The 57,671-nt window shown below is 45.7% G+C and carries 46 protein-coding genes and 2 tRNA genes (1 of these 48 running past the window's edge); 25 read left to right on the forward strand and 23 right to left on the reverse strand.

All coding sequences use genetic code 11. From position 1 onward, the window contains the following. Together ACW9SV_RS04235 and ACW9SV_RS04240 are read right to left on the reverse strand one after the other, a co-directional pair. Window positions 1-332, reverse strand: partial view of a DUF2652 domain-containing protein gene (locus ACW9SV_RS04235; protein WP_479555492.1) — the start only. 811 nt of this gene lie to the left of the window's left edge; 332 of the gene's 1,143 nt are visible here — the first part of the coding sequence; it begins with the start codon at window positions 330-332; its stop codon lies off the left edge, out of view. Window positions 333-771: 439 nt separating this feature from the next. After that, the gene (locus tag ACW9SV_RS04240) at window positions 772-972 is read right to left on the reverse strand and encodes a hypothetical protein (RefSeq protein ID WP_149089523.1); all 201 of its coding nucleotides are present in this window, start codon (window positions 970-972) and stop codon (window positions 772-774) included. Window positions 973-1,334: 362 nt separating this feature from the next. Between ACW9SV_RS04240 and ACW9SV_RS04245 the strand changes: the two genes are divergently transcribed. Beyond that, window positions 1,335-1,406, forward strand: a tRNA-Arg gene (locus ACW9SV_RS04245). Between the two features lie 644 nt (window positions 1,407-2,050). On the opposite strand, the gene ACW9SV_RS04250 is transcribed toward ACW9SV_RS04245, so the two are convergent. Beyond that, complete coding sequence (locus ACW9SV_RS04250; protein WP_479555493.1) at window positions 2,051-2,419, reverse strand: T9SS type A sorting domain-containing protein; 369 nt, start codon at window positions 2,417-2,419, stop codon at window positions 2,051-2,053. A gap of 160 nt (window positions 2,420-2,579) precedes the next feature. Here ACW9SV_RS04250 and ACW9SV_RS04255 point away from each other — a divergent pair, with 160 nt between their 5' ends. The 3 genes from ACW9SV_RS04255 to ACW9SV_RS04265 all read left to right on the forward strand — a co-directional run bounded on the left by ACW9SV_RS04255 (window position 2,580) and on the right by ACW9SV_RS04265 (window position 5,794). Beyond that, the gene (locus tag ACW9SV_RS04255) at window positions 2,580-3,698 is read left to right on the forward strand and encodes an NAD(P)/FAD-dependent oxidoreductase (RefSeq protein WP_479555494.1); all 1,119 of its coding nucleotides are present in this window, start codon (window positions 2,580-2,582) and stop codon (window positions 3,696-3,698) included. Between the two features lie 250 nt (window positions 3,699-3,948). After that, the gene (locus tag ACW9SV_RS04260) at window positions 3,949-5,058 is read left to right on the forward strand and encodes a type III polyketide synthase (protein WP_479555495.1); all 1,110 of its coding nucleotides are present in this window, start codon (window positions 3,949-3,951) and stop codon (window positions 5,056-5,058) included. Next, entirely contained in the window at window positions 5,051-5,794 is a 744-nt protein-coding gene (locus tag ACW9SV_RS04265; protein WP_479555496.1) for a methyltransferase domain-containing protein, read from the forward strand. Before ACW9SV_RS04260 ends, ACW9SV_RS04265 begins: the two co-directional genes overlap by 8 nt. Window positions 5,795-6,222: 428 nt before the next feature. Here the strand turns inward: ACW9SV_RS04265 and ACW9SV_RS04270 are convergent, their stop codons facing one another. Continuing rightward, the gene (locus tag ACW9SV_RS04270) at window positions 6,223-7,125 is read right to left on the reverse strand and encodes a histone deacetylase family protein (RefSeq protein ID WP_479555497.1); all 903 of its coding nucleotides are present in this window, start codon (window positions 7,123-7,125) and stop codon (window positions 6,223-6,225) included. A 180-nt stretch (window positions 7,126-7,305) separates the two neighbouring features. Here ACW9SV_RS04270 and ACW9SV_RS04275 point away from each other — a divergent pair, with 180 nt between their 5' ends. From ACW9SV_RS04275 to ACW9SV_RS04285, 3 genes are all read left to right on the forward strand, one after another. After that, window positions 7,306-7,941, forward strand: coding sequence for a porin family protein (locus ACW9SV_RS04275; protein ID WP_479555498.1), 636 nt, complete (start codon window positions 7,306-7,308; stop codon window positions 7,939-7,941). Between the two features lie 389 nt (window positions 7,942-8,330). Further along, window positions 8,331-8,861: a TlpA family protein disulfide reductase gene (locus ACW9SV_RS04280; RefSeq protein WP_479555499.1), complete on the forward strand. Its 531-nt coding sequence runs from the start codon at window positions 8,331-8,333 to the stop codon at window positions 8,859-8,861. A gap of 14 nt (window positions 8,862-8,875) precedes the next feature. Next, window positions 8,876-9,502 (forward strand): thioredoxin family protein, encoded by a 627-nt coding sequence (locus ACW9SV_RS04285; protein WP_479555500.1) that lies wholly within the window; start codon window positions 8,876-8,878, stop codon window positions 9,500-9,502. A gap of 105 nt (window positions 9,503-9,607) precedes the next feature. On the opposite strand, the gene ACW9SV_RS04290 is transcribed toward ACW9SV_RS04285, so the two are convergent. Beyond that, the gene (locus ACW9SV_RS04290) at window positions 9,608-9,961 is read right to left on the reverse strand and encodes a hypothetical protein (RefSeq protein ID WP_479555501.1); all 354 of its coding nucleotides are present in this window, start codon (window positions 9,959-9,961) and stop codon (window positions 9,608-9,610) included. 288 nt (window positions 9,962-10,249) lie between these two features. Here ACW9SV_RS04290 and ACW9SV_RS04295 point away from each other — a divergent pair, with 288 nt between their 5' ends. The 3 genes from ACW9SV_RS04295 (at window position 10,250) to ACW9SV_RS04305 (ending at window position 12,994) form a co-directional block, all read left to right on the forward strand. Then, complete coding sequence (locus ACW9SV_RS04295; protein WP_479555502.1) at window positions 10,250-10,891, forward strand: C40 family peptidase; 642 nt, start codon at window positions 10,250-10,252, stop codon at window positions 10,889-10,891. A gap of 299 nt (window positions 10,892-11,190) precedes the next feature. Continuing rightward, window positions 11,191-12,069, forward strand: coding sequence for a YkvA family protein (locus tag ACW9SV_RS04300; protein ID WP_479555503.1), 879 nt, complete (start codon window positions 11,191-11,193; stop codon window positions 12,067-12,069). Window positions 12,070-12,241: 172 nt separating this feature from the next. Continuing rightward, entirely contained in the window at window positions 12,242-12,994 is a 753-nt protein-coding gene (locus tag ACW9SV_RS04305; protein WP_479555504.1) for a M48 family metallopeptidase, read from the forward strand. A gap of 719 nt (window positions 12,995-13,713) precedes the next feature. On the opposite strand, the gene ACW9SV_RS04310 is transcribed toward ACW9SV_RS04305, so the two are convergent. From ACW9SV_RS04310 to ACW9SV_RS04345, 8 genes are all read right to left on the reverse strand, one after another. After that, window positions 13,714-13,974 carry an acyl carrier protein gene (locus tag ACW9SV_RS04310; protein ID WP_479555505.1) on the reverse strand — a complete coding sequence of 87 codons (261 nt, stop codon included), beginning with the start codon at window positions 13,972-13,974 and terminating at the stop codon, window positions 13,714-13,716. Between the two features lie 34 nt (window positions 13,975-14,008). Then, window positions 14,009-17,386: an efflux RND transporter permease subunit gene (locus tag ACW9SV_RS04315; protein WP_479555506.1), complete on the reverse strand. Its 3,378-nt coding sequence runs from the start codon at window positions 17,384-17,386 to the stop codon at window positions 14,009-14,011. A 69-nt stretch (window positions 17,387-17,455) separates the two neighbouring features. After that, window positions 17,456-18,586, reverse strand: coding sequence for an efflux RND transporter periplasmic adaptor subunit (locus tag ACW9SV_RS04320; RefSeq protein ID WP_479555507.1), 1,131 nt, complete (start codon window positions 18,584-18,586; stop codon window positions 17,456-17,458). A 34-nt stretch (window positions 18,587-18,620) separates the two neighbouring features. After that, window positions 18,621-20,099 carry a TolC family protein gene (locus ACW9SV_RS04325; protein WP_479555508.1) on the reverse strand — a complete coding sequence of 493 codons (1,479 nt, stop codon included), beginning with the start codon at window positions 20,097-20,099 and terminating at the stop codon, window positions 18,621-18,623. Between the two features lie 3 nt (window positions 20,100-20,102). Next, entirely contained in the window at window positions 20,103-20,717 is a 615-nt protein-coding gene (locus ACW9SV_RS04330) for a TetR/AcrR family transcriptional regulator (RefSeq protein WP_479555509.1), read from the reverse strand. A 349-nt stretch (window positions 20,718-21,066) separates the two neighbouring features. Further along, window positions 21,067-21,810: a LytR/AlgR family response regulator transcription factor gene (locus tag ACW9SV_RS04335; RefSeq protein ID WP_479555510.1), complete on the reverse strand. Its 744-nt coding sequence runs from the start codon at window positions 21,808-21,810 to the stop codon at window positions 21,067-21,069. Then, window positions 21,807-22,832, reverse strand: coding sequence for a sensor histidine kinase (locus ACW9SV_RS04340; RefSeq protein WP_479555511.1), 1,026 nt, complete (start codon window positions 22,830-22,832; stop codon window positions 21,807-21,809). Before ACW9SV_RS04340 ends, ACW9SV_RS04335 begins: the two co-directional genes overlap by 4 nt. 44 nt (window positions 22,833-22,876) lie before the next feature. Next, window positions 22,877-23,683, reverse strand: coding sequence for a LiaF transmembrane domain-containing protein (locus ACW9SV_RS04345; protein WP_479555512.1), 807 nt, complete (start codon window positions 23,681-23,683; stop codon window positions 22,877-22,879). A gap of 616 nt (window positions 23,684-24,299) precedes the next feature. Between ACW9SV_RS04345 and pheS the strand changes: the two genes are divergently transcribed. The 8 genes from pheS (at window position 24,300) to ACW9SV_RS04385 (ending at window position 36,619) form a co-directional block, all read left to right on the forward strand. Further along, on the forward strand, window positions 24,300-25,325 hold the full coding sequence (pheS, locus tag ACW9SV_RS04350; protein ID WP_479555513.1) for a phenylalanine--tRNA ligase subunit alpha: 1,026 nt from the start codon (window positions 24,300-24,302) through the stop codon (window positions 25,323-25,325). Window positions 25,326-25,529: 204 nt separating this feature from the next. Then, window positions 25,530-25,603, forward strand: a tRNA-Asn gene (locus tag ACW9SV_RS04355). Between the two features lie 471 nt (window positions 25,604-26,074). Then, entirely contained in the window at window positions 26,075-29,320 is a 3,246-nt protein-coding gene (hsdR, locus tag ACW9SV_RS04360; RefSeq protein ID WP_479555514.1) for a type I restriction-modification system endonuclease, read from the forward strand. 122 nt (window positions 29,321-29,442) lie between these two features. Continuing rightward, window positions 29,443-30,903 (forward strand): type I restriction-modification system subunit M, encoded by a 1,461-nt coding sequence (locus ACW9SV_RS04365; protein ID WP_479555515.1) that lies wholly within the window; start codon window positions 29,443-29,445, stop codon window positions 30,901-30,903. Continuing rightward, entirely contained in the window at window positions 30,900-32,342 is a 1,443-nt protein-coding gene (locus tag ACW9SV_RS04370; RefSeq protein WP_479555516.1) for a restriction endonuclease subunit S, read from the forward strand. Before ACW9SV_RS04365 ends, ACW9SV_RS04370 begins: the two co-directional genes overlap by 4 nt. Window positions 32,343-32,352: 10 nt before the next feature. After that, window positions 32,353-33,222 carry a Swt1 family HEPN domain-containing protein gene (locus tag ACW9SV_RS04375; protein ID WP_479555517.1) on the forward strand — a complete coding sequence of 290 codons (870 nt, stop codon included), beginning with the start codon at window positions 32,353-32,355 and terminating at the stop codon, window positions 33,220-33,222. Window positions 33,223-33,266: 44 nt separating this feature from the next. Then, window positions 33,267-35,249, forward strand: coding sequence for an AAA family ATPase (locus tag ACW9SV_RS04380; RefSeq protein WP_479555518.1), 1,983 nt, complete (start codon window positions 33,267-33,269; stop codon window positions 35,247-35,249). Beyond that, window positions 35,243-36,619 carry a 5-methylcytosine restriction system specificity protein McrC gene (locus ACW9SV_RS04385; RefSeq protein WP_479555519.1) on the forward strand — a complete coding sequence of 459 codons (1,377 nt, stop codon included), beginning with the start codon at window positions 35,243-35,245 and terminating at the stop codon, window positions 36,617-36,619. The genes ACW9SV_RS04380 and ACW9SV_RS04385 overlap by 7 nt, the downstream gene beginning before the upstream one ends. Before the next feature lie 127 nt (window positions 36,620-36,746). Here ACW9SV_RS04385 and ACW9SV_RS04390 read toward each other — a convergent pair whose 3' ends face one another. Continuing rightward, entirely contained in the window at window positions 36,747-36,983 is a 237-nt protein-coding gene (locus tag ACW9SV_RS04390) for a helix-turn-helix domain-containing protein (protein WP_479556509.1), read from the reverse strand. Between the two features lie 185 nt (window positions 36,984-37,168). Between ACW9SV_RS04390 and ACW9SV_RS04395 the strand changes: the two genes are divergently transcribed. Continuing rightward, window positions 37,169-38,089 carry a hypothetical protein gene (locus tag ACW9SV_RS04395; RefSeq protein ID WP_479555520.1) on the forward strand — a complete coding sequence of 307 codons (921 nt, stop codon included), beginning with the start codon at window positions 37,169-37,171 and terminating at the stop codon, window positions 38,087-38,089. An 83-nt stretch (window positions 38,090-38,172) separates the two neighbouring features. Here ACW9SV_RS04395 and ACW9SV_RS04400 read toward each other — a convergent pair whose 3' ends face one another. After that, the gene (locus tag ACW9SV_RS04400) at window positions 38,173-38,568 is read right to left on the reverse strand and encodes a hypothetical protein (protein WP_479555521.1); all 396 of its coding nucleotides are present in this window, start codon (window positions 38,566-38,568) and stop codon (window positions 38,173-38,175) included. Between the two features lie 352 nt (window positions 38,569-38,920). On the opposite strand from ACW9SV_RS04400, the gene ACW9SV_RS04405 reads away from it, so the two are divergent. Both ACW9SV_RS04405 and ACW9SV_RS04410 read left to right on the forward strand, forming a co-directional pair. Continuing rightward, a complete protein-coding gene (locus ACW9SV_RS04405) occupies window positions 38,921-39,589 on the forward strand; it encodes a recombinase family protein (RefSeq protein ID WP_479555522.1) in 669 nt (222 codons plus the stop codon). 524 nt (window positions 39,590-40,113) lie between these two features. Then, complete coding sequence (locus ACW9SV_RS04410) at window positions 40,114-40,599, forward strand: hypothetical protein (protein ID WP_479555523.1); 486 nt, start codon at window positions 40,114-40,116, stop codon at window positions 40,597-40,599. Window positions 40,600-41,346: 747 nt separating this feature from the next. Here ACW9SV_RS04410 and ACW9SV_RS04415 read toward each other — a convergent pair. From ACW9SV_RS04415 to ACW9SV_RS04425, 3 genes are all read right to left on the reverse strand, one after another. Next, complete coding sequence (locus ACW9SV_RS04415; RefSeq protein WP_479555524.1) at window positions 41,347-42,078, reverse strand: hypothetical protein; 732 nt, start codon at window positions 42,076-42,078, stop codon at window positions 41,347-41,349. 232 nt (window positions 42,079-42,310) lie between these two features. Then, the gene (locus tag ACW9SV_RS04420; RefSeq protein ID WP_479555525.1) at window positions 42,311-43,444 is read right to left on the reverse strand and encodes a S1C family serine protease; all 1,134 of its coding nucleotides are present in this window, start codon (window positions 43,442-43,444) and stop codon (window positions 42,311-42,313) included. Between the two features lie 87 nt (window positions 43,445-43,531). Beyond that, a complete protein-coding gene (locus tag ACW9SV_RS04425; protein ID WP_479555526.1) occupies window positions 43,532-44,767 on the reverse strand; it encodes a Shedu anti-phage system protein SduA domain-containing protein in 1,236 nt (411 codons plus the stop codon). 1,265 nt (window positions 44,768-46,032) lie between these two features. Here ACW9SV_RS04425 and ACW9SV_RS04430 point away from each other — a divergent pair. The 4 genes from ACW9SV_RS04430 (at window position 46,033) to ACW9SV_RS04445 (ending at window position 52,040) form a co-directional block, all read left to right on the forward strand. Next, the gene (locus tag ACW9SV_RS04430; RefSeq protein WP_479555527.1) at window positions 46,033-46,581 is read left to right on the forward strand and encodes a hypothetical protein; all 549 of its coding nucleotides are present in this window, start codon (window positions 46,033-46,035) and stop codon (window positions 46,579-46,581) included. Further along, entirely contained in the window at window positions 46,578-47,423 is an 846-nt protein-coding gene (locus ACW9SV_RS04435; protein ID WP_479555528.1) for an agmatine deiminase family protein, read from the forward strand. Before ACW9SV_RS04430 ends, ACW9SV_RS04435 begins: the two co-directional genes overlap by 4 nt. Before the next feature lie 854 nt (window positions 47,424-48,277). Next, the gene (locus ACW9SV_RS04440; protein WP_479555529.1) at window positions 48,278-51,562 is read left to right on the forward strand and encodes a RecQ family ATP-dependent DNA helicase; all 3,285 of its coding nucleotides are present in this window, start codon (window positions 48,278-48,280) and stop codon (window positions 51,560-51,562) included. Next, window positions 51,510-52,040 (forward strand): hypothetical protein, encoded by a 531-nt coding sequence (locus tag ACW9SV_RS04445; RefSeq protein ID WP_479555530.1) that lies wholly within the window; start codon window positions 51,510-51,512, stop codon window positions 52,038-52,040. The genes ACW9SV_RS04440 and ACW9SV_RS04445 overlap by 53 nt, the downstream gene beginning before the upstream one ends. Window positions 52,041-52,971: 931 nt before the next feature. Here ACW9SV_RS04445 and ACW9SV_RS04450 read toward each other — a convergent pair. The 5 genes from ACW9SV_RS04450 to ACW9SV_RS04470 form a co-directional block, all read right to left on the reverse strand. Continuing rightward, complete coding sequence (locus tag ACW9SV_RS04450; protein ID WP_479555531.1) at window positions 52,972-53,913, reverse strand: DUF6371 domain-containing protein; 942 nt, start codon at window positions 53,911-53,913, stop codon at window positions 52,972-52,974. A gap of 738 nt (window positions 53,914-54,651) precedes the next feature. Further along, the gene (locus tag ACW9SV_RS04455; protein WP_479555532.1) at window positions 54,652-56,004 is read right to left on the reverse strand and encodes a YfjI family protein; all 1,353 of its coding nucleotides are present in this window, start codon (window positions 56,002-56,004) and stop codon (window positions 54,652-54,654) included. Then, window positions 55,997-56,338, reverse strand: a complete 342-nt coding sequence (locus ACW9SV_RS04460; RefSeq protein ID WP_479555533.1) for a helix-turn-helix domain-containing protein — start codon at window positions 56,336-56,338, stop codon at window positions 55,997-55,999. The genes ACW9SV_RS04455 and ACW9SV_RS04460 overlap by 8 nt, the downstream gene beginning before the upstream one ends. 67 nt (window positions 56,339-56,405) lie before the next feature. Continuing rightward, window positions 56,406-57,377, reverse strand: a complete 972-nt coding sequence (locus ACW9SV_RS04465) for a hypothetical protein (protein ID WP_479555534.1) — start codon at window positions 57,375-57,377, stop codon at window positions 56,406-56,408. Window positions 57,378-57,400: 23 nt separating this feature from the next. Then, window positions 57,401-57,649, reverse strand: a complete 249-nt coding sequence (locus ACW9SV_RS04470) for a tyrosine-type recombinase/integrase (protein ID WP_479555535.1) — start codon at window positions 57,647-57,649, stop codon at window positions 57,401-57,403. Window positions 57,650-57,671 lie beyond the last annotated feature (22 nt).

The following is a 57,671-nucleotide window of genomic DNA, read 5'->3' on the forward strand; positions in this document are numbered from 1 at the left end:
GACAGGATATCATCCCGCTCCATAATGCGAAGGTAGTTCTGGAAGTCCAGAAAAATTTGTTTGCATTGGCTTACAATCTGCTCAATGGCGGGCGCTTCCCCGATCTTGTAAAATAGGATAGCGTCTCCCTGAATCTCGCAGACCTCCATGTTCAGGATGTTGCCCTCAATGATAATCTCCAGTAAGTCAGCAATTAGGTTACGGCTGTACTGCACCCCGTTTTCATGCATGAAACGGGTAAAACCGCTTATATCCGGAATGAACAGCAGCGCGGGCTGCGTATCATCCGCCTCATGGGGTTCTATAGAAATATTGGTTACTGTTGACTCCATGGAATATCATCTAAGTCAGAAGCCGTTCAGTTGAAGTACTCAACCCATGCCCTCGTCTGTTGGGTTACAGCCAACGCCTCCTATACGTGAATACACCCTATTCCTTTGCCTTTCTGGCCTACTTGTTTAAAATTTTCCTGAACCGCTTCTTCCGCGCACCTTGAAAACACAGCTTACTCGCCTCTAATAGGCATACCTCTGGTTTAAGGCTTACAAAGTATGGTTTACGAGACAGGAACTGAAACTACTGCCTTTTACGGCACAAAGAGAGAATATATTCAACCAATGAATATTGATTTGAAGGGAATTCAAACCAGGAGCATTTTCTTACCTTTCCTGATTTACTAGGCTTTCAATAAAAAAAGCCTATAAACAAAAAAGGAGTGAAAGGTTCTCACTGAGATCCCCTTCACTCCTCTAAATTCTTCTTAGATCCTTCTTAGGAATTAGCGTCTGCGCTTTTAGGCTTACGGCCTCTTTTAGCACCTTTTGGCTTGTTTAATGAATCTGGAATTTGATTCAAAGCCTCATTCATTTGGCTAAAAATACCTAGCATCAATTGAACATCTTCTACATTCTGACAGTCGCGGATAACCTCCATCTGCATTTTGTCAAGCTTGCTTTTAAGTTGATCTCTCATAGTAAATGGGTCGTTGTAAATTTAAATCGTTGCAAATATATAAATTACCTTGAATCTTCAGCATAAAGCCGACAATTGTTCCTTCTTATTTACTCTACGAATTTAGAGCTCTAATTTGTTTCTTATTTAATGAATTACTCTTATTATTATTGCCTTATTGAAAAATATATTTGCTAAAACCAGAAATTAAACTGGTTTCCGCTAAAGAAGTCTGCAATGGTTTATTACCTTTAGCATGCCCAATGGGAAAAACATTGCTTAAACTATAAGGGCAAACAAGCCATATTTGATGCCTTTGATATTTTCTGGCAATTAATTTTGCTTTACTTTTGCAGGGTAGTTCTTGCTGCCTTTGGTTTATTGGCCCCGTAGTTCAACGGATAGAATAGAAGTTTCCTAAACTTTAGATCTGGGTTCGATTCCCGGCGAGGCCACATTCCTTTCTCCTCCATTATACCCGTTACAAGCCCTTACCTCCACAATTTCTCGTCTCCACAAATTAACTCAGGTAAAACCAATCAGTTTTTTCTAGCAGCGGCACTTTAATTATTGCAAAAACCCGGCTAGCGGCAACTGGTTTGCATTTAGAATAACACTATACTGCTTATCCTTTCTAAACAGAAAATTACAGCTTTACTTATCGGTTATTGTATAACAGGACTATCCTGAATTTCAGGTTTTCGGTTATCTGCATCTGTTTGCGTAATGCCTTGTGTTCCAAAAAGCCTGGAATAAACAACAAAATAACCATTCGTATAAAAGCACATTTCTTTTATTATTAATACGCAGTACATCAATTCAGCAACCCACCTCCATTCTGAAAACCTGAGACTTACACCCTAATTTCCTTTCAGGAAAAAAGTCAAGACCTAGAATTTTACTAGATAACGTGCTTGCTTCTAGATAACGTGCTTGCTTCCTTTTCAAAACAGGACCAACCTTTCAGGACCTGATTTCTTTTCTACACAAAGTATTGATTTCACAAAAAGGCTTTTCAGTTTAGAGCTGCTTTCCCGAAATGGCAATAAAAAAGGCAAAACCTTTAGGGGTTTTGCCTTTCTGTGTAAGTTGCTAAGTACTACCTGAGAATCACTTTCCTGACTTCGCTGTACGAGGGAGCTTCCAGTTTCACGTAGTACAACCCTTTAGCTAGTTTATTTAAATCCAGTGTTTTCATGTAGTGGGTCTCCGGGTCTTGAATAACTTCGCGGTAGACAACGTTTCCGATAACATTCATGATCCGGAGATCAGTTTTTTTACCTTCAAAGCCTTCTAGGGAGATGGTAATAACACCACTGGTAGGATTGGGGTATACAGACATAGATTGATCTTCTACGTCAACCTTTGCGTCACTCTTCTGTTCTGTTGGCAGCGGCCGGGTTCTCACCTGGGCTGGCAAATCATAGAAGGTGAAACAAATAATCAATAAGAGTATAAAGTGTTTCATGGGGGTTTCTTTATTCTTGAACTCGAAAACGATCCTGCGTTTGTATCTATTCTTAACGATCATAACGCGCGATGGTTTTGCATTTTACACTGAACAAATACTTAAATCTATTGTTTCAAATAACATTAATTGAATAATAACAACATCTAAACCAAGCCCTATGGTTAACCGTGAAGTCATTGTCATTGGAGGAGGATTAGCCGGTCTGGTGAGTGCTTTGCAACTATCTGGGCAGGGCGTAAACGTGACAGTGATAGAGAAGAAAAGGTTTCCTTTTCATAAGGTATGCGGCGAATATATTTCCAATGAGGTAATTCCTTTTCTGGAAAGCTTGGGGGTGAACATGGAGGAGCTAAATCCCGCTTATCTAACCCATTTTATGCTGTCTTCTCCTGCGGGACGCAGCTTGCAAACCCCGTTGGATTTGGGCGGTTTTGGCGTGAGCCGGTACCGGTTAGATCATTATCTTTACCTTATGGCGCTGCGGCAAGGGGTCACCTTCAGGCAGCAGACAAGCGCCACTGATGTGCGTTTTGACGTTAACACGTTTACGGTGACGCTCTCCTCTGGAGAACAACTTCAGGCACCGGTGGTGATTGGAGCATATGGTAAACGCAGCACGTTGGACCGCCGACTAAACCGTTCTTTTTTTGAGGAGCGCTCCCCTTACCTAGCGGTGAAATACCACGTGCGCACCCACCTGCCCAAACACGTCATCGCACTCCACAACTTCTCAGATGGGTATGCCGGGGTTTCCGCTATTGAAGACGACCGCTATTGCTTTTGTTACCTGACCACCCGCCAGAACCTTAAAAAGCATGGTACCATTGCGGCCATGGAAACGCAGGAATTAAGCAAAAACCCCTGGCTGCGCGAACTCCTGACCAACAGTGATTTCCTATACCCTCAGCCCGAGGTCATCAACGAGATCTCTTTTGCTCCCAAAGCTTGCCTGGAAGACCACGTGCTCATGAGCGGAGACGCCGCGGGCCTCATAACCCCCCTTTGCGGAAACGGAATGGCCATGGCGATCCACTCAGCGAAGATCCTGTCTGAACAGGTGCTCCGTTTCCTGAATGGGTTGCAGACCAGAGACCAGATGGAAGCCGCGTATGCAAGCGCCTGGCAGCGGCAGTTTGGCGCTCGGCTGCAAACCGGCCGACTGGTTCAGCGCCTCTTCGGCCGTCCCCTACTGTCTGAGCTGGCAGTGGCTAGCCTGAAAGTGTTGCCCGGTGCGGTGAAGGTCATCATGCGACGCACCCACGGCAAGCCCTTCTAGCCTTAGCCCTACTTCTTGCCATAACTTATTATAAAGGCTGGAAGCTTTTAAACTCTTTTTCTTAAAACAAGGCCTAAACAACACGCTTCGCCCATACCACACACCTAAAAGCCTGCGCCCACAGTACAACCCGGGCAGGGCAAAAAGAGTACTTATACCCAGCAGGCGATGATCCCTATCTGCCGAGGGCCCTTGCAAAACAATCTGGTCCTTTAAACATCTTGCCGCTTTTTTTGCTTATACTTAAGATATGAAGAGTTACCTCTGCGCCATCGGCACGGCTAATCCACCGCATGCTTTTCCTCAGCAGCAAATTGCTGATTTCATGGCCGAGGCCCTTCAGCTAGACGAGCAAGATACGCGCAAGTTAAAGGCCTTGTATAGGGTATCGGGCATTGACCAACGCCACACGGCCCTGCCCGATTACGGCCGCCAAAACGGGGACTATGAGTTCTACCCCAACACTCCGGGCCTGGAACCTTTCCCTACTGTGGGCGACCGCATGCAGCAGTACCGGAAAGCCGCGTTGCCACTCTCAGTAGAAGCCGCGCAGGAGTGCCTGTCCCAGATTCCGGACATGGACACCAGCCTGATCACCCATCTGATCACAGTTAGCTGCACCGGCATGTACGCCCCGGGCTTAGATATTGAACTAGTAGAGGCCTTAGGGCTGCCCACCCAAGTGCAGCGCACCTGCATTTACTTTATGGGATGTTACGCCGCCTTCAATGCCTTGAAAGTTGCCGATACCATTTGCCGCGCCGATGCCGATGCTCGGGTGCTCATTGTCTGCACCGAGCTGTGCACGCTGCATTTCCAAAAGCAACCAGAAAGCGATCACCTGGTTTCCAACTCCCTTTTTGCCGATGGCGCAGCGGCCGTCTTGGTAAGTCCCAAACCGCTTTCACCTTTATCGCTCAGGGTAGATGCGTTTCATTGCGATTTGGCTCCCTCAGGGCATAAAGACATGGCCTGGCACATCCACGATTTTGGGTTTGAGATGACGCTTTCTTCTTATGTACCGGCCTTAATTAAGCAAGGCATTGGGCAATTAACGCAGTCGCTGCTGCAGAAACTGAACCTCAAGTTAGAAGAAATAGACTTGTTTGCCATTCACCCCGGCGGTCGAAAGATTCTGGAGGTGATTGAGCAGGCGCTGGGCTTAACGGCCAACGACAACAAGCACGCCTACCAAGTGCTGCGGCAGTTCGGGAATATGTCATCTGCTACGGTATTGTTTGTGTTGCAGGCCCTGTGGCAGGAACTGCAGCCCGATCGCCACGAGGCCCCTATCCTTAGTTTTGCCTTTGGGCCGGGGCTTACCCTAGAATCCATGCTACTCTCGGTGCACTATGTTTAAGCAGCGGTCCACGGAGTTGGAGTTGATGGATGACCTTACCCTCGCCAGTGAGGATCTGCGCCGCAACCTGCAGGAACTGGAATTCATTAATATCTGGCTAGGCGGTCATGATGTCGTGCGCCATGGCTTAAACCAGATCATCAAGCACCCGCTTTTCGCCTCGTTTCCTGAAAAGAAGCTCAAAATAGCCGATCTAGGCAGCGGCGGCGGCGACACCTTACGCATGGTAGCGCAATGGGCGCGGCAACACCACCTTGCGGTAGAATTGGTGGGGATAGATGCCAATGCCTTCATGCTCCAGTACAGCACCTCTCTTAGCCAAGATTACCCAGAGATCTCCTTCCGTCAGCACGATGTCTTTTCCCATGAATTTGCCCTTGAGCAGTTTGACGTGGTGATTTGCAGCCTTTTTCTGCACCATTTCCAGGACGAGGAATTAGCATCTTTGCTGAAACAACTGAAAAGCCAGGTGCGGGTAGCCGTTCTGATCAACGATATCCACCGGCACCCTTTGGCTTATTATTCCATTAAAGGGCTGACTAAAGTTTTCTCCCGCTCGTATTTAGTCAAAAATGATGCGCCACTCTCGGTGCTGCGGGCTTTTTCAAGGGAAGACTGGCGGCGCATTCTGGCCAAAGCCGGGATTACCGCCTACCAGTTGCGCTGGCGGTGGGCGTTTCGCTGGCAAATTATTTTTGGCCCTGTTTCAGAAAAAGCGAAGCAAAACGGAATTTAATTTACTAACTTACTGATACATAAGTCAATACACGTATTTACCGCATACTTCAAGGCAGAGTAAATACGTAGAACACTTAAGGTTAAAAGCGTAGCCCGTTGCTGTCTACGCGTATTGTTTCACCAAATTCTTACCCATGGGCCGAAGTTCCTCTAAACATTCTGTTCAGTTTTGGCTGCTTTTAGCGGCATCCCTCCTTTTATCTGCAATGGTCATCAGCCTGCTCTTTGAGATTATGAAGGCGATGGTCTATTTACTTCTTGTGCTCCTCCTGGTGCCGGTCATCTACCTCGCACTAAAACGCTCCCTTCCCTTCTTCAGGGCATCAGACGCCAAATTGAAAACCCGAATTTGAGTAGAGTTTAGCAGTTAGAGGCTAGGTAGTAGACCCCTGAAAGTCGAGTATCTAGCCTTCAACTACTATTGTCTTAAAAGAAGATCTGCTGGGCCAACCGGTAGGTATTGGCGTGTGCCTCCACAATGTCTGCGATGCGGGTAGAATAACCTCCGCCCATGCTGCAGCACACGGGCACCCCGTGTCGGTGACACAAGTCCAGCACCAATCGGTCACGCTCTTTACAGCCGGCAATGGTAAGGGCCAGTTTGCCAAGCTTGTCAGACCCCAGCACGTCTACGCCGCTCTGGAAAAACACGAAGTCGGGGGCCACGCTCTTCATGAGGGCAGGCAGGTGTTCCTGCAAAAGCTTTAAGTAAGCCGTGTCTCCTATCCCATCGGGCAGCGGAACGTCCAGGTCTGATTTTTCTTTGTGCAGCGGATAGTTGTTGCCGCCGTGCATGCTGAAAGTAAACACCCGTGGTTCGTCTACAAAAATCTGGGCGGTGCCATTTCCCTGATGCACGTCTAAATCCACGATGAGGATTTTGCTGGCCTTTCCTTCATCCAACAGGTACTGCGCCCCCAAGGCATTGTCATTGAGCAGGCAGAATCCTTCTCCCCTATCTGTGAAGGCGTGGTGGGTACCGCCGGCAATGTTCATGGCTGCCCCGTGCTCCAGAGCATAAGAGGCCGCCTGTACCGTCCCGCCCATGATGATCACTTCGCGGTCCACCAATTGCTTTGAAAGCGGAAAACCAGTCTTCCTAATCTCGGAGGGGGTAAGTTCCAGGTGGCGTAACCGGTGCCAGTAAGAAGCTTCATGCACCCGCTCAATACGGTCTTCTGATAAAGGATCTGGCCTGAAGAAATTCTCCTGCGTCACGGTGCCTTCGTAGAGAAGTTGCTGGGGCAGCAGTTCATACTTGAGCATCGGGAACCGGTGATTTTCCGGGAGCGGATGCGCGTACTCAGGAGACCAGGCTATTTTAAGCATAGTGGAAACTCAAATCTATGTTTAGGACTATTCCCATCCTTCGGGCTTATCCCCATCCTAATGCCTAAGTGTCTAGGGTAGATGTTTGCTTGCAACATTATAAGCACGAGACAGTATAAGAGGTACAACCCACTTTTCTAAAAAGGGTTTTATGTATCCATCCCAAATGTACTACCTACTATGAAAAAACTTTGTTTACTTCTTATAAGTGTATTTTTCTTTGAAACAGCTCAGGCTCAGGAGCGTGTCTTGAACAGGGGCGTCATCAACCATAACGAAGAATCTGGCGGCGGAGAACGCACCAACAGCGGTTTCGGGGTGAAAGGTGGGGTACTTTTCAGTTCCCTGCAAGGCGACGGCAAAGACATGCTGGACAACTTGAAATCTTCAACCAACTGGCACGCCGGATTTTACTCTCAGTTTAGTTTGGGCCGGGTTTTCTCTATCCAACCGGAGGCACTCTACACCCGCCGCGAAGTAAACGCTGATGACTCGGATCGCCAGTTTGATTATATTGATGTTCCGGTACTGGGCGTAGTCAACCTGACGGATAATGTGAGCATCCATGCGGGCCCTCAGGTGGGAATAATGCTAACCGCCAAGCAAGACGATAAAGAGATAGACAAAGAAGGCCTCAACACCTTTGACTACGGTGCCGCGGCCGGCTTGGAAGCCCGGGTTTCTATTTTCAGAGTGGGCGGACGTTACTACCGCAGCTTTTCAGATTTAGGAAAATTTGATGCCGCCAACGCCAATCGTGCCTTGAACGACATCAAAGCAGGAAACTTCCAGATCTATTTAGGCGTAGGATTCTAGCAAGCGTTAATTAAGGGTTTTTACCAAGGAGGTGTTTCTTAGCAGAGACACCTCTTTTGCTTTCATGGCATTTCGCCTCTCTTTTTGGCCTTCCCTTTCAAAACCGCCCATAAAACATAAATTAATTTCATGGCCTGAGGTTTTCCCAGACAACGCCAATTGCTACAAAACTTCCTTGCTAAACCTCTCTGGCCATCCCTTATAAAAGAGGGAAATAGCATCGGTTTAGGGTCTTCTGCCCGCTCCTTTGCACCGCTTAAAAGGCGTTAATTTTAAGATAGCCTGGGCAGGATGAGGTAACGTTAGTATTTATGGTACTTTATTAAATTATCTATATGTTAAAATCGTATATAGCTGTACTTTAGTATAGATAGAATCGTTACATTGGTATGAACAACCGCACCCTTATGTTTCCGCGCAAATTCTTTTCCGTTTGCTTCTTTCTTTTCAGTTTCTTACTGGCGGGTACGGCAATGGCCCAGGCGCAGAAGGTTCCTATGGTGAAATTACCGCACCTGCAGCAATACCTGAACTCCACTTCAGACACCACTTACATCATCAACTTCTGGGCTACCTGGTGCAAGCCCTGCATTGAGGAACTTCCCAACTTTGAGGCCCTGCAGCAGCAGTACAAAGGACAACCGGTACAGGTTGTTTTGGTTAGCATGGACTTTGCGAAGGATTACGAGAAGAAAGTGATCCCGTTTGTGAACCGCCACAAATTGCAGAGCACCGTTTTCCTATTAGATGAACCAGACCAGAATGCCTGGATTGACCTGGTAGACCCTTCCTGGAGTGGCGCCATTCCGGCCACCCTATTGGTGAACAACGCCCGTAAACAGCGGGTCTTTCTGGAGAAACCCCTCACCTTGGCGCAACTGCAGGACTATATGACCACAAAATTCTCTAAAAACCCTTAACCCCACCCTTACTTATGAAAAAACCTTACTACTTACTTTTATTGCTGAGTGTATTCACACTATTAGGCACGTCTGCCTACAAAGCCGCTGAGGGTGGCTACCAGGTGGGCGACAGCGCGTCTGACTTCAAACTGAAGAACGTGAATGGGCAAATGATCAGCCTCAGAGACCAGAAAGAGGCCAAAGGCTTTATTGTCACCTTTACCTGCAATACCTGCCCATACGCAAAGCTGTACGAAGACCGTCTGATTCAACTGCACCAGAAATATGCGTCCAAAGGCTACCCGGTTATTGCCATTAATCCAAATGACGTGACCGCCTCCCCTGGTGACTCTTACTCCCAAATGCAGAAGCGGGCCAAAGACAAAGGCTTCCCGTTTGTGTACCTCTATGACGAAACCCAGGAAGTGGCCAAGCGCTACGGGGCTACCCGCACGCCGCACGTCTATATTCTTACCCGTTCCGGCCAGGACCTGAAAGTGTCTTACATCGGGGCCATTGACGACAATTCTGGTGACCCTGAGAAAGTGCAGAAACGGTACGTAGAGGCCGCTCTTAACAACCTGCTCACCGGCAAAGCGGTGCCGCAGGCCAGCACCAAAGCCATTGGTTGCACCATCAAGTGGCGCAATAACAGCTAAGCAAACCTACCCCTAAAACGAGGCTGCCGCTTCGGGGCTGTTTAATGAAAAACAGCCCCGAAGCGGCAGCCTCGTTTATGAACCTTAAAAAAATCCTACTATGCTTTACGCTTGGGCAGGAGGCGAATTTTTAGCTTTATTTTGTGCCAGGTGTGTTTCTTTTACTCCGGCCATCCGGGCTTCCACTTCATACTTGTTGTTGTAATACCCCACCCGCAGTGACTCTACAAAATAGAGCCACAAAAATCTGAAGAAGCCATGTTCCTGAAATTGACGCACATGGCAAAGTTCATGGGCCACCCAGGGGGTGTCCTTCAGAAAAATATCTTTGGAAACTCCGCTTAAGTGTATAGTTTTGCCCAGCACCATCGCCACGTTGGAGCTCTTCAGTTTCCAGCGGGCAATACGGGCAAAGGGTGAGTTCTCTACTATTTTTAACTTTTTTTCAAGGGATTCCATCTTTTTTATTTTGCCAAATTATACGCCATTAAGGCCTATCAGGCTGCATTTCACTTCTTTTTCCTTTTTCTTTTCCATCTAAAATACTAAAAGCGGCTTTATACGAGTTTGTTTTTAAAAGGTTTCATTTTTACCTTTGAAATAGTGAGAATATGTTGGGTATCAACAAACTCACGGTAAAAGGGCTTTCTTCCTGTTTTTTGGGCGTCTCTGACGCCGACAGCTGGAAGGGCCGCGAGGTGGTCTCTGCTGCAGCCGGTACCACCCGATGTTTCACCATTAAAACAGATGATGAAAAGTTACATTCTGTCTGCACTAGCCTTAGGCTCTGCGTTTTTGTCCTTCTTTTATGAAGTACAACCTTCTTCAGCCACTACTTATTCTGAAGAATCTCTTGTGATCACCCCATCAGAACAAATTCAGGAATGGGCTCTGGCACACAACAATTTCAGCACCTCTGATCCCCTCAGCGAGGCGCCAAAAGAGAAAAACCTTTCGTACAAAGACTCTCTTTTCTACAACTACTACTCCCAGTCTTTGGGCCTTCACCTGGATTACGATGAAGACAAGGCGCTACTGGAAACCGTAGCTGACTGGATTGGCACCCCTTACCGTTCTGGCGGAAACACCCAACGCGGCACAGACTGCTCTGGGTTTGTCAGCAAAGTCTACAAGCAAGTGTACGGCATCACGCTTACCCACAGCTCCCGTTCCATGTTCCATGAAGTGAGCCGAGTATCAAAAACCGCCATGGAAACCGGCGACCTGGTTTTCTTCCGCCGCGGCCCCGGTCAACCCATCTACCACGTAGGCATTTACTTAGAAGACGGCAAGTTCATCCATGCGGCTTCTAACGGCGGAGTGATGATCAACTCCCTGATGTCTCCTTACTACAAGAAAAACTTTTACGCAGCCGGTAGAGCTCTTTAATACCTGTTGCTTTCAAATAGAAAAGCGCCTGCTTCTGGTTTACAGAGCAGGCGCTTTTTTGTGCCCCTGGTTTCATAGGCTTTCCCAGAAAAAGGTTTGAAAACACCTGAAATAATAGAACCGCTGCGTCTAACTATTTACTTTAAATCAAGTATAAAAGATGTTACCAGCCAGAACGGGTTCAAGTGGTTCAGCAGGGAGGTAGCGCCTTTGTTTCCCCTACTTTTTTTGTTACTTCGCCTTTGGCCTTTTAACGTGTTCTGGCCTTTACGCCTACTGTTTTTAACCACAAATCTCATATGGAAAACGAAACCCACAACAGCAAGAACGTTCATGAATCTTCGTTCTTCAAGCGCTTCATTCACAGGGCTGAGGATTACCTCAAGCAGCCGTTGCGCATAAAGCAACTCTTGAACGATGCCTACAAAAAAGCGAGCGAACGCAAAGACTTTGGCACCATTGCCGCCGAGGTCATGGAAAGCCTGGGCACGTTAACGCGCCTGATCAAAGCATCAGTTTCTGGGGAGTACCATGGTATCCCTAAAAACACGGTAGTAATGGCCGTGGCGGTCCTTATCTACTTCCTGTCGCCTATTGACATGGTGCCCGACTGGATTCCGGTGATTGGCCTCCTTGATGATGCTACGCTGCTCGCCTGGTTTATGACCAGCATCAAAACCGAGATGGATAAATTCCACGCCTGGGAAGCCACGCAACCTGACCGTGGTGCCACCGCAGGTGCAGGTGCCATGGTGCCTTCTTCTATGAACGTAGACACTTCTGCCCACACACCTAAATACGAAAACGAAGCAGCGGGCCAACATGGTTCAAACCGCTTATCGGCTCCGTCTAGCTCAGGCGTGGGATCTTCGGGCTCCCAGCAAAACCCAACTTACGGCGAGGGCAACATGCAAATGGGGAACAACTCTTCGGGCTCCCAAGGGTCTACCGGCGGCATTATTCCAGAGCAAAACGACATTCCGGTGACCAGCTACCACTCCGTGGAAGGCACTCCCATCCAGGAGATAGACCCGACTGCTACCCATGATGCCGCCCCTACCGACCACGGCGTGCCTTCGGGCTACGGCGAACCCGAGGTACGAGGCTCTACCACCGACAGCACCCGCGTTCCCAGCAGCAACAGCTATGACACTGACCACGGTGGAAACGTACGCTAAGATTGCATGATGGAGAGATAGCATGAACTAAAATCATTTTTCACTCTCCCTACGGCTTATCAAAACAGAAAAGACGTCTCTTATGGGGCGTCTTTTCTGTTTGTGGCAGGCGAAAAGCTACTTTTCCGGGATAAGGAAAAATAGCTTGGCAGGCTGTATCTTTGTGATAGATATGGAGCGAAAGAAAAGTACCCCCGCCCTTACCAAGGGGATTCTGGAGAAGGAGATTGATACCATAGGCCTCGTGCAGTTTGTACCCAGCGCTACGGCCAAATACGTTAGAATCAGCATTAAACCCGGGAAAGGCGTGCGGGTGACCTTACCCAAACGCGCCACTTTGGCCCAAGCCGAGGCTTTTGTACAGGAGAAAGCCGCCTGGATCAGGAAACACCTTTCTTCGCAGCAGCAGGAACAACAAAAGAGTACGTTGTTTTCGCCGGAGGTTGAGTTCAGGACCCGTTTCCACCAACTATTGTTGCTTCCGCACCCTTTACCAAACTGCAAAAGCCGCATCAAAGAGGGCATCCTGTACGTGTGGTATCCTGAGCAGGTCACCTGGGAACACCCAGACATTCAGGACTACATTAAAAATGCCGTTGAATACACCCTGCGGCTGGAGGCCAAACGCTACTTACCCCAACGGGTAGCTTACTTCGCACAGAAATTCGGGTTCTCTTACCAGCAGGTCACCATCAAAAACGCGAAGACCCGCTGGGGCAGCTGTTCCCACACCAACAACATCAACCTGAACCTACACCTCATGCGCCTGCCAGAGCACCTCTGTGACTACGTAATTCTGCATGAACTGGCGCATACGGTTGAGAAGAACCACGGCCCCCGTTTCTGGGCTCTTTTAGACAAAATCAGCGGAGACGCCAGGGGTCTGGACAAACAGATGAAGGCGTATCGCTTGCAGGTATTTTAAGGAAGTTCTGAGTCTTGAGTTCTAAGTTCTAATTGGAAAAGGAGGCATTTCCCGTTTAGAACTGCTTTTCAAAAACGAACCAAAACCCTATCCACCCCTACCCCTCCTAGGAGAGGAATCCTCTCATTAAGCAGATCGAAGTACGTCCGCAGGACGATGTAAGTATTGCAACAGTTCAAGCAGTAGAAAACTCACATGCGACTTCACCAGCGGAGGGCCGCCTGCGTAGCCCGAAGCAAGGAGAAGCGCAAGCAACGGCGGTTCTAGCAACAATACCGTAAGCTCCCTATGAAACAGATAGCATTTATCAGGTGGTACCTGAATGAAGAAAAGACTGTTTGAGCGTCAGCGAGTTTCTTTTCTTCTTGATTCTTTTGGTTACTTTTCTCATCAAGGAGAAAAGTGACAAACCTCCAACCGGAGGAACAAGCGCCGGAGATAAAGTAAGAAGGCAGCAAAGGGTAACTACTATAGAATATGTATCCTAATATGCTAAGCCAGAAACCGCCTTTCCTGACGCTAGCGCCTCACTGAAGTTGCAAACTTCAGATAATGATAGGTCCAAGTTGAAAACTTGAACCATGGAACTTAAGGGGTCATCAAGTACTTCCCATTTCAGAAAACACTCCAAGAACGCTTCTCCTACCCTCATAGAAAGAAAGGCAGAAGGAAAATCCCGCTGCCTTTCGAAGTCAAAAAATGAGCAAATATATAAAGGGTTAGCTAGCCTGGCGCATGGTGTGGGTAGACACGTAGTTTACAAAATCACCCACGGTATTAAGCGGTACTTCATCTGGGATGACAATCTTGAAGCTCTTTTCCAACTCCAGGATAATGTCTACCACATCCACGGTGTCAAACCCAAACTCTTTGCTTAGGTCCGCAGAAACCCGGAGACGAGAAGGCTTTATCTCCTTGGTTTTGCTAATGATTCTAACGACTTGTTTCGTAACAGAAGGGGTTGTATGTGCAGTAATCATATAGGTAAAATTAAAGGGTCCTTATTCAAACAAATCAGCCTACCAGCACCGCTTCTGGCTTGCGGCGTTTAGAAAGCACCCGATTTTTGATTTTCTCATTGATCAGGTACATCATAGGCACTACCAACAGGGTAAGGAACGTAGCAAAGCTTAACCCAAAAATGATGGTCCAAGCCAGAGGCCCCCAGAAGGTCACGTTCTCGCCGCCCAAAAAGAAGTGCGGATCGAACTCCGTAAAGAGGGTGAAAAAGTTAAAATTCAAGCCAATCGCCAGCGGAATCAAGCCCAGGATGGTAGCGGTGGCGGTCAGCATTACCGGACTCAAACGCGTTTTACCTGCCATCACAATCGCTTCTTTCAGTTCCATTCCTTCGCCCATCAACACATCTGTGAATTCAACCAGCAAAATCCCGTTCTTCACCACTATCCCTGCCAAAGCGATAATCCCAATCCCGGTCATCACGATAGACATATCCATATTAAAGACAGAGAAACCTAGCAATACCCCTATCACAGAGAAGATAACTTCTGATAAAATTATCAGCGATTTTGAGACCGAATTAAACTGCGTCACTAAAACCAAGAAGATCAAGCCCATAGAGGCAATACCGGCCAGGGAAAGGAAATCCATAGTCTCTTTTTGGTCTTCCTGCTCACCACCCATCCTGATCTCATAGCCCTCGGGAGCCGGGAAACGGTCTAGCGCCGTCTGGATGTTAGCCACCACTTCATTGGGGTTGTAGCCGCCCAGCACGTTAGACGAAAGGGTAATCACCCGCTTCAAGTTCTTGCGTTTGATGCCCCCGTAGGTAGTGGAGTATTTGATGCTGGCGACCGCCGAGACCGGCACCTGCCGCACCATACCCGAGGCGTCTCTAAAGGTGAGCACCATGCCCATGAGCTGGTCAATGTTTTTGCGATACTGCTCAGCTAGCCTGATTTGGATGGGGTACTCGTCCTCATCACGTTTGAACTTAGAAGCCTCTTTCCCAAAAATGGCCGTCCGAAGTTCAGAACCTATTTGAGCAGTACTCAGCCCTTCGCGGTTAGCGCGCACGCGGTCAATCTCCACGGTGATCTCGGGGTTCTTGTCTTCCAAGTCAGTGCGAAGGTCCTCAATTCCACCAATTTGGGCTGAGTCAAGGTAACGCTGCACGTTTTTGGAGACCTGGATGAGCCCGGCGAAATCTTCGCCGGCAATCTCCACCACAATAGGCTTGCCTACCGGCGGACCGTTTGCCTCCTGCTCCACCGCGATTTCGGCCCCTGGAATTCCTTTTACCGCCTCGCGGATTTGATCCAGGTACTTAGCGGTACTCACACCGGGCTCACGATATTGGTACTCCACAAATGCTACAGTCACCCGGCCCTTGTTAGACTCCGCTTGGCGGCTACCTGCCATGGGATCACCGGCACCCACCGCCACGTTAGAAATTACAGACTCCACGTTGGGGTTCTTCTCTCCTACCACTTTGAACACCCTCCGTTCCACCACCTTAGTAATAGAATCGGTCACCGACTGATCCGTACCCACGGGCATGCTGATGTAGGTGTAGATGAAGTTGGGATCACCCTGCGGAAAGAACACCACCTTGGGCGCTCTGAGGGCGGTTACCACAAACGAGAGGAAAAGCAAGCCCACTACAAACGCCACCACTTTGTAAGGACGTCGGCCTATCAGCATCCAGCGCAACAAGCCTTCGTACCGCCGCATGAAAGCAGGCAACGCTTTTGTTTGAAACTTGTTAATCCAACCGGTGAAAACGAACTTGTTCAAGGCCACAAAAGCCATGAGCACCAACACCAGGCTGCCAATTCCAATCCAGCCAAAGGCGAAACTCAGCAAGGACAAGCCTCCCATGATGAGCATACTCAACCGGAAGTTCTTTCTCTCTTTCTCTGGATTGTGGCCTCTTTTCATAAAAGACACCGCAAACACCGGGTTGATGATAAAGGCCACCACCAGCGACGCCATCAGCGTTAAGATAAGCGTGATAGGCAGGTAGAACATGAACTCGCCTACAATGCCGGGCCAGAACGCCAGGGGCAGGAACGGTGCCACGGTGGTAAGCGTACCGGCTAATACCGGCAGAAACACCTCGCCCGCCGCCATCTTCGCTGATTTGGCAATGTTCCAGTTGGTCTCATGGAAGATGCGGTGTGTGTTCTCAATCACCACAATGGCGTCATCCACTACAATCCCCAGCGCGAGCAAGAAGGAAAAGAGCACGATCATGTTCAGGGAGAACCCAATCATAGGCATGATTAGGAAGGCGATGAACATGGAAATAGGCACCGATAGCCCTACAAACAAGGCATTGGTGGTACCCATGAAGAACATCAAAATCAAGGTCACCAGAATAAACCCGATGATAATGGTGTTGATGAGGTCATTGAGGGTGTGGCGAGTCTTGTTACTCTGGTCACCGGTGATGGTTACTTTCAAGCTCTCAGGCAGCGTGGTGCCGTGCGCTTCTTCCACAATGGCGTTGATCTTGTCTGAGGCCTCAATCAGGTTTTCGCCGCTGCGTTTTACGATGTTGAGCGTGATGACCGGCTGATTATCCAAGCGGGCGAAACTCTCGCGCTCCTCAAAGGTATCAGTGACTTGCGCGATGTCCTTTAGATAAATATTACCGCCGTTCAATGATTTCACCACAATGTCGCCGATGATGCTGGGATCAGTGTACTGGCCCACCACGCGCACGGCCCGTTTCATGTCGCCCACGCGCACCGTTCCTCCCGAGATGGTCATGTTTTCGGTGAAAATGGCTCGCTCCACGTCACCAAACGTCACGCCGGCTACCTGCATCTTGTACATGTCCATGTTGACTTGTACTTCCTGCTCCAGCGCGCCTACAATGTCCACGCGGGTGATCTCGGGCAAGGTTTCAATGCGGTCCTGCAGGTCCTCAGCAAACTGCTTCAGTTTCTCGGCACTGAAATTCCCCGAGAGGTTCACGTACATGATAGGCATCTCAGAGAAAGAGATCTCCTGAACGTTGGGCGCCTGCGGCAGATCGGTGGGCAGATCGGTTTGGGCTTTGTCCACGGCATCTTTCACCCGCTGCTTGCCCACTTCCACGTCCACATCGGTGTTGAACTCCACATTGATCATCGCGAAGTCCTGCATGGAAGTAGACGTCACCCGTTTCACCCCGTTCAGCGACTTGATCTGCTTTTCAATGGGCCGCGTGACCAAGTTCTCCATGTCGGAGGGTGACGTACCGGGGTACACCGTCGTCACAATCATGGTGGGGATCACGATGTCCGGGAAGTTCTCTTTCTGCAGGCGGTTATAAGCCAGAATACCCGCAAGCGAGATAATGAGCGTAATGATGTAGATACTGGTGCGGTTATCAATGGCCCAACTGGTGGGCTTGAATTCCTTGATGTTATGAGACTGTTCCATTTGGTTGGATGTTTGGGAAACCCATCAGACGCGGAAAGCGCGTTTTAGGGCCTCCTTTTGAAAAACTCCTTAGAAACTCACCGGCTGGCCCTCGTTCAGGTTCTGCGCTCCGGCCTTAATCACCTGGTCATTGGCAGCCAAACCCGTCAGAACTTCCACCTTGCCGCCGTAAGAGGTACCCGTGGTAATGTTGCGTTTCACCGCCACGCGCTCACTGCCTTTCTGTTCCACCACGTACACAAAGTTGCCCTGCTCATCTTTCTGCACAATCTCCAGCGGAAGGGTAAGAGCATTTTCTTTGGCGTAATCCTGGATGCGCACTACGGCCACCATGTTCGGCCGCAGGTTCACTTTCCCTTGTTCTGAAGGTTTCACCCCCAGTTCCACCGTAAAGGCGCGGTTAGACGGATTGATGTTGCTGCCCACCACGCGCACCGTGGTCATGATCTCCTGATTCAAATCCGGGAAGAGCACCAGGGCATCATCGCCTTTCTTGATCTTGGCGGCGTACGCTTCAGATACTTCGGCCACAATCTTACCGCTGCTGGCATTCACCAACCGGATGATGCCCATGCCGGGAGCCACCGCTTCTCCAGATTTAGGAACCACCTGGTCCACCTCACCCGAAATAGGTGCTTTCACGATGTATTGGGCCCGGGCAGCCTGCATAGCGGCCAATTGGCGCTCCAGACTTTCCACGTTGTTCTTAGCGGTCAGGAACTGGATTTCGGTGCCGATTTTCTGATCCCAGAGGTTTTTCTGCTTCTGGTACACCGTGCGGGCCAAGTCCAGGTTAGGCCGAAGGGCGGCAATCTGCTGATCCAGTGGTCCTGGGTCTATGGTAGCCAAGGTCTGTCCGCGGTTTACACGGTTTCCAGGATCTACGCGCAGGCTGGTGAGCACGCCTGGTACCTTGGGGCTCACCATTACGTTCTGGTCAAAGTCCACGCGGCCCTGCACCTCCAAGTAATGGCGGAAGGTTTCGGGTTGCACGCTCATAACGGAGACAGGAACGGCAGCCACTTTTGGCGCGCCTCCCTTGCCTTCTTTCTGCAGTTCAGTTTCCAGTTGGGTGATTTGGGTGGTGAGCTCGGCTTGCTGCTTTTTGAGTTCGGCTAACTGGGTGGCTTTGTCTTTTTCGGCGCAGCCGGAGGCAAGCAGGGCCATGGAAATAAAGCCGGTGAGGAGGTATGTTTTCATATTCTTGCTAAATGAAAGGTTCTTGCGGATGGGTTTATTTCAGGAGTAAGGCACCGGTAGCACGGTCAGCGTCTACCTGGGCGATAAGGGCGTCATAGAGGGCACTGTAGTAGCTGGTCTGGGCAGCGCGGAGGTCGGTCTCGGCGGTGATTACTTCCAAGTTGGAGCCTACACCCTCCTGGTACTTGATGCGCGACACCCGGGCAATCTCTTCGGCCAGTTCCAAGTTCTGGCGCTGGGCCCGCAGCACACTCAAGGTGTTTTCCACAGTAGCATCAGATTGTCTCAGTTCCAGATCGATGCCTTGCTGGAGCTGTTCAAAGCCTAATTTCACGTTTTCGAGCTGAATCCGGGATTGCTGCACCTGATAGCTTTTGCGCAAGCCGTCAAAGATGGGCACCTGCAGACTCACGCCTACCACTCCAAAGTCAAACCAGTTGCGGGTAGTGGTGTTGTTGGCCCCCGCTTTCACATCCAGCAGTTTGCCGGCCGTGTTGCCCACGCCGTTGTAGCCGTAGTTGGCATTGAGTAACAGCCGCGGCCAGTATCCCGATTTGATGTTCCGTTGTTGCAAAAGGGCCAGATCGCGCTGGGTCTCCAGAATGGAGTATTCAATGCGGTTGGCGTACTGAAAGCTGCTGTAGTTGATTCTGGGTTTGGCATTGGCCAAGCTGCTTTCGTTTAATTGGTCGGTGAGCAGAATGGGCTGCGTTTGCGGAAAACCCATCTGAAACTTGAGTAACTGCTCGCCTAACACCAGCAGACGTTGGGCTTTGTCGCGGTCAATCTTCAGGTTGTTGTAGCTTACCTTAAGCCGGTCAACGTCCAATTTTTCCACAAAGCCATTGGTGTTCATGACGGTGGTCTGGCGCAGGAGCGTGTCCAGGCGGGCAAGGTTCTGGTCCAGCAACTTGATCTGTTCCCCGGCCACCAGCACGCTGTAATAAGCCTTGCTCACCTGTTCGGCTACTTCTATTTCACCTTGCTGGGTGCTTTTCCGGGAAAGTTGGGTGTAGGTAGAGGCTGCTCGTAAGCCAATTAAATAAGCCCCGTCAAAGAGCAACTGCGAAGCCGAAAGGGCGGCGGCACCGGTCCAGGGCTGCACAAACGTAATCGCCTGGGGTCCTGACATCCCCTCCGGTACGGTATAGGTGGGCGTGAGCACGATGTCTTGGCCTGAATTAAGTTGCTGCTGCGTAATGGTGAAGCTGTTGAGCTGCCCGCCCCCTCCAAACGCGCTGAAATCCACAATGGATTTTTGCTGGATAAAGTTGTTGCTGATGTCAACGCCGGCATTTACCTGCGGCAACCCGATGGCCCGCACCTCCCCCACTTTGGCTTTGTCAATCTGTTCCTGGTTGCGCAACGACTTCAGGTTAGGGCGGTTCTGAAGCGCGTACTGAATGGCCTGTTGCAGCGAAAACGCCTGCTCCTGCGCCATGACGGGCCTTGGAGCGAGTAAAGTAAGCAGCCAGCCTAGCAGAAGCCAACTGACGGAGATGCGCTTTTTCATACCTTATTCTTCTTCAATAATCTGTTTATAATGGTTAATCAACTTATGTCCTTTGAGTGTCGCCAGGCCCAGCATGAAGTGCTCCAGCAAGGCGATCTGTACTTTCTGCAGGTCAAATTGGGTGGCGGGATAGTTCTCTGAATCAAACCCCAGCTCCACCTCGGCCAGACGCAGGCGGGCCAGGATCTCCACGTCAATATCTTCCCGAAAGAGCTTCTCTTTGATGCCCCGCTGGATGTGCTCTTTGGTCTGTTTCAGAAAGAAATGGTTCTTGTGCTCCTGCCACAGTTTCCAAGAGGTGGGATGGTATTTCTGTAGATCGTAAAAAATGCTCGGGTGCATCTGCCGCATAATGCCCCGCACCATTTCCACAATCTGGAACATGGCCTCCATGGCATTGGAGGCGGTGGTGATGGCCTGGCTGCACGTACCTTCCACCCGCTGGATATACTGCTGCATGCTTTCAAACACCACTTCGTCTTTGTTGGCGAACCACTTGTAGATGGTCTTTTTAGACACCCCCAGGTGCGCCGCCACATCGTCCATTGAAACTGCCTTGATTCCCTTTTGGGTGAACAGGGCCAAGGCCTCCTGCAATATCCGGTCTCTGATTTCCATTCGTTTTGAGTGAATACGGGCTAAACCTAAGGAAACATTTTTTGTTTCCAAAGTTTCCGGCAACCAAGTTTAGCCCTTTGGAAACCGCTGATTTTCTGAACTCTACAAATAATCACATCTGATTACATGGCGGAAGAAAGCTACCGTGCAAGAGGCATATCCGAAGTGTTAATTCTGACCAACCCCATAGAAAGCCGAATGAAACGGGACAATAGCTAACCGAACTGGTTCCTGTTTTGGACCTGGTTTAGAGAATACAGCCTCAAAACCCCACCGATGCCTTCTATTCTTTCCTTTTTATCTCACAGTAAACTTTTTTTCAGAGGCGGCTATTTCTTTCGACTGCTTTCTAGATCCCTAGGACGGCTTTCAGTTTAGGATAACCGGTTTTACTCAGCGGTATGCGGGTGCCGTTCCGGAGCAGGGCCACGTGGGTTTCCTTTTCCAGCGGTTCTATGCGGGTGAGTTGGTCCAGAGCCAGAATGTATGAGCGGTGCACCCGCACAAACTTGCCGTTCTCCAGCGTTTTCTCATAGTAGCCCATGGTCTTCTTCTTCAGGAAACAGCCATAGGCGGTATGGATTTTCACGTAATCGTCATAAGCTTCCAAGTAGTGAATGTCGTGCACGGGAATGATCCGGATGTCGTTGTTCACCTTCACCACAATGCGCACCTGCTCCTCGGGTTGTTTGGCGGTGATTTCCTCCAGCACTTTCACGGTTGTCTCTGCCGCTGGTTTCTGCTGTTTTTGGCGCCATTTCTTTAAAGCGGCATCAAAACGCTCTTGGGTAAAGGGCTTGAGCAGGTAATCCACAGCGTTGGTCTCAAAAGCTTTGATGGCGTACTCGTCAAAGGCGGTGGTGAAGATTACGCTGGGCACTGCCTCCACCAATTCCAGCATCTCAAAACCGTTGATCTTGGGCATCTGGATGTCCAGGAACACCAACTCGGGCTGATGCTGCATGATGGCTTTCACGCCCTCAAACCCGTTGTTGCACTCCTGCACCATCTCCATGTCGGGGTAGTTTTGCAGGTACTCGCAGACAATGCTGCGGGCCAAAGGTTCGTCATCAATTACCAAGCACTTGATCATGATTTCTGCGGAATTTTAACGGTGGTGATGAAAACGTTGTCTTTCTGATGGGTGCTGAGCAGGTCGGTGCGGGCGTACAAGAGGTACAGGCGCCTGCGTACCGAGTCCAGCCCGAAGCCGGTGCCCTGCTTATGCTGCAGCAGCGCGGAGTCAAAAGGATTCAGGGTACTGATGACCAACATGGAATCCTGCATGGTGGCGGTAATCTTGATTAATATATCGTCAATGGTGTCATAGAGCCCGAACTTGATGGCGTTTTCCACAATAGGCTGAAGCAGCAGATAGGGCAACGTCCCGTGCAGGCTCTCTTCCTGGTAATCTACCTGGGTCTGCAAGCGGTGCCCGAAACGCACTTTCTCAATCTCCAGGTAGATCTGCAGGTGCTGCAGTTCATCCGCAAGGGGCACCATGGTCTGGTCGTCTTTCCGAAGGGTGCCTCTCAGGAAATCAGAAAGCTGCTGCACCATCTTCTTGGCTTGGTCGGGTTGGGTTTTCACCAGCGCACTAATGGAGTTCAGGCTGTTGAACAGGAAGTGCGGTTGTAGTTGCTGCCTGAGGTTAAACAACTCGGCTTCGCGGGCCAGTTTCTCGGTGGCGGTTTTGCGTTCCTCGGCTTCCTGCTTTTCACGGGCATAAAACCAAAGCCAGTTCTGCAGCACAATGAACAGGATCATGAGCCAGGCGAAGGCCAGCCGCACAAAAAACGTTTTATCTACGAAGGCCAAGTATTCTTTCTGCGTGCCTAACAGATACTCTAATCCGGTGTCCCAGAGCACCAAGCTAATCATAGCCACGCCCAAGCTCCACCCCATCAAGTACACCACCTGCCGTCCGCCGGGGCGATAGAAGCGCAGTGCCAACGACATCACGTATCCGCTGCCCACCACCAGACCACTGCTTAAAGAGGCGTCTTTCCAGGCCAACTCTACCGGGAAGCCTGCCTGGTAAATCACTGCGGTTTGCACCACGGCCCATAGCAAAGCCCAACCCAGGTACAGCAGAATATTCTTAAAGGAAGACATGGAAAAGCAGGAATTTGACACGTAGCTCGGCGCGACCGCCCACATTAGTAACTCTTGATTTCTATGCCCCCAAAGAGCACCGTTCCTTTCAACACCAGCACCTTGTCAGATTCTGGGGGTGCCTCCACAAACACTCTTTTGTCATCTATGCCGGCAAAGACGGTGACCACCTCAGAGCGCACCTGCCAATGCGGCGGAATGATCAGGCTCACGCCGCCAAAAAGTTCGGTGATGTTCAGAATCACCTCGCCCTGCATGTCGGCGTGGGTCAGGTTGTATTCGGCCCCGCCGCAAAAGGTCACAATATCACCGCCCTTGAAGTCTTTCGTGATCACGTTTTTTTTTATTCCGCCAAATACCGCGGTGGCCGTGAGAAAGTCCTCTTTAGAGGGATTGGGGTTTGTGTAGGTAGGGTTAGTGAAGTTCGCCTTGTTAAAATTAGGCCCCTGCGGACCAAAGCGTCTTACGTTTTTGAGGTGTTTTTCACAGGTGTGCCGGGGTTTGAAGATCAGCCACAACCCGGCCACCATGATAATGATGGGCCACATATAAGCCCTGAGGCGAATACCAGGCACCAAGTCTTCCAGAAGAAACACCCCCCCAATGATGATGGGCACTATAAACCCAGGATTGCGGAAGGAGTGCTTGATCCCGGAGAAAAGCCCGATCACGATCAAGAGCACCTTCCAAGAGAATACCCATTTGGGCAGCATAATGGCGTTCATTTGGTAGGCCAGCAAAACAGCCCCTACCCCGATGATCAATAACCCGGCGGCTACCCGGCCTCCCCTGCTGGTGTGTCCGCCCCACCGCTGGTAATCGCCTACTCGTTTTATGTGTGGATTTTCCATAACCTTGCTGATTTATGTTCCAAAACTAGGCAGAACCTCTGCGCGCTACAACGGGTATTAGGCTAAGCCCAGCGGAAAGTAGGTGAACGGCGGTTTGGCGTAGGTAAACGGAGGGGGGATTTGTTGTTTACCGATTCTTTTGTGTACAGGTGGTTTGTTTGTTTTGGAGAAACGCTGTTATCTGCGTGGGTTTAAAAGCTTAGTTATTTTGTTTGGGCTTTTGTGTGCTCAAGGCCGCGAGGCCTCGTCTTCCGGCCTCACGCTCCTGTTTTAGCCTTGGCCGGTAGGCCTGCCTGAGGCACCAGGTCTAAAACAAAGGCGCTCTGCCGGAAGACTGGAATTGGGTTCTTCTACCTTTTGCGATGCATAGCCACCATTATCCATGGTTCAAGTCTGTGACTTGGACCTACCATGATCTGCAGTTTGCATCTGCAGTGAGGCATCAGCCTCAAACTATGTCCAAAGGGAAATATGTGAATGTTATCAAAAGACCTATTTCCTCTGTTTTAGATCCAAATTACATAAAACAAGCCTAAATCTTATCAACCAGTCAGACAAGGCTCTGCTCTTATGGACAAAATCTTACGCAATCCCCATTAATCTTTATCTTTGTGCTATGCTATTGGAGAACATAAAACGGCTGACCCAAGAGGTAGAAGCCTATGCTATAGAGAACAAGGAGCAACTGGAGACCTTCCGGAACACCTACGTGAGCCGCAAAGGCCAGATTGCCGCGCTGTTTGACGAGATGAAAACCGTTGCCCCCGAGCAGCGCAAGCAGGTAGGCCAGGAACTGAACCTGCTAAAGAACTTGGCTCAGCAGAAGATGGACGGCGCCCAGGAAACTTTGGAGCAGAACGCCACACCAGACGCCTTGGCCGGCCTTGACTTCACCTTGCCGCCGGTACCCAATACCTTAGGGAACCGCCACCCGCTGGCCCGCGTGCGCGAGGAAATCATTCGCATCTTTGAGCGTATTGGGTTCAACGTATCAGAAGGTCCTGAGATGGAAGACGACTGGCACAACTTCTCGGCGTTGAACTTCCCCGAGAATCACCCCGCCCGCGACATGCAAGACACGTTCTTCTTGAGCAAGAACCCCGATATGCTGTTGCGCACGCATACCAGTAGCGTGCAGGTGCGCGTGATGGAGCACCAGAAACCGCCTATCCGCACGTTATCACCGGGCCGCGTGTTCCGGAACGAGGCCATCTCCGCGCGTGCGCATTGCGTGTTCCACCAGGTAGAAGGCTTGTTCGTAGACCGGGGCGTGAGTTTCAAGGATTTGAAGGATACCCTATACCACTTCGTAAAGGAGTTGTTCGGGCCTGAGACGCAGATCCGGTTCCGTCCGTCGTTCTTTCCGTTCACCGAGCCCAGCGCCGAGATTGACATTACCTGCCACATCTGCAAAGGCAAAGGCTGCAACATCTGCAAGTACAGCGGCTGGGTAGAAATTGGCGGCAGTGGCATGGTAGATCCACAGGTTTTGGAAAACTGCGGCATTGATTCTAAAGAGTTCTCCGGGTTCGCCTTCGGGATGGGCATTGAGCGGATTACCATGCTTAAATACCAGATCAAAGACCTGCGCCTCTTCACCGAGAACGACGTCCGTTTCCTGCGTCAGTTTGAGGCTATTTAGCAGGTTTTGTTCCAGCAATTAGTTGGCTCTAGTCTGTTTCAGGGTGGTTTTCAAGAAAACTGCTCTGAAACAGAAAATTTTCTGGTTTCATTTTCAGAGACTTATCAAAAAAGATAAAATTTTTCCAGACCAACACTTGCGCGTTATCACTGCATGCCCTACTTTTGCATCATCATTTAAGGCCACCCGCCTGAAACGATAAACTCCTCCTTAGCTCAGTCGGTTAGAGCACATGACTGTTAATCATGGGGTCCTTGGTTCGAGCCCAAGAGGGGGAGCTTCTAAATCAGCCACTTACGAGATAAAACTTGTAAGTGGCTTTTTTGTTTGCATACAATTTGCATACAAATATTTGTTTTCAGACTTGGAATCGAGGCTTATCCTCTCGAAAACATTGCAGCAGAATCCCTATCTTTTATCTACTACCTTAGCCCAAGAACAGGCCAACCCTCAACTCTTTCCTAAATTTGTTTTTACTCACTTTTCTCAAACTCACCAATGGAAAGGTCAAAAGAATAAAGCAAGCACCTTAACCAATAGTGATTTTGATTTGAAAGCAGTACCCGGATTTGATTTTGGGAATGTATTCAATTCCCAACCCTAGGAACATACCTGTGGGCACCCCTTTTATTCCAACCTTTTCATAGCTTATACTACAAGCCAGCAAGTATCTCGAAAGCTTATTCTATATTTCCAATATTATATAATTAGTTTTTATACTTTAAATTAGCCTTCCATCTATCAGCAGTATGACCTCCTCCAACTTCAGTTACTTAGAAGAAGAATTTCCCATTCTTTTTAACATCGGGCAATCAGCTGAATATAACTTACATCAAGACCCAGTTACTTCCCTTTTCAAGATTAGGCTCTTTGGGGAACGGCTTACTGAAAAGTTATTTGAAGAGCATGCGCTGGAGTTCCCGTTTGAGAACAGCTTTCATAACCGGCTTAAAACCTTGGAGTATGAAAGGGTGCTGCCATCTAATATAAAAGACCTGTTCTTTCATATCAAGGAGAAAGGAAATATTGCCGTGCATCAAAGCAAGGCAACCATTGATGACGCAAAGCATGGCCTTTTCTCTGCCTTTAAGCTTAGCAAGTGGTTTTATGAGACCTATGCAAGCACTCCTAAAGACATAGCAGCTATTAAGTTTCATTCACCTGAGAAGGTGGATACCCGGCACGCGTTACACCTTCTAGAGCAAGAGTACAAAGATTTAGAGCAGAAATTTCAGCAACTATTAGAGGAGCGCGAAACCAAGGGCTTACCAGAAGAAAAGCAAATAGTCATTCAGCAAAAGTCTGAGAAAGCGGCCAACAAGATTGAAATGTCTGAGGCTGAAACCCGCGAACTTATTGACGCGCAGCTAAGAAAAGCCGGGTGGCAAGCAGACACCAACACCCTCAACTATAAGAAGCACCAGACGCTGCCCCAGAAGGGAAAAAATCTGGCTATTGCCGAATGGCCCGCTGGGTCCAAATGGGCCGATTACGCCCTCTTCATCGGGCGGGAACTATACGGAATTGTAGAAGCCAAAAAATACGCTCAGGATATCTCCACAAATCTGGCGCAGTCAAAAATCTATGCAGAGTTGGTGGCCGCCAAACACGAGGCGGTGCTGCTAGGCGAATGGGCAACCTATAAAGTGCCGTTTCTGTTTTCTACTAACGGCAGACCGTACCTGGAGCAGATTAAAACCAAGAGCGGTATCTGGTTCCTGGATGTGCGCAAGGCCACCAATATCTCCCGCCCGCTGCAAGGGTGGTACTCCCCTGCTGGCTTGTTGAAATTGCGTGAACGGGATATACAGGCAGTAAACCAGAAGCTAGAAAATACGCCGCTAGGCTTCCTAAAAAACAAGAGTGGTTTAGGCTTGAGAGAGTACCAGATAAAAGCTATTCAGGCTGTTGAGCAAAAAATCATTCAGGAGCCAGATGAACGCAGGGCGCTTGTTGCTATGGCTACCGGAACGGGAAAGACCAGAACCATCATTGGGTTGTGTTACCACCTCATTCAGACAAATAGGTTTAATCGCATTCTTTTCTTGGTGGACCGCACACTGTTGGGCATTCAGGCCATCAATTCTTTTAAAGACAACAAGGTAGTGGACCTGAACACCTTTGCCGAGGTGTATGATGTGAAAGGCTTGAAAGAACTGGTGCCCGACATTGATACACGTCTGCAATTTGCCACGGTGCAAAGCTTGGTCAAACGCCTTTTCTACAATGACTCAGAGGAAAATGTGCCTTCGGTAGACCAGTATGACTGTATCATTATTGATGAGGCACACCGTGGCTACCTGCTGGACAAACAACTGAACGAGGAAGACCTGGGCTTTAAGGACCAGCAGGATTACATTAGTAAGTACCGCATGGTGCTGGATTATTTTGATGCTTACGCCATCGGATTAACGGCTACTCCAGCATTTCACACTAAAGAAATCTTCGGCTCTGCGGTGTATACCTACTCGTACCGCGAGGCAGTGGTAGACGGGTTCCTGATAGACCATGAGCCGCCTTATCTTATAAAGACTGAGCTCAGCGAAGGGGGCATAACCTGGCAGAAAGGCGAAAAGCCCAAAGCCTATGACAAGGAAAGCAACACCATCATTGACCTGGAAGAACTGGAAGATGAGCTGCAGATAGACGTGGCGGGCTTTAACAAACTAGTGCTTACCGAAAACTTCAACCGCACGGTAGTGCAATGCCTAGTACAGGAATTAGACCCTGGAAGCGATGAGAAAACGCTCATTTTTGCTGCCACCGATGCCCATGCTGACATGATAGTGGGCATGCTGAAAGAGGAGTTTCACTTAACAGGCAATGAAATACCAGATAATGCCATTGAGAAAATAACTGGGGCCTCGTACGACCCACCCGAGCAGGTAAAGCGCTACAAGAACGAGAAATACCCTAATATTGCCGTCACCGTTGACTTGCTTACCACGGGTATTGACGTGCCCCAAATCTGCAACATCGTGTTTTTGCGCAAAGTGAAATCGCGTATTTTGTATGAACAGATGCTTGGTCGCGCCACTCGCCTGTGCGGAGACATAAAGAAAGAGACCTTCCGAATTTATGATGCCGTGCGCATTTACGAAACCTTGCAGGACTATACCCAAATGAAGCCGGTGGTGGTGAATCCGCAGGTAACCTTTGAACAACTGGCGCAGGAACTACCAGCTATTGACACCAATGAGCGGGCTAAGCAACAATTGGAGCAAATAGTTGCTAAGCTTCAACGCAAAAAGCAGCGCATGACAAACCACCAGCACGAGCAGTTCCAATACAAAGCGGGTGGCACCGACATTGACAGTATGATTACTCAATTACTAGAGCAACCGGTGCAGGTGAATGTGCAGCAGGTGATACAGTTGTCTGGCCTCTGGAAGCTGCTGGATGAGATGAAGCCCGAGGAACCTGTGCAATACGTCTCTGAACACAAAGACAAGTACCTGAAAACCGAACGCGGTTACGGCAAAGGCCAGAAACCAGAGGATTACCTGGAGAGCTTCGGGCAGTTTATCAAAGACAACCAGAACCAGATTTCCGCGCTCAACATCATTTGCACCAACCCCAAAGAGCTGAACCGCCAAAGCCTGAAAGAACTGTACCTGGAGTTGGATGCTAAAGGCTTTAACTCTACTTCGCTGAAAACAGCATGGAAACAAGCCAAGAAACAAGACATTGCCGCCGATATTATTTCCTTTATCAGGACCATGGCAATGGGCAGTGAACTGGAGAGCCATGAAACCCGTATTAAGCGGGCCGTGAACAAAGTGCGCGGCCTGCAAGCTTGGAACAAAACCCAGCTCAATTGGTTTGACCGCTTCGAGAAACAGTTATTAGCAGAAACCGTGCTGCAGGTAGAAGACCTGAACGAAGACCCTTTCAAAGACGACGGCGGATTTACGCGGCTGAACAAAGTATTTGACCACCAACTCACAGAGGTCATCAATACCATCAATGATTACCTGTATATCCAAACCGCATAATTGCAATCCATCAATAGAAATTGAAAACCTGTTTATAGCCTCTTATTAGGAAAACAGGTCAAAAACACTCACCGCCACATTGGCGAAAAAACAATCAACAATTTAAAACCTACAATTAGAATATGAGTGCCGAAGAAATTGCGAACAAACTGTGGAACCTGTGTAATGTGCTGCGCGATGACGGCGTCACCTATCACCAATACCTGAATGAACTAACCTATATCCTGTTCCTGCGCTTGTCAGAGGTGAAGGGCTTCGAAGAGGCTATTCCCGAGGAGTACCGCTGGGGCAAGATAAAGGGCCTTTCTGATAATAAAGACCTCTTTGACACCTACCGCGAGTTGCTGGCTACCATTAGTACCAAGTCTGAGAACGCGGCAGTGAAGGAGATTTACACCAACGCTTCTACCACACTGCGCAAGCCGGTGAACCTGAAAACGCTCATCACCAGCATTGACGCTATTGACTGGTTTGATGATGTGGAGCAGGACAAAATTGCCACCATCTATGAGGAACTGCTGGAGCGCAATGCCGGTGAAAAGAAAAGCGGGGCGGGCCAGTATTTCACGCCTCGGCCACTCATTAACGTGATGGTGGAATTGATGGCACCCCAGATAGGCGAACGCTGGAACGACCCGGCTGCCGGTACCTTCGGGTTTATGATTGCCGCCGACGAGTACCTGCGGAACAAAACCGATCACTACTATGACCTTGACAGCAAACAGCGCCAGTTTCAGGTGTATGAGGCGTTTAGCGGGTGTGAGTTGGTGCAGGATGCACATAGGCTGGCCCTCATGAACGCCAAGCTGCATGGTCTGGAAAGCCGCATTGACATGGGCGACACACTTTCTGAGTTGGGCAAAGGCTTCAGGAACTATGACGGGGTACTGGCCAATCCGCCGTTTGGTACCAAGCAGGGCGGCGAGCGGCCCACACGAGATGATTTAGTGTACCTCTCTGGCAACAAACAGCTCAATTTCCTGCAGCACATTTACCGCTCGCTGCACAAAAGGGGCGGCGCCCGCGCGGCGGTGGTATTACCCGATAACGTGCTGTTTGAAGATGGCGACGGCCGCAAAATACGCCGTGACCTGATGGACAAGTGCAACCTGCACACCATTCTGCGTTTGCCCACCGGTATTTTTTACGCTGCCGGGGTAAAAACCAACGTGCTGTTCTTTGAGCGTGGCAAAACCGAGGAAGGCAACACCCGGCAGGTGTGGTTCTATGACATGCGCACCAACGCGCCCAGCTACGGCAAACGCACACCCTTCACCCGCGCCGCCTTCAGTAGTTTCATGACCGCCTACACTGGCGGACTGGAACCCGACCAGGTACGCGACCAGTTCAACGGCACCATCGACCATCAGAAAAGAGTCTTAGTACAAGACGAGCGCTGGAGCTGCCTCACCCGCGAGCAAATTAGTCAGAAGAATGATTCCCTTGATCTGGGCCTCATCGCTGATGCAAATTTCAGCAACAGCGCCTACACCCAGAAACCGCTGGACATCGCCCGTGAAGCCGCCGAAGAATTAAAAGCAATACAAATAGAGTTGAACCAAATAATGAGCTTGTTGGCATGATGGAGAAGGATTTGCCTGAGGGTTGGGTGGAAGCCCGTTTAGGAGATATTGCAGAATATATCAATGGTAAAGCTTTTAAACCCACAGAATGGAGTAATGAGGGACTTCCAATAATCAGAATACAGAATTTAAATAATCCTAAAGCTGAATTTAACTATTGTAATTTTGAAGTAGATGATAGGTTTATAGTTCAGAATGGAGACTTATTGTTTGCATGGTCTGGAACGCCGGGAACTTCATTTGGTTCTCATATCTGGAAGGGTGATACAGCTGTATTAAACCAGCACATCTTCAAAATCAATTTTAACAGTAATTTTATAGATAAAGCATTCTACAACTATTCCCTTTCATATGTTCTAGAGGACTTTATCAATCAAGCTCATGGTGGTGCTGGCTTAGCTCATATCACTAAGAAGAAGTTTGAAGAATCTTTTATTCCTTTTGCGCCGCTAGCCGAGCAGAAACGCATTGTAGCAAAACTAGATAAAGCCTTTCAGCACATAGATACCCTCAAAGCCAAGCTGGCGCGTGTCCCAGAGCTTATTAAAACCTTCCGGCAAGCCGTCCTCACCCAAGCCGTCACAGGCAAATTGACTGAGAAATGGCGGGAGGAGAATCCTGAAATTGAAAGAAGCATTGAGCTTGAAGCAATAGAATTGTTCACAAGCAAAAAACTTAACATCCCTACCATAAATGAGAATGATTGGATTGAGTTCTCTCTTGGAGATATAAGTAAAAGGGTTTCTGTTGGGCATGTTGGGGAAACAAGTAAATATTACACTACGGAAGATAAAGGAGTAACTTTTTTAAGGTCTCAAAATGTAAAGCCAGGTAGATTGGTTTTACTTGGTGTCAGTTATATAACACCGGATTTTCATTCAAAACTTAAAAAATCGAGGTTAGAAGCTGGAGATTTATTAATTGTAAGAGTTGGTGCAAATCGCGGTGATGCAACAATACTTCCTGAAAATTTGGGAGAAGTTAATTGTGCAAACATAGTTTTTGCAAGACCTTTTAAGCCATATTGTTACTTTTTAAACCTATACTTTCAAAGTTCACTTTGGACAAGTCTTGTTGACGAACTTACTACAGGAACAGCTCAAGGTGTAATCAACACAAAAATTGTTGAAAAGGTAAGGCTTAATTTTCCGCCCTTAGAAGAACAAAAAGAAATCGTCAAAAAAGTAGAAGCCCTGTTTGCCGCCGCCGATGCCATTGAAGCGCGTTTCCAGCGGTTAAAGGCCCAGATAGACCAACTGCCGCAAGCGCTGCTGGCCAAAGCGTTCAGAGGCGAGCTGGTGCCGCAAGACCCGCAAGACGAACCCGCCAATGTGTTATTGGAAAAGATTAAAGTTGCTAAAGCCAGCACCGTAAAAGCACCCAAAATTAAAAATACAAAACTAGGCAAGCAGACAGAAATGGCTCTGGAAACCAACTAATAATATTTTAATGTCAGGATTCACTTATAACTTACCAAGTAAAGAGAGTTACTTTAAAACTTTACTAACTTATTTAGCTTCAAGTAAAACCACAAACCAAAAGAAATTCAATGAAGCTTTGATTGGTGGAGCATGTGATTTTAAAACATCAATGTCTTTCTCAGGACAAAGATGGGACGCATATTCAACAGAAGTTCATTTTTATCTTACTCCAGATAAACTTCAATTAGTTTCAGAGATACCAAAAAAAATCATCATCGATGATTGTAACCTTATCATGCCAAAAGATGCAGGTTTTGACATTGTTGATATAAGATTTGCTCCATTGTTACATTCTGAGGTTAAAACATTGACTGATCAACTTCAAGATTCCCTACAAGACACACCAATAACAACCTTTGATATTCTTCCTGAAGACATAATCCAAAAAGGCAAAAATATGACAGAGGTATACACCTATCTTTATTATGTTGAAAATGCACTTCGAATATTTATTGAAGAAGTGTGCAAAGGTGCATTTGGAATAGAATACTTTGATAAAATAACTCTTAATAGAGAAATATTAAAAGCAATAGAAAGAAGAATTAACGAAGAGGAAAAACATAAATGGATGAGGATTAGAGGAGACTCTAAGATATTTTATCTAGACTTTGTAGATTTATCCAACTTGATCATCAATAACTGGAGCCTATTTAATTCATATTTTCCTGATCAACAATGGCTAAATGTCAAAATTAACGAAATGGCTAAGTGCCGCAACTATGTTGCGCATAACAGTTATATTGATCAACTTGAAATAGACGTATTGAAAACAAGCTTTTCTCAAATATTGAGACAAATAAGTAGAAGTGAAATTCCACGCCCTTCAAGTCCTTTTTAAACGATAAATTAAAGCATAAAAATCAACTCACCCATATAATTTAAATGAATTTCTTTACCAAAGATGATATAAAACTTATTGCTGAGAATGCTGGCAAAGATTATGAAGAATCAAAGCACTATGAACTAAAGAAAATCTATGATAAGCTAGAACATTTTTGCAACCTACTTAATCAAAAAGGATTTTCTACTAAATTCAAGAAGGACCCCAGAAAAATGGGTGGCCGAGGCAGGTTCGTTTTTCAACATTATCAATGGGCAAGAGTTGTACCTGCTGAACTTAGAAATGAATGCATTGAGGTATTTGGATATATAATTGGTTTAAGTAAAGATGGCTTACATTTCCATATTATGGGTGTAAGAGATCATCAAAATAAGCCTGCCTCCCTAAAAGCTAGTAAAGCATGCTGGATAGAAATTCCAATAGAAGGTAATTCTTTTGAGGAATTAGTAAACCAGTTCTTGGAGTTTGAAAAAACTCATAGAGAACTTTTCATTAAAACTGGGGCTGCTTTAGGAATAAAGAAATTAAAAAACATTCTTCAAGAACAAAAGATGGATAATCTTAAAGGTATTCTCAAAAATAAAAAGCAAATCATACTTCAAGGCCCTCCTGGCACAGGCAAGACTCATACGGCTAAAGAAATTGCTAAGAGCTTAACAAAAAAAAGCTCTATAACAGAAGAAGATATACGGAGATACATTACTAATTCTCTCCAAATTAGAAGTAGTGCAGACTATACTAATTATACAATTGACTCTCTTACTCAAAACGGAGTAAAAGTAAAAACAGAAGGCAATGCTATATACGAGCCTAAGTTCATTGAAATCATTAGTGCCTTCAATAGGAAGACATGGGAAAATGGACAAGTAACAAATGGGAATGACTCATATAGTGCTGCTATTGCAAAATTCATTGATGATCAATTAGATGGAGATCAAGTCAAACTGATTCAATTCCACCCAGCTTATTCTTATGAGGATTTTGTAAGGGGTATAACTATTGAAAACAACGGTACTCAGATAGAATACATTACGAAAAATAAAATTTTAGGTGAGTTTGCTAACAAGGCCAATCAAAATTATATAAACAGCAAAAAGGAAGCTAGCACATTGGCTTATGAAAATTGGCTGAATGATGAGTGGCAGCTATTTGTTACCTCTATTCAGGAAGAACTAGAAGCTACTGGGCAATATTCTATAACTCCTAATGTTCATCTATTTGAAGTTGAAGAAGACGCCTTCCTTTACACTGGGAATGCATGGGCAAACCAAGGAGGACATAGAATGTATTTCTCTGATGTTCTGAAGGGGTTTATTGCAAATGCAAGAACTCGCCCAGCTTACCATGGATTACATTCTATTTCTGGAAGCGCAAAGCAACATGCTACCTACTATTTTAATGTTCTTTCTAAATTCAGAACCTTCCTTGGAGCTAAACAAGCGAATAATCAGCATTCGGAAGCTATAACTGAACTTAAAAATTATGTACTTATCATTGATGAAATCAATAGGGCAAATCTTCCTGCTGTATTAGGTGAGCTTATTTATGCACTTGAGTACAGAGGCGAAGGTGTCCAAAGTATGTACTCAATAAACGGAGACAGTACTATCACACTTCCTCCAAACCTCTTCATTATTGGAACAATGAATACTGCTGATCGTAGCGTTGGGCATATTGACTATGCTATCAGAAGAAGGTTTGCTTTTGTTGATATACTACCTTCGAATGGAGTTTTAGATAAAATTGAAAACAATGCAGTAAGAGGTAACGCAAAAGCATTATTCAAACAAGTTGAAAAACTTTTTGCTGCTGGAAATATTGCATCAGATTTCAACGCCAGCGATGTTCAACTAGGCCATAGTTACTTCCTTGCTAAAACGAACGATGAACTCCAACTTAAGCTTGACTTCGAAATCAAACCTTTGCTACATGAGTATTTAAAAGATGGCATTCTTCGAACAACTGCTACAATTGACAATGTTTCAATCAGCACAGAAAAGTTTGTCAAAGATTTAACATGGTAGAGAAAATGCTTGGAGAACTTGGAGAACACTTTCTTTCACGTAAAATCTTCTTAGAACATCATGCTTACTATGATAAAGACTTTAGAATAGAAGAAGAGTATTTCAAAGAGGGTAGAGAGTTCTCTACCCTTCCTTCCCCTATCTGCTTCAAGGGCATTAGTAATAAAATCTGCTTTGCTGTTAACAATGATGGCTCAATTAATAACAGCTATTATGTTGGTGTAGATTGGATACCAGGCGTTAACCTTGCGGTTTACGTCCAGCCTAAAGTAAATAGGACAACAAAAAAGCCTGTCAATGCACAGGAACAGACTGTTCAAGTAAACTACTTGGCGATGCTTTTTGAAGCCTTAAAACACTCAGAGGTTTATGAGCACACAGATAAGCTTTTTGAGATCAAATGGGAAAAACCAGAAATAAAAATAAATCAACAGCAGGATATGCTCACACCTTTACTGGTTTTGCAGTTCCTGCAAGTTGTGAAGGATATAGTAAGGAAAGGCCTCAAAAAGTCTTACTATAAAGTTGAGGCAAACTTAAAGGGTAAAGTAAAAGGCAAAATTGTTACTGCAAAGAACATCAAACAAAACATATCTAAAGCTAAAACACTTAACACTATATGTTCATATGATGAATTTGGGTTTGATGGAATAGAAAATCGTATTCTAAAGAAAACTCTTGTTTTCATAAAACAGTACCTTCCTCAAATTAAAGGGCTAGATTCAGAGGCTATTTTCAATAATTTATTAAACTACATCACACCTGCTTTTGAACAGGTTTCAGAAGAAGCTAGTACAAGAGATTGTCAGCATATTAAACCAAACCCTTTTTATAAAGAATATAAACTAGCCCTAGAGCTAGCTCAGAAAATATTAAATCGATTTGGTCATAATATTCAGAATGCTTCTTCAGAGCAAGTCAGCACCCCACCCTTCTGGATTGATATGAGTAAATTATTTGAATTGTATGTGCTTGGGTTATTAAAGGACCAATACACAAAAAATGGAGCTGTAGTATATCTAGACAATACAACCAGTGGCAATGAGATAGATTTCCTTCTTAACACAGAGGAAGTCCGGATGATCTTAGATGCTAAATACAAACCCCGCTATAAGAACAACAACTTAGATTCAGAGCAACACCAAGATGCAAGGCAGGTAAGCGGTTATGCAAGACTTGCGCATGTCTATGAAGCATTGGGTAAAAAAGATTCTGAACTTATTGATTGTATGATAATCTATCCTGAGGGTGAACTAGAAAGGGATGAGAAGCCAGAACTTAAATTAACAAAGAGCAAAGAAAACCAAATAACTCCCTACGTTGGCATTTACAAACTCGGGGTAAAATTACCTATTGTATCAATAGCATAGTAACCTGAGGCAACCAACAGTAGCAGGTAGGTAAAAGAAGAAAGTTAGAATTAGGCAAAGTGAATTTCTAAAGAATCCAATCTAACACCTAAGGATATAGGTATTATTTAGAAAAACAGGAGGTTTGCTATGTGAAGTTTCCATTCTCATTAAAGCCCATCAACTCATTCAAGGGAATTTCTAGTGCGTCACTAAGCGCAAAAAGCATATCAAGGGTGGGAGCATTCCTTCCATTCTCTATGCGGATAACCGTTTTCTTGGAAATATCAGCCATATCGGCTAGCGCCTGTTGCGATAGCCCTCTGCCTTCCCTTAGTCTTTTGAGGTGCTTTCCGAAGGCTTCTATTTTTCCAAGGTATCTCACACCCAAAAGTGGCGCGTGTCCACAAATCAATTGGGGACAAATTTGTCCCTAATCTCAATATTCCCGTATTTTGCTCTAGGTCTTCCACAGCTTTGTCGCAACCTCGCTTTCCTGAAAGCAGACGCAAGGCAAGTGAGGCTTCCCCAATGCCTGGCCTTATAGGTTACCACGAAAATAAAATTTAAATGAAGCCTTACTACCTCTACGTTTTACCTTTCCTTGAAGGGAGCATGTTCAAGGTCGGTATTTCCTCCTTCGAGGAATACACTAGAATTATGGGGCATCAAAGTAAGTTCAAGATTGATTCAAAGACCTCAATGTTAGTGATGGCTGATCAGGAGGAAGTTAAGAGGCTGGAATCCTTAATCCTTGGAAAGTTCTCCCCTTTCTCTATGTCAAAGAAGGTATTGGAGGTTTATGGCCTTGTGGGTGGCCATAAGGAGGTATTGAGCATTGAGTGCCTCAGAATGGTCAAAGAGTTCCTTTATTCTCAGAGAGACCTAAAACCGGGCATAGAAATTCTTGAGGAGCTGACTATCCCAGGCTTATACGGGGCCGACAACTACGTATTGGACCGCGGCCCACACAGTGATCTAGTTCCAGTTCTGACTTGCAGGGACCTAATACGCCATTTAGGCGATATGCTAGCGACCAACCAGGTATGCCGGGTGAACGTTGGCATCCAAAGAGGATTGAAAAAGAAGGTCCAAACAATCCGGTACTTGGTAATGGCAGAGCAAGGGTTCTCCAATGACCTGTTTGACGGTAGATTCAAGATTTTCAATGGGTTCGTTTACAGAGAATTGGAAATCAGGCACTACCTGGACACGGGCCTTAAACTGCTCAGCGGCGCCTCCTATATCAGCGGGGAAATCAATTTGAAAGAGGCTAAGGGCAGCTACGAGGAGAATGATTATGTGGAGGACATCTCAAACCTGAATCTGCTCCTGTTCTCCTTAATCAGACATACCCGACGGGATGAGAACTACAAAGTCGTTTACTGTGATGGCTTAGGAAGAACCACTCAGTATCCTGCTTTCTACCCTTATGAGCCCGGGCAAAAGATTGAGATTAAGGGGTCTTTATCTTCATCCTGGCTCAGATAGGCAAGTGTCAGGCAATATGGGTGCTATTTACCATGGACCTACTTTAAGGCCATAGGAAGGCAGGCAAGTTGATTTCTATTCTATCACCACAATCTTGCCGTATGTTTACCTGCCAGTTCCTCATCCAGCCTTTCAGTGAGGCGGCGCATCTCATCCAATAGTCCCTTGACCAGTGCCTTTCCTTTATAGGTGAGTTCATACGATTCCGGCCGGAATGGCTTTCCCTCCACCACCACTTTGATGTAGCTTTTCTCCAGCAATAGGCCTATAGAATCATAAAGGCAATGAAGGAAGTAGGCTCCCTGGAGGTAGGCATTTACCTTAGCGGTGGTGAAAGGGTAGTTGGCCAAGGACAGCCTTTGGCAGACGCACAGCACCTCCCAGTCTCGTTGTCTGAGGCCTGTCTTCTTTTTGAGGTCCTTAAGGATACGGTGTTGCACGGCCAAGATACCGGAGATATCGGAGAAGGGGATGTTCATGCGTTACAGGGGATGTAAAAGGATGGGATTTAGGAGTGGCTGTTACGAACACATGTAGGGCTCACAAAATTTTTAATTTCGCCCCCTCCCTATGGTTTATCCATACTTGAATTTACAAAATAAAGGGGACACTTTCTGGTGCTAAACCCTTCTCCATGGCTGCTAAACCAGATTAGAGCATCCTCTTTGGAATCGCTCCGCAACCGTGTCAAAAAAAGTATCCCTTGATCAAACGGGCTTCAGTTCTTTCTGGATCATATTAATTTGGCTAAATCCCGTATCACGGTAAGCTATAGCTTTTACTGATACAATCTCGTATATTGAGGTTCCCCGACCATAACCCCAAAGCCTCATGAAAGCAGCTCTTTACCTTCGTGTCTCCACTGCCAAGCAGAACACGGACCGTCAGCTGAGCGAACTCCAGGACTACGCCACTAAACATGGCTTTGAGGTGGCCTATACTGCCTGTGAGACGGTCTCCGGATCGAGGTACCGGTACCAGCGCCCGGGCATGGAGAGGGTGCTGGAGATGGCCCGGAGGGGCCAGATCACGGAGGTGGTCTGCCTGGAGCTGTCAAGGCTGGGCAGGGACGCCATGGACGTTCGCAGCCTCATCCTGGAGCTGGCGGAACATGGCGTCTGCACCCATGTGGTGAACCGGAACCTGCGCTCGCTGGACAAGCGGAGGAGGAAGGACCACGTCACGATGATGGTCCTAGGCATCCTGGCGGACCTTGCCGAGATGGAGCGGGAGACGACGGTGGAGCGGATCGTCTCGGGCCAGCAGGAGGCCAAGCGGCAGGGCAAGCACATCGCCCGCCCTAAGGGATCGGTGAAGAACACGGAGAGGTTCCTGGAGGAGAACAAGAGAGCGGTAGACTACCTGAGGGAAGGAAGGTGTTCCATTCGGGAGATCGCTACCCTGTGTGGCGTCTCACCCAACACGGTGATGAAGGCCAAGCGGGCACTTAGTGCAGAAAGTGCAACAAGTGCAAGCCTGCCGCAGACTACTTCTGGCTAACTACCCTAGTCACCTTCGACAAATACTTAGAGACGTATGCAAAATGGGGTTCCTTTTCTTATAGGGAACTTTTTCATGGAAGGCTTAACTGTTTTTGCTAAAAAAATTGCACCATGACGATAACAGACCTACCCAGTCTGACCTAAAGTGTTTCAATCCAGTAAACGCACCCCCACCCCTCAAATACAAGCTACTGATTAATACATCCCTAACAACCTTTAACAAACGATTAGCTGGAATTAAGATAATCTACTCTAAATTCAAGCATTGCTGGGGCAGAAGAGCAACAAAACCATCGAAATCTAAATCCCTTGACAGTCATTGATAGAGTATTGTGGGCTTGCTTGACAATTATTAGAAACCCCCTATATTGAGAGTTGAATACAGAGGAGCATTCCGTGCATTTAAATAGGTGAGCATATAGTTTACCATGGCCGCTAGGAAGTGTCTTTCACAACTTCAAATAATCGGATGCCCTCCTTCTACAAAATAGCCATGAGAATTTTTATAAATTTCAACTTAATATGATTCCTAAAAGCATATGGCCTTTTCTATTGATGATGGCACTATCTAGTTGCCATATAAATCAGTGCGAATACGCTGAATACGAATATTTCAAAGAAGGCGACAATGATCCATTCGAAGGGTTTCAATTAATATTACATTCCGTCACAGATAAAAGATTAGAAGTTGTTGGAAGTAACTTTAACACTAAAGAGTTCTGGATGTTTAAAACAGGAGACTACGTTAGATTCAACGACACAATAATTATTAAAATAGACGAAGGCTTTTTTAAAAAAGCTGATAGTGTCGATTATTTTTACAGTCAAGAACTATCAGAATATCAACTAGGTTTCTTACTCATAGGAAAGATTAAAACTATAGAAATTAACAACGATTCAACAAAACATACAGCGAAGTTAACTCCTGCTCAAACTAGAAAATTTAACAAAGCATTAAACTGTTTATACATTAATGACAGAAAGCAATTTGACAAACTCCAAGATTAAAACTTCTCACAACCCTTACTATTTACAATTTCAATTTTGCACAGATCGCAATTCTATATATTATTTATACTTACATAATCAGAGGCTTACCCAGAAGTGTCAAAATAATGCAGCCCGGAGAAAACAGCTCCACCCGGTCTGACCCAAAGCGTTCCAATCGGGCCCATACAACCCGCTCCACAAAAACAAGGCCCTAATACATATTCCTCTCTTTTGGTTTTAAGATTGCTTGCCCCTGTTTTTAACATAAGAGCCATTAATGAGTAGCCAAAAAAATGGACGCCCAATCCATCCACCCGCTGCTTAAGAGGTCCCTTGCCTCAGCCACGAGGAAGGATTCCATTTTAACTGATAGGTGTGTGGGCCTCCCAGAAAAGCCAGCAATCAGAAACCATTTCTTGAGGGAAAAAGACCCGATTTATGCATAGATAAGATATACTTCAAAAGGCAATACGTGGGGTATCTACCAATATTACCGGTTATGAAGCGTACCGGGCAAGACTAGGGAAAGCTACCAGGAAGCTATCAACTTCCTGAACCTGTCCCCTATCGTTTCAATGGAGCACAACTACGTGACTGACTCCTCCAAGCTAATCGGCACCTGACACCAGTGTGTGGTCGGGAGTCTAATAGTAAAAAGGACTATGAAGAGGCTTATAGAAGGCCCATTAACCATCCAAGGTTAAATCCCCTTTATATTTTCTATTTGCTAATAGCTTGTCGTTAGATGTTGGTGTATTTCGTTTTTTATCTATCATAGTATCTTTCTACAATACTTTTTGCAGTATATTTATTATTCATTATTGCTAGCACTTTGTTCATTATAGATTTTCTACCATCTATATCAAACTCTTCAAATAACTCTTCTATTACATCGCATACCTCAGAAACTATATGCTGTTTCCAGTCTTCTGTCAGCAACCCATCTGATTTTTTATCAAATTCTAAACAGATATCGCATGAGTACATGATAGCTTCTTTTTCAATATCTGAAATATAAAGTTGCTTAGTAAAATCATTTGACGCTTTTGTCAAATTTGCAATTAAATCTTGTTTAAAATATACAGTGTAATTTGGTTTTCCTATTGAAAACGGTCGCTTCACAAGTTGATCATAGTCACTATTTATTTTCTCTTGCCTTTCATCCATACCCCTTGTTTGAATATTTGGCTGCTTTTGTTGCATTTCGGTCTTTGAGATAAATCGAAGTCCGTTTGCCGACAACGGCACGTAGTATTTGTTCTGAATTTTTAATATATATACATCAAAGCCCCATAGGGTATTATGTAAAACTCCTTCAATTTCTCCCACTAAACCATTTGAAGGATAAAAATTAGACTTTGCCCATTCGTTTCTACCCGCAAAATCTTTCACAGACTCTAATTTGCCCCAATTCAATAAATCAACGACAGGCGGTACATTGATAGTAGACAAACACTCCCCTTTATCAATGATTTCAGCATATTTTTTTTCTTCCATTTATTTTTTAAGTTATCTTCTGTGGATTTTGGTTTCTCAGTGAGATTCAAGCAAAATATAGCATTGCTTCAAAATTTATTTCCTAAACTTATTTTTCATTTTCGACGACATTGGATATCTGTGACATCGAGCAATTTGCCATATTTAACTTGAACCTAACGGTCTAGTGCATGAGGCGTGCGAGGCCGTCTGACGTAGCATACCTTATGCACAATGTCACATGCATTTATTTTTAATATACTTTTACTAAGCAGATAAAGCTTTTGACTGCTTTTGCTTTATCTTTTAAAGGCATATCCTTAACAAGATTTTTCCCATCTAATGAAAGTGACTTTGTCAGTACATTTAAATATTCTGTCTTAACAGCATAATTTACATTTTGGGGTATGTTCCCTTTATATTTTGCCATAAACAAAGAGTTCAAAGTACTTGTAGTTAGCCCAACTATATTTCCTTTACTGTTAAACAATGGCCCACCACTATTACCTGGTTGTATTTGTACAGATATTTGCATACAAGTATTATCATTATCTATTCCTGTAAGCGAATTTATTATACCTGTCGTTAGTTTTGATTCAGTTCCCATTATATCGGGCTGGGGATAACCTATTGTATATACTTCATCACCGACCTCATAATCAGCTGAAAGTTCATAAGGTAAATACCTTAGCTTTTTAAAGGAAGGGTCATCAATTTTAAGAATTGCTAAGTCATTGGTTTTATCAGTATGTAATACTTTTGCTTTATAGGTTACATTAACTCCATCAATTGGAAAAACAAGTTCTAGTTCTGTTGCTTCATCAATTACGTGAAAGTTGGTTGCTACATAGCCGTCTGTATTTAATAAAAACCCGGTCCCAGAACCTGTCATTACTTTCTTACCTTCTGCGTCCTTGGATTTAGGCTTGTCCGCTTTTGAATTTGTTCCATCTAATAATACCCCATAGAAGTTGAAGTTACCTTGGTCTGCTGCATTACCTTCTATAATATCAATTTTTTTAATATTAGGGTCAATAGCTGCAAAAACCAAAGTAAAATCTACAACTTCATCATAAGAACGTAAAGCTCTTTTTGCCGGTGAGAATGGAATATTCTTTGCATTAATTATTTCTGCAAGCCGCTTACCATACTGGTCTGCAATATAATAAGCACGTTTGTCTCCTGGTTTATATGTCCTAATCCATCCAGCGCCTAGAGAGTTAACATATCTTATATTTACAACGGTATATTCATTTGATAACTCTATACTTTTGATTAATAGAGATTGAACATGGGAATTTGTCTCAACATAAGGCAATTCAATTACTCTTTGAGCCTTAGTTAATAAAGGCAAAAGAACGAACATCAATAATAAAAATGGTCTCATTGTTTTTATATATTTTTTTTGTAATTACATAAAGGCTTGGCTAAAAAGCATTTTAATGCTTTTTAAGTTTTGTTGGGAGTAGTTGTTCTACATATAAAATTGAGCTATAACACCGTCGACCAAATCATCGAAGGTTAAAATTTCTATATCTCTATAATCAGCAACAATATTCCTCCATTCTTCTGTACTGAAGTCGTATCTTCTTCCCATTACTAAAATTCTTTTTGGATGATGCACTTTAAATCCATACTTCTCCTCAAACCATTTTCTATTATTTGGGTCTTCAAAATACTGTTTATATACTCTTGTTTGAGAAATATATGAATTAATTTCTGCTGAAAAAGTCTCTCTGTTATTTCTCCCAGTTACAGAATTAGACTTCAAAGAAGGAAGCTTAAACTCTACAATGTTAGCATAACCATTGGGTTGGACTGCAAAAAAATCGGGTTGTATTGGTTCTTTTTGTTCACTTTGCCATTCACAGTTTAATTGAGAATATATTTCCTTGGACAGGAAAGCCATTGTTAAAATAAATTTATTTTCTTCTTTCGATAAGAAAGATGTGAGTTTGGGTTCAGATGTTTCATCCGTGCCAGCTAATTCAATAAATCTATTTATTTGAGGGAGTTTTGAATATTTAAAATCATCTTTATCAGGAAGTGGATAAACATACTGAACATCATGCATTGCAAGTTGTCGGAAGATATCTGTATCTATAGTAACACTATCATGTTCAGAATTGGTGTCGTCATATTCCCAAGGTATAAAATCAATCCACTTTATATGTCTAGTTTTAAGGCCATTGTCATCTGCATCAAAGAATAACGCATTAATAAACCTAGCAAATTCTCCTTCCATAATTTTGAATTTACCAGCGTTCATAGCCATGATTGAGCTTTGCGCTGCAAAATTCCATTTTAATTCAATCAATTTATCATGCCCTTTGTTTGTTGGCAAGATTAAGTCTTCAGCAATAGAGGAAAACGGAAACTCAAAAGGGATAGTACTATCGTTCTCAAAACCAATAATCTGTTCTAAAAAATTACCATCTTTTTGGGTGTAATCCCTGACTATCAATTCAGGATTATTTGAATCAGGAATTTCAACTAGTCGTTCTGGACCTATATACTCAATTGCCAAATGAGTTTTTCCAAAGTAGAAAATTAGCTTTTCTGGACTTAGTAAAAATGCAGTAAATGATTTATTTAATTCTTTATTTTTATTAACAAACCTATACATCGGCCCCCAATAGACTTCGGCCATAATTTTTCCTATAGAAATTGCAAGGTCTTTCAAATTCATTGGTTGATTGTCTTCTTTCATTTTTATTTTATAATTTCTATTACTCCCAACGGACCCGTGCAAACAACGTGCAAGACCGTCGGCCTAGGCATGGTGTATACACAATATTAACGGTTGTATTTTTAACTTTTCAAGAGGCAAAGTTTTTCCTGAGTCAAAATCAATTATCCTAGGAATATAATTGCGATTATTGTGGTTCTTCAGTTTTAATTTCCAAACAAACTTAAGAGTAGCTGCTTCTGTAATGAATTTTGTTTGGCCTGGCTCGCACTTCTCTCCAATGTCCATGAAAATCGTATCAGACTTTTGAGATATCAACCCGTCAAGTGGGCAAGAGATAGGATGAATTTTGATAAAAGGTATTTCTATTGAATCCGATTCTATTTTACGTACATGAAGCTGGTATACTTTTTCTCTATTATCGATACCTAGGTTCTTTACTTCTTTATAAGCATCATAATAATAGAACTTTGTTGGTGTTCTTTCCTGAGCACACCTGAAGGCCGTACAAATGATGAGTAATGATATTATAATTCTTAGTATATAATCCACCCTAATAATTTTCAATATATCCGCTAACTACTGTATAACCGGAGGACATCCGGTTATTGGCACACTATATGGAGTCAAAACATCGGTTTATCTGGTTACCGTTGGACGAGTAAACTGAACTGCACTACCGAATATACTATATTTATCTTATTTAATATTTACTTTGGTTTTGAATATCGCTTCAAATTAACTTCAGCTCTAATTATTTAGTTAGTTGCTTGTTTAAGCAGGTTCTCTCCATTCCCCCTTAGTTTCGCTTCAGTTCAAGTAAATACTAGCATTGAAGTGCCTTTCAAAGTGAAAACTTTAATTGCTAAGGAGCTTACAAGAGAGAAAGCCCCTCACATTTCCCGAGGATGGAACTTTCAATAATTTTCTGATGCACTTGCACTTCTTGCACTTTTTGCACTAGTACCTCACTCCGATGAAGTCAGACTTAAATCATTTTCATTTGAAGGCTGCCTCCACTAAAAACCCACTGGGAAAGAGCTTGGAATACTTTAAGCATACCCATTCCGTAAGGAATGCCCGCATGGCTATAGTTTAAAATTGTTTTGGAGAAAAGCAACTTTATAGACTCTAAACTTGACAGCTGATCAATATCAGAAAGATGACAAAGAGATGCCGGCATACTGCTGGAAAACCGGAACGTCGTATATTGGGACCGAAGACTACCCACGGCAGCATGCCTAATCACCGGCACATCTTGATACAGCGGCGCATTTGAAACTACTATGAATTTTCACATTGATAACCGGGATGTGGAGGGATCATTCGACCTGATCGCCTCCCAACTTATTAGGGAAAAAGCACTGAGGGTAAACGGGGAGGTGTTCCGGCTTACGAAGATCGAGTTCTACTACTATCACAAGGATTTCCATCCGGACAAGTACACCCATGACCATAAAAGAGAAGCTGGAGAGTGGAGACTCCATAACCAAGGAATAGACATCACCCTTGCCCACGGAGATGCGTTTGACGGTGGCATTCTGCTCAGGGGCATCACCTCTGCGGATTCCAGCTACACCAATGGGCCCCTTAAGGTGCTCACAAAATTGTTCGAAGCCATGAGGAAGGCGACCGAACCCGCTACCCTTGTGCTAGAGGACGTGGAACCTAGGGAGTGCCCGATCACGAAAACCTTCCGGGTTCTCAACAGCAACAAAGTACAATATCCGGAGTTCCACGCCAAGCATTACCGTTATCTGAATGATCGGGAGCAACTGGACATTCCCACCTTTGATAAAATAAAAATTCAAACCAGCCATTCCCTCCTGCTATGATCACCGACAGGGATACGAACAAGGTTTACTTCTCCGACCTGCTACTGTCTAGGGAGGGGTACGCGCCGGCTTTCGAGCGGATCAAAGCCCTCATTGACAAGCATCGAGTCAGCTACGGTTTCCTTTTGGACACGAAGGACATTTGGTGCAGAGACTACATGCCAGTACAGGTGGCCAAGAACAAGTTTATCCAGTTCCGGTATGAGCCTTCCTACCTTGCGGAGGAGCTGCACCTTCAATCCGACCCTCAAGCGGTTCTTAGGTCCGTTAAGGGCATAGCCCCCTCCTATTCCAGCCTCAACCTTGATGGGGGGAATGTCATCAGGTGGACTGACAAAGCCATCCTGACGGAGAGAGTGTTCGGGGAGAACCCCCACCTCACAAAAGACCAGGTTATCCAGGAGCTCGAGTCAGTGCTCGGGGTGGAAGTTATCTTTATTCCTTCTATCACCGAGGACATGACCGGCCATGCCGATGGCCACTTGAGATTCATAGACAGGAACACGGTGTTGGTGAATGAGCTGAATGGGGAACTCGGCTACTGGCGGAAAGGATTTCTGAGGATGGCCAAGCAGGCAGGACTAGGCTTTGTGGAGATGCCTTGGTTCGAGCACAGGGACAAAGCTAATCGCGATTCCGCCGTGGGGTGCTATGTCAACTATCTTGAGATCGAAAACTTGATCCTTTTCCCAATCTTCGGGACACCCGAAAACAAAGATGAAGAGGCCTTGAGAGTTATCAAGGAGGTATTCCCAACAAGAATAGTCGAGCCGGTGAATATCAACGAAATTGCTAAGGACGGCGGATTGCTCAACTGCGTGAGCTGGACAATAAAAATATAACTAGAGGCAACATAGTGAAAAGGTATCCTTGACTGACCCTTTGCCTTTATTTACGCAAAGGCTTTATTCGCTTACATCAAAAATTAGAAACCAGTTCGGCTACCTTGATAAACTCCCTCTCTTTCTGCTCTATGCCGCCACACACTAAAATATAAACCGGTCTTTCGAGATGGTTAAGGAAAACAAGGCATACCAAGAAATGTACTTGGTCACCTTTATGTGAAATTCGCTGACAAACAGTACCTTTGCGGGGCTGCACTTTCTACACTATTTCAGGTATATTACCAGCTGAACTAGCGCTTCAATTATGTAAGATATCCAAGGAAATCACAAGCTGAAAGAAGGCAACCCTTTATAGCTCGTTTAGAAGAACTTTCTTTGGGTGAACTAACCAAAATCGTAATTAATTTTTACTTAGAGGCTTTGTCTTGTTCTTATAAGTAAAACCAAAACAGGTAAAACTCATTATTTAATTATCAATGTTATCAATAAAATTTTCAACACCTTAACACAAATCAGCTTTTTAAATAAGGCAGCCGATTACTTTATACACCCAAAGTAAGGTATTCAGACAAGCTATATAATTGCCCCATTTAACCATTTAAATTAGCATGACTAGTTTAAATGGCGGACTTTTATAAAGATAAGATTAGCATAAATCAAAGAAGGCATAACTAAACTTACTTTCCTTCTAACCTATACATAAATTATCAATGAAGAAGTTTACGGCAAACTATGCCTTCACTAATCATAACTTTGTAATCCAAAATTTAATTGGCAAACGCATTACAAACAATTATTTACCAGCCATTTGCATTCTCAAAAACCTATTACAAAGAGGCAAACCCACTATCATGAGCCAATACCTTCAAGGTATCTCTAGTGCATATGAGGGTTTACATAAAAATGAAAATTTTAAAAATCCCTTTGTTTTAATCAACAGCAAAAACTTAAAATGGGCTGATACAATAAAAGGAAGTACAGAAAGAAACTATTACCCTGCTAGAACATTTCTTAACAATAGAATTGAAGAAGACCTTCCTGACTACAGTTTCATCAAACAGTTAATAGTTCCAGAAATAACTATTAACGAGATAACCCAGGGCAATGATCCTAACTTTGAGTATCAACATGTTGATTTCTTCTTACCCCAGGCACAACTAGTAATCGAAATTGATGGTCAACAGCACAAGTTGGAAAGCGGGAGAGTTGTTGACAGAATAAGAGACGAGCACTTAGCTCTCTTCAATATTTTGACTGTAAGAATCGACACAAAAGACCTTGATCAAAGGAATGAAAACTATTACGAGAAAATAAATCTGATAAAGGAGCGGTTAGAAACATATAGAAGATTTTTAAATCTCTATAAAGTTAACCATGGATTAGAAAACGTCCTAAAAGACTACGAGACAGTTACATCCAAGCTGCTACCCACGGCTATTATCCGTTTCCAGATACTGCTTCTAGAGTTACTAGAGTATGGCTACCTGTCCCTTGACGACAAGCAATGGTCATTTGAGATTCTGAACAATGATATAACTGGCTATGAACAACATGCACTTGAGGATGTTTTTGAATGGTTATTTTATCTCTTAAAGCTCCAAAAGATCAGCTTCTCGGAGCCCGCTTATACTGTTTCTCATGTTGGCAGATTCTCACCTCAGAATAACATCAAAGTTGACTTCAGTTTGTTCCAGCGTTGGACTGACGAAAACAAGTCACAGCCTAACGTGCTATTTGTAAGAACCGATTACTTAGATTTGTATTACAATAGGTCAACTGAAAAACTAGAACCTATCAACTATTTCAGGCTTTCAACCACAACTCCTATAAAGTATAAGCTTAGCTTTAATGAGGAGACGGATGATCACGAAAACCTGGAGTTCTTCCTGAAGAATATTTTTGAATATGATCATTTTAATGCGGGTCAGGTCCCAATCATTCAAAATGCACTAGAAGGTAAAGATACAATTGGCTTGCTTCCAACTGGCGGGGGGAAGTCCTTGACTTATCAGTTAGCATGTTTGCTCCAACCGTGTGTTAGCTTCGTCGTGTGTCCTATCAAATCACTGATGTATGATCAGAAGAAGGACTTGGACACAGCCTTCATTCATCATACAGATACAATCACCAGTGATGTATTAGGCGAATCCAGAAAACAGATATTAGACAACTTCGGCAATGGCAAATACTTTTTTGTATTTATTTCTCCGGAAAGATTTCAGACAAAAGACTTTAGAGCACGCCTAGCCTCCATAAATCAATCACTACATTTCTCTTATGCTGTGATTGATGAAGTGCACTGTATGTCAGAGTGGGGACATGATTTCCGAACAGCGTACCTCAACCTAGCCAGCACCATAAAAACGTATTGTGCAGACATCAAATTTTTAGGGCTTACTGCCACCGCATCTATCAATGTTCTAAAGGACATTCAAATCGAATTTAACATTGAAAAAGAAAACGTCAAGACCTTAGTAGATTATACTCGACCAGAGCTGGAGTTCAAGGTTATCAAAGATCAGGGAAACAAATACAGAGAGATAATCAATCTGCTAAATGAGCACAACGATTTTGAAGAGGATATTTTTAATGTTGATGAAGACAATACTAATTGCGGTCTAATATTTACCCCGAATGTCAATGGCCAAAATGGATGTTTTGAATTAGCCAATAAACTTTGTAGGGATTTAAATACAACAGTAAGGTATTACTCTGGCGATAAGCCTAAAAAGTACAATGACCCTCTGGAATTTGATAAGTTCAAGATAAAGGTTCAGGAAGAATACAAATCGAACAAATTTCCTTTGCTTACGGCTACAAAAGCTTTTGGAATGGGGATCAACAAACGTAATGTTCGTTACACTGTTCACTATGGGATACCCTCCTCTATGGAATCTCTATACCAGGAAGCAGGCCGGGCTGGCCGGGATAAAAGAGATGCTAAATGCTATGTACTATTGTCAGAAGAAACTGTAGACTTAAGCATTGTTTTCAACCCTGAATCATCTTATGAAGAAATAAAGGAATTATCAGATAAAGTTGGGTGGGATGGCCAAGATGTCTTTAGGCAAGTATTCCTTTACCAAAATGGATTAGAGCCTATAAACGACGAATTAAGCCTGTTAAATAGTCTACACGAAGAATATTCATCCCCTGGGGCTACCCAATTAGTCTTAGCAAAAGCATTAGGTTCAACCAAGGCTAAAGTTGAAAAAGCGATATACAGACTGTCAAATTTAGGGATCGTAGAAGATTGGACTGTCGACGACTTTTTCGATGGGGCTTTTACAGTCTATTATCATACTTATACAGATGATAAAATATACTCTTCCCTTCTAAACTTTATCAGGAAGTATGTAGACGATTTTAGATTTGATGATCATCCTGAACGGATAAAATACTCAAATATTTTTAAGGATGAACTTTTAACCACGTTTGAAAAGTACTCAAAAATTCTACTACAATGGTCTTATGATAAATTTGGTGCAAACAGAAGAGCATCACTCGAACACGTTTACGAGAATTGCTTGAAGTACAACGACACCCCTAATGGTAAAGAAGAGTTTAAGAAGTCACTCGAGGCATATTTCAAGTTCACCCAAGCGACTTACGTGCTTCAACATATCGCTGAAAATAATAATAAAGATTTTAAAAGATGGTTCGAAGTATTTTACACTCAAAGCAAAACCATCATAAATGCCAATGAGTTGAGAGACTTGGAAGGAAACTTGCAACGTTTCTTAGAGAGCTATCAGACCAATACTGGATTAAACCTACTGGAAGGATTAACACTGCTTTTGCAGAGTAAAAGCCTATCTCAATTGCAGGAAAATAGATTCGACAAAGCTTTGAATACTATTAGCGGGTATCCTGATGACGAATATGACTTCATCATAGATCAGATTCTGGAAATGACAAAGAAATACTTTAGTAGTCAATCGAAAGGCATCCTAGCCAAATACCTCTACAAGTATTGCAAGACAGAAGAGGAAAGGATAGAGATTGCCAAACAGGTAGGTGATATTGAAACAGTCTTAGAACACTATAATAAAAGATTAAAAACCATAGTTACAAACACGGAAAATGGATTTAGAAAAGTTGGAGAACACAATGTTGGAGTTGGAGCAGAACTCTAAGAAATTAAAGTCTTTTATTGATGTTTACAATGAGATAAGCAAAATTAAAAGTGAAATATCTAAAAGCGCTAATTTACTTAATAGCAACACGAACGAATCAAAGCTCGTTAATAAAAGATTAATCTCACACATTGATTCATCCACTGAGCAATTATCAAAGATTGATAAATTTCTAGAGCAAAAAATCCGAGAGCTATACAAAGACAACAAAAACTACCAAAAAGAATTGGATAGTTTGTTGATCTCAAAACTTAACTCACACAAAACTGATATTGAGGTCACCATTATAAATCAGAGCAAACAAAGCCAAAGAGATTTTGAAACTATCATTTACTCTAATTTCAATAAGCTTGAAGAAAAAATAAAGTACAATTACGAAACTCAAAACAACCTCCTTCGCAGTCTAAAAACGTTAGCTTATATTGCTATAGGATTAAGTGCTGCTGCTAGTATTGGGATATTATATATACTTAAATAATTAGGTTCCAAACCTTCACTCTAACAGCTTAATATTCCAACCATCAAATACTTTGCATTACAATTTGGCTCCTGTTTGCACCAAGCTACTCTTTATAGAATACTTTCAATAAAGATACCTTCTTCCAGACAAAGGCACCTTAGCGTTATCTGAATTTGATTCGACTTCATGTACTTTATGCCTTTACTACATTTAAAATATATCTCGAGGGCCTTTTGATGAGATTGCGAGGATTGAATAAATCAAAAAAAGGTTGCTTACATATTAGAAATGTAAGCCCACAAAAGTATTTCGGGCTCACTTTTCTTGCATAATCTGCACTTTCAAACAATGACGCACGAAATCTATCTTCTCGAACAATAACCCAATGTGTTTCTTCCTAAAAAACTCTTAGCTAGAGAACAAATGTTATCATCTCAGAAATCCCAGCATTCATAGACCATGAAAGGGTAAAGCACAGGAAGTACAACAAATGCAATGGAGCCTTCCATTTAAGGGAGACAAAAAATAGTTTAAGTGAGGCTTGAACACGGAAGCTATGGCTTGGGGACCATTCAGGCACCCAAGTCATAGTCTATCTGTGCAGAAGTAAAAACCCTAGAGGTAGCCTTTTGCCCTAGCCTCCTCCACCCTGTCCACCAAGAAGCACAGCACCCGCTCACTATCTACTAGTTCAAGGCACTCCGGGCCGCTGAAATCAGGGTTCCCGCTTTTCCTCCGCTAGCCACAAGGCAGCAGGCTGTTAAGGACTACGTTCCATGCCTCTTCGGCCAAATCTAGGCACTACTACGTAAAGGCGAACAGCACATCAATCCTCGCCTTCTCCTTTCTCATCTTTTTTTACAGGATGGTTAGAGTTTTATTCATTGTTTAGACCATTAATCAAGTTTTATATTCATGATTAATCGTTTAATGGTTTGATAATCGTTATTCAAAAAGGGCGCGTTCCCAAGCGCCTACCTTGGATGAGGTAGTCGGCGATATCCCAGCCCTGCTCCCTCTCCGCCCTAGTGGCGAGGTCCTCCAAAACCCGGGAAACCCCGACCTTCTGCCCTAGTCCCTCCCCTATCTGCCTGGCCTTTTCCTCCCAAGCCCAGAAGGCGTCTGCGTCGGGAAGCAGGGTCACTTTCCGTTCTTTTAACGGCAGGCACTTCTCGGGGCTGAGCTGTGAGATTCCGCCACAGGCAAGCCAGATGTACTCTGGGAAGAAGGCGTTGGCAATGACGGCGGACTTCTCGCTCTCCACAATCACCACCGGTTTGCCGGGCTCATTTCTGAGCAGGTGCTCCCCGAAGAGGCACTGCCCGAGCCGGAAGTGCGGGTTGGCAGAGAAGCAGTGGGCCCAGTGTATCCTAGCCTGGGGTTCCTTCACCCGCCTGCCGGTCACGGGATCGTAGAGCATGATCTTACCCGTACGCACCCTCTCCTGCCGATCCACCTGCCAGAAGACCGTCGCCCCCTCCCAATACCCTGTGGTGCCGATCAGGTACCGTTCCGCCAGTTCCCTTGCCCTAGCCGTTCCCAGCAGCCCGGCTAGGAAGAGGAGAAAGTTGTTCTTCTGGAAGGCCCGTATGCTGGCCTTGGGCCAATGGTTCGGGAGATAGGAAATGGGCTTGGGCATGGCAGGTCTCGGCTTCGGCACCGTGTATTCTTTCGGCTCCAGCCGTATGCCCCTTACCTCGAGATAATCCCGGGGTTTTAGGTGGTAGCCGCACTTGCTCTCCCGGTCGCAACGGCCCACGGAGGGACCCATATATTCTCCAGTTTGAGTATCAACGTAGCGGGTAAAGCGTTTCTTTCCTTGGCATTCGGGACAGTCGAAGCGGCTTCCCGCTCCGCTGTACCTCTCCAGGGTGAATCGGAAGGTGTTCATGGTTTTTGGTTTGGCTGCACTCCTGCCACTCCTGGCACGATGCTCTCTTTAAAAGGACAAAGTGCAGGAAGTGCCACAAGTGCAAAGACATGGATAAAAGTTTAAGGGTATTGGGTAAATTAATGCGAACTGGAAAGGCAAGGCTTAGCTCCCGTTCGGAAGCCCGAGACTTGGGTCAGGTTCTTGAATGACCTGGCTTTAGAGGTTCCCGTTTCCTGCGCCCCTTCAACTTACCGGTAAGGGTTTGCAGCTCTTCGTACTCAACCAATCCATCGATGGCCTCCATCTCCTCGAACTCGGGGTCATTCCAGTCTTTTAGCTGCCCACGGTCCTTGAGGTAGTCCGTAATGGAGGGTAGTTCGGCTTACACCACCTTTATGCACATATTGGTTACGAACCTCAGGTTCTTGATCCGTCCTGCCTCTTCTTTCTTTTTCGGTCTGTTTGGTTGGGACTGTCCTCTTGCCTCAATCCTTTGTTCTTATTTACCATGTATGGTTCATTTTAAATGTGAATTGAACATCTAAAGCTATTTTCTTGGGTAAGGCTAAGACACGGCGGGGCCCTGCCCATGCCCGGAGGGGCTGACCGCCACCCCGAGTCATATCTGCTTAGTTTCATTCCTTCTTTGGCTGTTTGCACTTGTTGCACTTCCGGCACCAAGGTCATGGCCATGGCTCCGCCAAGGGCACCTTCCGTGCCGTCGGTACAACTTTGCGTTGTCAGGGTGGGATTGCCCTAGAGGAGTTTCTTGTACTGTCCCCGGCTGGGATTCGAGAACAGGGACCTGTCCTTGAGGAAATAGAAGAGGCTACGGCGGGGCAGGCCGTGACCGTCGGCGAGCGTCTCGGCCTGCCTGGTGGAGAACCCCTCAGGCAGGGCTTCATAGAACAGACGCCTGTCACCAGCGAGCCTTCCGAGCGGGTCATAGTTGGTGACCGTGTCATAGACCCAGGTCCCGGTGAGGCGGAAGTACTCCACCAGCATGATGGCCCCTTGCACGGCCTCCTCGTGGACGTAGTTCAGGTCTCCCTCAGCAGTGGCCCAGAGGCCCGCCTGCAGGATTAGGCTGAGGCGGGTGCAGTAGCTCTCCAGCTTTACGTAAATACCTTGGAGGGATTCAGTCGGGGCGGCGTTGACCAAGCCGGTGTTGTAGGCCTGCCACTCGGTGAGGAGCTGTCGGGCCTCCGGCGTGAACTGGACCACCTGGGGTCGGACCCTCCCCTCCCCGTCCTCCTCAAAAGGGATTTGGAATAGGTTGTCGATGTACCTGGCCCAATCTTGGGCTACCGATAGGCTGATCTCCTTATCGGACCAGCACTCCTTCTCAAGGCCCTCAGGGCGGGCGAACAGAATCCGGTCTAGGAAGCCGTTCTGGTTGCGGTTCCCCTTAGCCATTTCCCTTAACACACCGTCCTGGATGGTGCCGATCACCGAGATGAAAGGATTCGGTAAGAAGAGCGGCTCGCCGGACTTTCGGTCTTGGATGAGAGGCTTCCCGCTCCAGATCGTCAACCAAGTCTCCTGCTCGCTCCCTTGGCTGTAGCGGTTGAAGTTGTTGAACCAGCCCATCAGCTCGTCCATGTAGAGGATCAGGCCTTGGGGGTTGTGGAGGTGAATCTCAAGCACGGCCTCAGGCGTGGCGTCCTGGATCACGCTCTTGCTCAGCACAGGTTTCTCTGGCGTCGGGGCGCCATCCTTTGCTTTCTTCGCAAGGGCCATCTGCTCATCGTATTCCTTTTTCTGCTGCCGGTACTCCCTAAAGCGTTCCTGATCTTGCCTGAAGAGGGGGGCAAGCATGAAGGCGGGAGGGTGGCTCTTTATCGTGCCGGGCCTACCCACCAAGGCCATGAAGAGCGGGCATCCCTCGGTCCACCCCCGCTTCACCTCCACCTGGAGGGCATTGCCTACCGCAACCGAGATGGCGGCCAGCATGGAGGAACCCGTGAAGTCCACCGGGAACAGCAGGCACTCTTTGGTGGCGTGGATGATGCGCTGCAGCGGAACCGGGAAGGCACTCACCGGGAACTCGGCGATGCCTTTGGAGGCGTAGGCGGTCAGATACTCTTGGAGGTTGAAGGGCTTATGCACGGCGCACCCCCTTCCTGGCATCAGTCTGAATCTCAGACACGGTTCTCTGGCGGCCCTCTCTAAGCCACTCCACTAGTTCCTCCTTGAAGAAGAAGAGTTGCTTGCCCCTTTTACAGAACGGAATCTCCCGGCGGCTGGTGAGGGCATAGAGGGTGTTCTTAGGGATGCCCAGGAACACAGAGGTTTCTTGGATGCTGAGAGGTCTTTCAGGCCCTTGGCAGTCGCTTTGGGCGTTTAACTTTTTATACAGCTCCAGCACTATCCCTTCAAGGGTGCTGAGCTTCTCGGCGAGGGCGGCGAATGGATTTACCATCGCCTCATTTATATTTCTCATATAAAGCCAAACCCTAAAACCGCCGCGGGAAGTCAACTATAGTGACTATACGATTTGGCTATAGTCACTATAAAGTTTTCGGGACTTTTTTCGCAGCTATGGCCTTTTTCAGAAAGCTCTCCGCAAGTCTTTGAGCTTCTTCATGTTCCGCAAGAAGTGACACAACCTTCTCCAGATGTGGGATGTTCCTAGGAGCAATTCGCTTTTGCTTATCACACATGCGATCGTACTGCTTATGAAAGTTCTGCCCATTAACCCCGAACACCCTCCCCAATCTATGTAAATTCTTCACCTTACCGCCGGGCATTTTCATGAAATCACCAATAATTCCGACATTTTCCAAACAAAAACAGTATAGCGCCTTTACTGCTGCTGGCAGTTCAGGACAATTAAGGATAGGCGCGTAAATGGCGGCCTCCTCTTCTGTCAGCTTCTCCTCAGAATTTTCCACGTTTTCAGCTTTGATCGGCTCCAGAAACTCACTGTCTTTGTCGAGACACAGTGCTTCATTCTCTGGGGTGGGTTCTAAGGGACTCTGGCTTGGCTCAAAGGCTACCTCCACGCCGAGGTTCAGGCGCTGATTGAGGTACCTGATGCACTTTGTCACCTCGATCCGGGAATCATAGTTCTCGTCACTGTCTTTTTGGTTATCTATGGCAAGAGCTTCCTCCCCCAATGCATTAAGCCTTCCTAGGGATTTGCGCAGTTCATCCTCAAGGAAGTACTTGATTCGCTCAGGCTTCCCGGTATAATGCCCTAGCCGCTCCTCGATGTAGGACCTAAAGTGCCCAAAGTCATACTGGTCATAGATGATGAACCTCCTTTCCTCCATCATGAAGATGTCGGTTGCTTTGATGTTGTCAAAGGGGTTGGGCTCTAGGCCTAGCCCAACAGCGTTCCTTTTCTTGAAACCAGTGAACTCCGCCTGGTCTTTCTCTCCAAGGGTACTCACGTAGCTCTCTATCTGGCTTCTCTCATCATCGTATATGGCGAACCTTTCACAAAGCTCTTCTATCGGTAGCTGGCTATAATCTTCCATTCAGGGGTAAGTGTTTCCCGAAATTAGAAGTCTGTAAGATGCGAAGCAATCTTACACTTCACACCATCCTCAAATCTATCCAAATAGCTCTGCGTGGTCTTCTCGGAGAAGTGCCCCAATGCCTCGGAGATTGCCTCCGTGGATACCCCTGTCCTCTTCAGTACTGTAGAGAAGGAGTGGCGTACCGAATATTTAGTGACGTTCATTTCGTTACCCAGCTTCGCCGCTATGTCCTTCATATACTTATTGATGCTTTTAATGGCTTGGAGCATTACAGCTATCTCCCCATCTGGT

The sequence above is a fragment of the Rufibacter sp. JT20002 genome (genome assembly GCF_056491185.1).

Coding starts and splice junctions, on each gene's coding strand:
- ACW9SV_RS04240 (WP_149089523.1), bottom strand. CDS start 972: ATGAGAGATCAACTTAAAAGCAAGCTTGACAAAATGCAGATGGAGGTT.
- ACW9SV_RS04250 (WP_479555493.1), bottom strand. CDS start 2,419: ATGAAACACTTTATACTCTTATTGATTATTTGTTTCACCTTCTATGAT.
- ACW9SV_RS04255 (WP_479555494.1), top strand. CDS start 2,580: ATGGTTAACCGTGAAGTCATTGTCATTGGAGGAGGATTAGCCGGTCTG.
- ACW9SV_RS04260 (WP_479555495.1), top strand. CDS start 3,949: ATGAAGAGTTACCTCTGCGCCATCGGCACGGCTAATCCACCGCATGCT.
- ACW9SV_RS04265 (WP_479555496.1), top strand. CDS start 5,051: ATGTTTAAGCAGCGGTCCACGGAGTTGGAGTTGATGGATGACCTTACC.
- ACW9SV_RS04270 (WP_479555497.1), bottom strand. CDS start 7,125: ATGCTTAAAATAGCCTGGTCTCCTGAGTACGCGCATCCGCTCCCGGAA.
- ACW9SV_RS04275 (WP_479555498.1), top strand. CDS start 7,306: ATGAAAAAACTTTGTTTACTTCTTATAAGTGTATTTTTCTTTGAAACA.
- ACW9SV_RS04280 (WP_479555499.1), top strand. CDS start 8,331: ATGAACAACCGCACCCTTATGTTTCCGCGCAAATTCTTTTCCGTTTGC.
- ACW9SV_RS04285 (WP_479555500.1), top strand. CDS start 8,876: ATGAAAAAACCTTACTACTTACTTTTATTGCTGAGTGTATTCACACTA.
- ACW9SV_RS04290 (WP_479555501.1), bottom strand. CDS start 9,961: ATGGAATCCCTTGAAAAAAAGTTAAAAATAGTAGAGAACTCACCCTTT.
- ACW9SV_RS04295 (WP_479555502.1), top strand. CDS start 10,250: ATGATGAAAAGTTACATTCTGTCTGCACTAGCCTTAGGCTCTGCGTTT.
- ACW9SV_RS04300 (WP_479555503.1), top strand. CDS start 11,191: ATGGAAAACGAAACCCACAACAGCAAGAACGTTCATGAATCTTCGTTC.
- ACW9SV_RS04305 (WP_479555504.1), top strand. CDS start 12,242: ATGGAGCGAAAGAAAAGTACCCCCGCCCTTACCAAGGGGATTCTGGAG.
- ACW9SV_RS04310 (WP_479555505.1), bottom strand. CDS start 13,974: ATGATTACTGCACATACAACCCCTTCTGTTACGAAACAAGTCGTTAGA.
- ACW9SV_RS04315 (WP_479555506.1), bottom strand. CDS start 17,386: ATGGAACAGTCTCATAACATCAAGGAATTCAAGCCCACCAGTTGGGCC.
- ACW9SV_RS04320 (WP_479555507.1), bottom strand. CDS start 18,586: ATGAAAACATACCTCCTCACCGGCTTTATTTCCATGGCCCTGCTTGCC.
- ACW9SV_RS04325 (WP_479555508.1), bottom strand. CDS start 20,099: ATGAAAAAGCGCATCTCCGTCAGTTGGCTTCTGCTAGGCTGGCTGCTT.
- ACW9SV_RS04330 (WP_479555509.1), bottom strand. CDS start 20,717: ATGGAAATCAGAGACCGGATATTGCAGGAGGCCTTGGCCCTGTTCACC.
- ACW9SV_RS04335 (WP_479555510.1), bottom strand. CDS start 21,810: ATGATCAAGTGCTTGGTAATTGATGACGAACCTTTGGCCCGCAGCATT.
- ACW9SV_RS04340 (WP_479555511.1), bottom strand. CDS start 22,832: ATGTCTTCCTTTAAGAATATTCTGCTGTACCTGGGTTGGGCTTTGCTA.
- ACW9SV_RS04345 (WP_479555512.1), bottom strand. CDS start 23,683: ATGGAAAATCCACACATAAAACGAGTAGGCGATTACCAGCGGTGGGGC.
- pheS (WP_479555513.1), top strand. CDS start 24,300: ATGCTATTGGAGAACATAAAACGGCTGACCCAAGAGGTAGAAGCCTAT.
- hsdR (WP_479555514.1), top strand. CDS start 26,075: ATGACCTCCTCCAACTTCAGTTACTTAGAAGAAGAATTTCCCATTCTT.
- ACW9SV_RS04365 (WP_479555515.1), top strand. CDS start 29,443: ATGAGTGCCGAAGAAATTGCGAACAAACTGTGGAACCTGTGTAATGTG.
- ACW9SV_RS04370 (WP_479555516.1), top strand. CDS start 30,900: ATGATGGAGAAGGATTTGCCTGAGGGTTGGGTGGAAGCCCGTTTAGGA.
- ACW9SV_RS04375 (WP_479555517.1), top strand. CDS start 32,353: ATGTCAGGATTCACTTATAACTTACCAAGTAAAGAGAGTTACTTTAAA.
- ACW9SV_RS04380 (WP_479555518.1), top strand. CDS start 33,267: ATGAATTTCTTTACCAAAGATGATATAAAACTTATTGCTGAGAATGCT.
- ACW9SV_RS04385 (WP_479555519.1), top strand. CDS start 35,243: ATGGTAGAGAAAATGCTTGGAGAACTTGGAGAACACTTTCTTTCACGT.
- ACW9SV_RS04395 (WP_479555520.1), top strand. CDS start 37,169: ATGAAGCCTTACTACCTCTACGTTTTACCTTTCCTTGAAGGGAGCATG.
- ACW9SV_RS04400 (WP_479555521.1), bottom strand. CDS start 38,568: ATGAACATCCCCTTCTCCGATATCTCCGGTATCTTGGCCGTGCAACAC.
- ACW9SV_RS04405 (WP_479555522.1), top strand. CDS start 38,921: ATGAAAGCAGCTCTTTACCTTCGTGTCTCCACTGCCAAGCAGAACACG.
- ACW9SV_RS04410 (WP_479555523.1), top strand. CDS start 40,114: ATGATTCCTAAAAGCATATGGCCTTTTCTATTGATGATGGCACTATCT.
- ACW9SV_RS04415 (WP_479555524.1), bottom strand. CDS start 42,078: ATGGAAGAAAAAAAATATGCTGAAATCATTGATAAAGGGGAGTGTTTG.
- ACW9SV_RS04420 (WP_479555525.1), bottom strand. CDS start 43,444: ATGAGACCATTTTTATTATTGATGTTCGTTCTTTTGCCTTTATTAACT.
- ACW9SV_RS04425 (WP_479555526.1), bottom strand. CDS start 44,767: ATGAAAGAAGACAATCAACCAATGAATTTGAAAGACCTTGCAATTTCT.
- ACW9SV_RS04430 (WP_479555527.1), top strand. CDS start 46,033: ATGAATTTTCACATTGATAACCGGGATGTGGAGGGATCATTCGACCTG.
- ACW9SV_RS04435 (WP_479555528.1), top strand. CDS start 46,578: ATGATCACCGACAGGGATACGAACAAGGTTTACTTCTCCGACCTGCTA.
- ACW9SV_RS04440 (WP_479555529.1), top strand. CDS start 48,278: ATGAGCCAATACCTTCAAGGTATCTCTAGTGCATATGAGGGTTTACAT.
- ACW9SV_RS04445 (WP_479555530.1), top strand. CDS start 51,510: ATGGATTTAGAAAAGTTGGAGAACACAATGTTGGAGTTGGAGCAGAAC.
- ACW9SV_RS04450 (WP_479555531.1), bottom strand. CDS start 53,913: ATGAACACCTTCCGATTCACCCTGGAGAGGTACAGCGGAGCGGGAAGC.
- ACW9SV_RS04460 (WP_479555533.1), bottom strand. CDS start 56,338: ATGAGAAATATAAATGAGGCGATGGTAAATCCATTCGCCGCCCTCGCC.
- ACW9SV_RS04465 (WP_479555534.1), bottom strand. CDS start 57,377: ATGGAAGATTATAGCCAGCTACCGATAGAAGAGCTTTGTGAAAGGTTC.
- ACW9SV_RS04470 (WP_479555535.1), bottom strand. CDS start 57,649: ATGCTCCAAGCCATTAAAAGCATCAATAAGTATATGAAGGACATAGCG.